The organism is Streptomyces sp. NPDC015171, assembly GCF_043079545.1.
Taxonomy (GTDB): Bacteria; Actinomycetota; Actinomycetes; order Streptomycetales; family Streptomycetaceae; genus Streptomyces.
This window is the reverse complement of record NZ_JBIBUO010000004.1, coordinates 584,279-639,737: the sequence shown is the minus strand read 5'-3', so window position 1 is coordinate 639,737 and position 55,459 is coordinate 584,279. Positions and strand designations below refer to the sequence as shown.

Genomic DNA, 55,459 nt, shown 5'->3' with positions numbered 1-55,459 from the left:
AGGTGATCCCACCGAAGGCTCCCCCGGAACGCCCCCGGAAGCCGCCCGTGTGTCCCCTCTGTCCCCTGTCTGTCCCCTCTGAAGACGTCCGGCGTTGCCGGATCGTTCCCCACCGGACTGGGGTCCATGCCGGTGCAGCCCGTACCCTTGGGTTTTGTGTTCCGTAGCCGTGCCAAGGAAGAGAAGGCCCCCGCCGACAAGGCGCAGGTGACCGACTCCAAGCAGACCCGTGACCCGCAGGCCCCCAAGGGCAGGCCCACGCCCAAGCGCAGTGAGGCCCAGTCCCAGCGCCGCAGCGTCGCCAACACGCCGACGACCCGCAAGGAGGCCGCGAAGCGCCAGCGCGAGGACCGGCGGCAGGCCCTGGAGCGCCAGCGCCAGGCGCTGGCCGGCGGCGACGAGCGCTATCTGCCGGCCCGTGACAGGGGCCCGGTCCGCCGCTTCGCCCGCAACTGGACGGACTCGCGGTTCAACGTGGCGGAGTTCTTCCTGCCGCTCGCCGTGGTCATCCTGGTGCTCAGCGTGGTGCGGGTGCCCGCGATCCAGAGCATCGCGCTGCTGCTGTGGCTGATCGTGATCGTGCTCATCGTGCTGGACGCGGCGTTCAGCGGCTTCCGTCTGAAGAAGCGGCTCAAGGAGCGCTTCCCGGACGAGAACACCCGCGGCGCCGTCGCCTACGCGCTGATGCGGTCCCTGCAGATGCGCCGGCTTCGCCTGCCGAAGCCGCAGGTCAAGCGCGGAGAGCGGCCCTGAGCGCTGACGCTTTCACCGGGGGCGCGGCCGATGCCTGGCTGACCAAGCTGGGCGGCCTGCGGGATGTCGTACGCCAGGAACTGGTGGCCCGGCAGCTGGACGAGCAGATAGCCGGGCGGTTCCCGGTCGGACAGCGGCTGCGGGTGCTCGACGTGGGCATGGGCCAGGGCACGCAGGCGCTGCGGCTGGCCCGGCTCGGCCACCAGGTGACCGGGGTCGAGCAGGACACCACGATGATCACCGCTGCCCGCGAGGCCGTGGCCCGCGAGCCCGAGGGCATCCGGGAGCGGGTCCGCCTGGTGCAGGGCGACGGGCGGGACACCGGTGTGCACTTCCTGCCGGGCAGCTTCGACGTCGTGCTGTGCCACGGCGTCCTGATGTACGTCGAGGAGCCCGATCCGCTGGTGGCGGGCCTGGCCCGGATGCTGGCGCCGGGCGGTCTGCTCTCCCTGCTCGTCCGCAACGGCGACGCGCTCGCCATGCGGCCGGGCCTGGGCGGCGACTGGTCGTCGGCCCTGTCCGCCTTCGACACCACCGCCTATCGCAACCGGCTCGGCCTGGACGTCCGGGCCGACCGGCTGTCCTCCCTCGCGGCCACGCTCGACGGCATCGCCGCCCCGCTGCACGCCTGGTACGGCGTCCGGGTCTTCACGGACACGGCGGCGGACGACGCGGCGGTCCCGGCCGACCTGGAGACGCTGCTCGCGGTGGAGGAGCGCGCCGGGCGCACGGATCCCTACCGCGGGGTGGCGGCGCTGCTGCATCTGTGCGGAGTACGCGGCTGAGCTGTTCGGGGGAACAGCGAGGGCCGCACGATCGCGGTGCCGTGAGACTCGGCGTATGGATGTTTTCCGTACCCGTGCCCGCCGGACGGCCGCTTCCGCCGCCGTGCTGGTGTGCTGCGCGGCCCTCGCCTCCGGCTGCACCGTCCCCGTCGCCGAGGCCGGGCTCACCCCGGTGACCGCCCGGACGGCGCAGCCGACCGCAGCAAGCGACCTGCAGAGCCAGTACCAGCGGGTCATCAAGGAGGTCCTGCCGTCGGTCGTGCAGATCCAGGCGAGCCACGACCTGGGCTCCGGCGTGGTGTACGACGACAAGGGGCACATCGTCACCAACGCGCACGTGGTCGGCTCGGAGAAGACCTTCCTGGTGACCACGGCCAGCAGCGAGCAGCCGCTCACCGCCAGCCTGGTCTTCTCCTATCCCGAGCAGGACCTCGCCGTGATCCGCCTCGACAAGGTGCCGGCCGGGCTGAAGCCGGCGGTGTTCGGGAGTTCGGAGAAGGTGGAGGTCGGCCAGATCGTGCTGGCCATGGGGTCGCCGCTGGGGCTGTCGTCCAGCGTGACGCAGGGCATCGTCTCGGCGACCGGACGGACCGTCAGCGAGGGCAGCACGGGCGGCGGTACGGGCGCGACGATCGCGAACATGGTGCAGACGTCGGCCGCGATCAACCCCGGCAACAGCGGCGGCGCGCTGGTCGGCCTCGACGGGCAGGTGATCGGCATCCCGACGCTCGCCGCCGCCGACCCGAGCCTCGGGGGCAGCGCGGCGCCCGGCATCGGGTTCGCGATCCCGGTGTCGATGGTGCGGACGATCGCCGACCAGATCATCAAGGACGGCAAGGTCGTCGACTCCGGGCGGGCGGCGCTCGACATCACGGCGCGGACGGTCGTGGACAGCCGCTATCAGCCGATCGGGGTGGCGGTGGTGAGCGTACGGGCCGGCGGTGCGGCCGACGCCGCCGGCCTGCGCCCCAATGACATCGTCACCAGACTGGGCGAAGAGCCCATCACCACCATCACCTCGCTCTCCGAGGCGCTGGCGGCTCAGAAGCCGGGCCAGCGCACGAAGGTGACCTACGAGCGGGACGGCGTCGAGAAGACGGTCGAGGTGACGCTGGGCGAGCAGTGAGCGGCGGCAGGCGGTGAGCAGTGAGGAGGGCGGCCCTCCTCACTGCGCCTCCGCTCGGGTCACGCGTCGGCGTGCAGGCTCATCGGCCCGTAGATCTCGGTGGTCTCCTCGAACAGGCGTACCTGATCGGCCCCGCCCTCCTGCAGGGCCTTCCAGTTCTCGCCGATCCAGGACTCGGCGTCTCCCTGGGTGGTGAACTCCTCGGGCTGCACCGCCGGCTGGACCTCCGTCCCGTCGGTCTTCTCGAACCGCCACATCCATGCCGTCATGTGGGCCTCCTTTGATCCAACTCCTGCCCCGGAAGCCTAGCCGGAAGCGCAAGACCCGCCCGGACAGGCGAAAATCGGTCCCGTGGAAGTGACTCTGCTCGGTACCGGTGCTCCCGCGGGGCTGCCCCGCCCCGACTGTCCTTGTGCCGTCTGCGCGACCGCGCTCGGCCCCGACGCGCGGGCGGCGACCGCGGTGCTCGTGGACGGGACGCTGCTGCTCGATCTGACGCCGGGCGCGGCGTTCGCCGCGGCGCGTGCCGGGCACTCGCTGGGCGGGGTCCGGCAGGTGCTGCTGTCGCATCCGCACGACGGCCCGGCCGTGGAGGTGCCGGCCGGGCTTCCGCAGCCCGGCCGGGTGCCGGACGGGCGGGAGTTGGCGCTGCTGACGGGGCATCGGGTGCGGGCCGTGGCGATGGACGCGGGCGGCACCGGGTACGCGGTGACCGGTCCTGACGGGCAGCGGCTGCTGTATCTGCCGCCGGGCGGGGCGCCGGCCGGTCTTGAGGAGGCGACGGCGCAGTCGTACGACATGCTCCTCGCGGACGTCGTGGGCCGCCCCGACGCGCTGGCCCGGCTGCGCGCGGTCGGCTCGGTCGGCCCCACCACGGACGTCCTCGCCGTCCACCTGGACCACGACGTGCCGCCCGGCCCGGAGTTGCGGCGCCGGCTCGCGGCGGCGGGGGCGCGGGCGGTGCCGGACGGGACGACGCTGGTGGTCGGCGCGTACGAGGACGTGCCGGACGTGCCGCGCCGGACGCTGGTGCTCGGCGGGGCCCGCTCGGGCAAGTCGGTGGAGGCGGAGCGGCGCCTGGAGGCCTTCCCTGACGTGCTGTACGTGGCGACGGGCGGCACCCGCGGCGGGGACACCGAGTGGGCGGCCCGGGTGGCCGTGCACCGGGAGCGCCGGCCCGGTTCGTGGCGTACGACGGAGACGACCGACCTGCTGCCGCTGCTGGCCGGGGACGGCCCGCCGCTGCTGATCGACTGTCTGTCGCTGTGGCTGACGGACGTGATGGACTCCGTCGGGGCGTGGGACGACGCGGAGTGGGCGGGCGGCGGCGAGAAGGCGCTGCGGGAGCGGGTGCGGGAGCTGACGTCGGCGGTCCGCGCCACGCGCCGGACCGTGGTGGCGGTGTCCAACGAGGTCGGCTCGGGCATCGTCCCGGCGACCGCCTCCGGCCGCCGGTACCGCGACGAACTGGGCCGCCTGAACGCGGCGTTCGCCGACGAGTGCGAACAGGTCCTGCTGATCGTGGCGGGCCAGGCGCTGGTGCTGCGGGGCTGAGGGGCCGAGGGGGCGGCCCGCCCGGGGCTATCCGGGCGGGCCGCCCTTGCGCACCACGACCCGGTAGGCGTTGGAGAACGGGGAGCGGCGCAGCAGGGGGGCCAGGAGGCGGTCCAGGGCCGTGGCAAGGGCCTGTGCGGGGGCCGCCGCCAGCTGGGCGGCCGGGTGGGCGTGGGCCAGCGTCAGGGCGACGGCCGCCGACAGGTCGTAGGGGATGTGCGGGGTCGTACGGTCCGTCACGAGGACGGTGCAGCCGAGGGCCTCGAGCTCCGTGCGGAGGTTGGCGAGCGGCACCAGGTGCAGATGGCGCGGCTGGCCGTACGGGAGCCACCGCTTGCCGAGCAGGGCGGCGAACGCGCAGCGCGGGTCGGGGACTTCGACGACCAGGTGGCCGCCCGGGCGCAGGACGGTCAGCGCGGCGCGGAGTTCGGCGCGCGGGTCGGGGGTGTGCGCCAGGTGGTCGAACATGGTGACCACGTCGTAGCGGGCGCGCAGCCGGGCCGCCATGCCGGGGGTCGTCAGATAGCCGCGGTGCGCCTCCTCCACGCGGCCCTCGAGGAACGCCTGCTCCACCCGTGCCGTCGGGTCGAGACCGTCGAAACTGGTGTAGGGGAAGAACTCCTTCGCCGCCTCGGGAAAGCGGGCGTGGCCCGTGCCGACGTCGAGCCAGCTCTCCGGTTCGCGCAGCGCCGAGAGCCGCCAGGCGGTGGCGCGGTGCCGTCTGCGCACGGCCTGGTCGGGCAGGACGCTGGCGGCGAACCGGTCCAGCTGCCGCTCGTAGAAGTCCCGGTGGAAGAAGGCGAGTCCCTCCGCGGTGAGCCGGGGGTTCTGGAAGATGTGCGCGCAGTCGCGGCACCGGTCGACGGCGAACGTGCCCGCTCGGTGGCGCAGCGGGTCCGGCGCCCGCAGCCGGGTGCGCAGGCTCCGGGAACCGCACCAGGGGCAGTCCTCGCGGCGCGGTTCGAGGAAGGGGTCGTGGGGGGCGGTGAACTGCGGGGTGAGGGGCGAGGTCGGCATGGGCGGCTCCCTGTGCGACATTCCGCGGCAAACCGGAACGTATGGGATACCGGTCAGAGGTGCAAAGACCATGGCGGGGTGTGGTGGCCATGTGGCGCGGGAGTGTTCGTACACGGGCGGTACTGTTCGGCGAATGAGCAGCCTTAATCTGGACGACTTCACCGATCTGATCGAGCGCCCGGACGGGGGCGTGCGCCGTGACGCCGAAGCCCGGCGGGAGCGTCAGATCGTGCCGCCCGGGGCGCTGGGCCGCCTCGATGAGCTGGGCGAATGGCTGGCCGCCGCGCGGGGCGAGGTGCCGGTGCGGCCGGTCGAACGGCCGCGCGTCGTGCTGTTCGCCGGCGACCACGGCATCGCCTCCCTGGGCGTCTCGGCGCGGCCGGCGGGCGGCGCGCAGCAGCTGGTGCGGGCGGTGCTGGAGGGCGGCAGTGCGGTGGCCGTGCTCGCGCGCCGGCTCCAGGTGCCGGTCCGGGTCGTGGACATGGCTCTGGACTGCGCGCCGGACGCCTTCCCGAAGGACGTGTCGCGGCACCGGGTGCGGCGGGGCAGCGGCCGTATCGACATCGAGGACGCGCTCACCCCGGAGGAGGCCGAGACGGCGCTGCGGGCGGGTGTCGCGATCGCCGACGAGGAGGCCGACTCGGGGACCGACCTGGTGGTGCTCGGTGATGTCAGCGTCGGCGGGACCACGGCGGCGGCGGTGCTGATCGCCGCGCTGTGCGGCACCGACGCGTCCGTGGTGACCGGGCGGGGCGGGCTCGCGATCGACGACCTGGCCTGGATGCGCAAGTGCGCGGCGATCCGGGACGCGCTGCGGCGGGCCCGGCCGGTGCTCGGGGACCAGCTGCACCTGCTGGCGGCCGTGGGCGGGGCGGACCTTGCGGCGATGACCGGGTTCCTGCTGCAGTGCGCGGTACGGAAGGTTCCGGTGATCCTCGACGGGGTCGTGGCCGCCGCGTGCGCGCTGGTCGCCCAGCGGGTCGCGTTCCGGGCGCCGGACTGGTGGCTGGCCGGGCACGACAGCGGGGAGCCCGGGCAGGCGAAGGCGCTGGACCGGATGGCCCTCGAACCACTGCTGGAGCAGGGCGTGAAGGTCGGCGAGGGCGTGGGCGCGCTGCTGGCCCTGCCCCTGGTCACGGCCGCGGCCGCCCTCGCCGCCGAGCTCCCCGAACACGAGCCGGAAGAGCCCGCCGGGGAGGGCGCCGCGGACGACACGGAGGCGGAGCCGGCGTAACCGACTCCGGCAGCTTGACCACGTCACGGGGCGCCACCCCGTGGGGCCTGGGTGCGGAGGGCGCCATCGTCGCGGACGGCGCCATCAGCGCGGAGGACGCCGCCATCGCGGGTGACACCGCCATCGCGGGTGGCGCCACCGTCACGGCCGGTGCCGACCCGGCCCGGGTGTCGCCCCGGCCCGGGTGCCACCCCGCGGTCCGGTGCCGACCTGCGCGATCTCGCCCCGAGCACCCCGCACAGGCCCGGCCGGGCACCGCCGTCACGGACGGCCGCCGCCGCACGGCAGACGCCGCAAGGCAGACGCCGCACGGCCAGACGCCGCACGGCCAGACGCCGCACGGGTAGATGCCATGCCGCCGGGCGCCCTCCGGCCCGAAAAACGGGCGCCGGCTCGGCCGGCGCCCCGCGGCGGGTGTGGTCCCGTCCAGCGGCGTGCGCCGAGTGCCGTCCCGGCCCAGCGCCTCACGGCGACCCGGCGGAGAGCCAAGCACCGTCCTGACCTGGCCCGTCTTGGCCCGGCACCATCCCGGCCCGACACCACCCTGGCCCGGCACCACCCTGGCCGGCCGGGAAGCCGGTGCCGGCTCGGCCGGGCCAAGGCGCCGGCCTCGGCGAGCAGCCGTCGCGCCAGGCATCGCCCCGGGCGGGCAGCGGTGCGGGCGAGCGAGCCTTGGTCCAGGCGGGCAGCGGTCCGGGCGAGCGCCGGGGTGTCTGTCGGGGCGGTGCCCGTCGGCACGTACCGGGCCGGTGCGGCGCCCGGCGTCCCGTGTCCAGCGATCCGTGGCCGAGGCGATGGGGTTCGCCGGAGCGGCGCCCCATATGATCCTGCCCCATGGGAGATGCCCGAATTGCCGTGGAGAAACGAGCTGAGGACGAGGGGGCGCGGCGGGCCACCGGAGCTTCCCGGAGGGCCGCCGCCTGTGCCGTCTGGTACCTGCGGACCGTCGCGTTCATCAACTTCCTCAGCGCGGTGTGGGTCTCGCTCGGCCAGGACGTGCGCCGGCACAATCAGGACGACTTCTTCACGCCGTACCTGCTGACGGCCGGCTTCGCCTCGGGCCTGTTCACCGCCTTCCTGGCGATCACCATGCGGCGCCGGAAGCGGGCGGCGTGGATCCTCAACCTGGTGGTGAGCGGGCTCTTCCTCGCCCTGTTCGCGTTCGCCATGGCGTTCCCGGAGATCCGGCGCTACGCGCAGAACTGGATCTCCCTGGGGCTGACGGCCGCCTTCGTGGCGGCCCTGGTCGTCGGCCGCCGGGAGTTCTACGCCAAGGGCGACCGGTCCAACCCCCGGCTCGCCGCCACGGTCGCCGTCGGCGGCGGGCTCGCCGCCAGCCTGCTGGCCGGGCTGCTGGTGACGGCGACCAACCAGGCGCCGGACGCGGCCCGCTCGACGTTCCTCGAACGCTGGCACTACGGCGCCCTGCGGCTGGTGTCCGTGGCGGCCGATGAGTCCCGCTTCCCGGGGATCGCCCCGCCCAACTGGGCCAATGTGGCGGTCAACGTGGTCAGTACGGCCCTCGTCCTCGCCGTGTTCTACGCCGCCTTCCGCTCCCGCCGGGCCGTCGACCCGCTCACCGAGGACGACGAGAAGCGGCTGCGGGTGCTGCTGGAGCGGCACGGCGAGCGCGACTCGCTCGGCTACTTCGCGCTGCGCCGGGAGAAGAGCGTGGTGTGGTCCCCCACCGGGAAGGCCGCGGTCGCCTACCGCGTCGTCGGCGGGGTGAGCCTCGCGTCCGGGGATCCGCTGGGCGACCCGGAGGCGTGGCCCGGGGCGATCGGGCCCTGGCTGGCGGAGGCCCGCGCGCACGGCTGGATCCCGGCGGTGATGGGCGCGAGCGAGGAGGCCGGGACGGTCTACGCCCGGCACGGCCTCGACGCGCTGGAACTGGGGGACGAGGCGATCGTGGAGGTCGCCGAGTTCACGCTGGAGGGGCGGGCGATGCGCACCGTCCGGCAGGCCCACAACCGGGTGAAGCGGGCCGGGTACGAGGTGCGCATCCGCAGGCACGAGGACATCCCGGCGGCGGAGCTGGCGCGGCTCGTCGAGCGTGCCGACGACTGGCGGGACGGCGCGACCGAGCGCGGCTTCAGCATGGCCCTCGGCAGGCTCGCCGACCCCGAGGACGGCCGGTGCGTGATGCTGGAGTGCACGGACGCCGAGGGGCGGCTGCGGGCACTGCTCTCCTTCGTGCCGTGGGGCCCGCACGGGCTGTCCCTCGACCTCATGCGGCGCGACCGGGACTCCGACAACGGGCTGATGGAGTTCATGGTCATCGAACTGCTGCGACGGGCCGGCGAGATCGGGATCACGCAGGTCTCACTCAACTTCGCGATGTTCAGGTCGGTCTTCGAACGTGGCGCACGCCTCGGTGCCGGACCGGTGCTGAGGCTGTGGCGGTCGCTGCTCAGCTTCTTCTCCCGCTGGTGGCAGATCGAGTCGCTGTACCGCGCCAACGCCAAGTACCGGCCCATCTGGGAGCCGCGGTTCCTGCTCTTCGAGAAGAGCGCGGACCTGCCGCGCATCGGCCTCGCCTCGGCCCGCGCGGAGGGCTTCCTCGAGGCGCCGGGACTGCCGAAGTGGCTGCACCGCAGGCACCTGGACACGCACCGATGAGGACCGTTTGATGAGGACGCTCGCCCGCTGGGCCGGTGCCGAATGGGGGCCGCTGTGCGCCGCCGTGCGCGAGCCGCTGCGCAGGCGGGGCCCGACGGCGGTCCCCATGACGGGCTCGGCGGTGGGCCTGACGGCGTTCCTGCAGTACGTGCAGAACCAGCCGTGGGGCTATCAGCTGGTGCAGAACCTGGGCTCCGTACGGGCCGAGGACCCGCTGTGGCTGGCCCTGCTGCGCACCCCCCTCTCCCTGTTCGTGCCCGCGCTCGACCTGCCGGTGTGGGGCGCGCTGGCGCAGATCCTGCTGGTGTTCGGGATCGCCGAGCTGTGCCTCGGCTGGTGGCGGACGCTGACCATCGCCTACGTCGCCACCCTCGCCGGGACGCTGTACGCGCGCCTCGGCATCACCCTCGGCCAGCACGCCCCCTTCGGACTGCCGTGGACCGACGCGCAGGTGGTGGACACCGGCCCGTCGGCGGCGGTCGTCGGCCTCGCGGTGTTCGTGAGCTGGCGCTACGGCGCCTATGCGACGGCCGGCGCGGTGACGGCGTCGATGGTCGTCGAGGTGCTGGTGAAGGAGAACCTGGCCGGCAAGGAGCACCTGGCCGCGCTGATGGCCGTGGGGCTGCTGTGCCTGCTGGCGGCGTCGCGGCACCGCCACGGGAGCCGGCCGGGCGGCACCCCCCGTCAGCGGTGGTCGGGCAGATGGGCCGGGCGGGGGTCGGGCTTGCCGCCGATCCAGTCCTGAACGGCGCGGCGCGGCCGGGCCCAGCGCCGGTCGTGCCGGTAGGCGCGCAGGGCGGCCCTGGCGCGGGCGCGGGGCCGGCTGCCGTAGAACCGGCGGGCCCACGCGGAGCCGGGGCGGGCGAGCCGCAGCGCGCCGACGAGGCCGACCAGCGGCACGATCACGCCGAACACCGCGATACGGGCCTTGCCCTTGCTCAGGGCGATGAGGGAGAAGACGAAGTTGGCGGCGATGCTGGTGAGGGCCGTACCGCGGTCGGCCAGCTCCTGCTGGGTCAGGTCGTTGACGCCGAACGGGGCGAATCCGGCGAGCAGCAGGCCGACCAGGGCGGCGGTGAGCGCGACCACCTCGACGCTCTTGCGGCCGTCCTCGGTCCAGTAGACGTCGTCCAGGTGCAGGATCAGCGCGAACTCGTCCAGGACGAGGCCCGCGCCCATGCCGAAGAGCACCGCCGAGACGGCGGCGCCGACGCCGTGCCGGTCGCTGGCCACCGCGCCGAAGCCGCCGACGACGGTGAGGACGACACCGGGCACCACGTGGTGGATGTGCAGCCCGCCCGCCTTCACATTGCCGAAGGGCCCCCGGCCGGCCCGGATCAGACGGGTGATGACCCGGGTGACGACGAAGGTCAGCACGAAGGCGGCGAGGGCGAGCAGCAGCGGGAGCTTTCCCGGCTCGACGATGTTCCGCACCCACCAGTGCCCCATGTGCGCACTTTATCCCCGGGTGCCTCAGGGGGCCCGGGGACCGCCGGGTAACCTGCGCCGGTGCGTACGTCCTCCCCGTTCGACGGTCTCCGCTTCGCCTTCGGCACGCTCACCGTGCTGCCCGTCCGGGTGCACCGCTGGGACCGTGGGGCCGCGCGCGGCGGCATGCTGTGGGCCCCGGCGGCCGGTCTGGTCGTCGGCGGCTGCGCGGCCGGGCTCGGCCTCGCGCTGCTCCTCCTCGGCGCCGGCCCGCCGCTCGCCGCCGTCGCCTCGGTCGCCGTACCGGCCGCGCTCACCCGCGGGCTGCACCTGGACGGGCTCGCCGACACGGCCGACGGGCTGGGCAGCGGCAAGCCCGCCGAGGACGCGCTCAGGATCATGAAGCAGTCGGACATCGGGCCGTTCGGGGTGGTCACCCTGGTCCTGGCGCTGCTGGCCCAGGCGGCCGTGCTGGCGCAGCTCTACGGCGATTCCTGGGCGCGCGGTGCCGTGGCGGCCGTGGCCTCGGCGGTCGCGGCCCGGCTCGCGCTCACCCTGGCCGCCCGCGCCGGGGTGCCGGCGGCCCGCCCCGAGGGGCTGGGGGCCGCGGTGGCCGGGGTGGTGCCGGGGGCGGCGGCGCTGGGGGCGGCGGGCGTGGTGGTCGTACTGGCCGGGGCGGCGGGTGCCGCCCTCGGCGGGTACGACGGTGTGCGCACCGCCCTCGCGGTGGCCGCCGCCGCCGGCGCCGCCGAACTGCTGCTGCGGCGCTGTGTCCGCCGGTTCGGCGGGGTGACCGGGGATGTGTTCGGCGCCCTCGCGGAGACCGCGGCGACGGCCGCGCTCGTGGTGCTGTCCCTGGGCCGCTAGGCCCCGCGCGGGCGGCCCGGCGGCCGTCCGCTGCCCGCCGGGGCCGGCGGGCAGCCGCCTTCGGCGGGCACGGTGGCGCGGCGGCCGGTACGGACGGTTCCGCCCGGTGCCGCCGACGCGCCGCGGGGAACCGCGGCCGGGCCCGGCCGCGGTGCGTGCCGTGGCCCGTCGCGGCTCGCCGCCGCCCCCTCCGGGGTGCCGGTCCCCTACGGCAGCTTCAGCGCGAGCGAGGACTGGAGCAGGCCGGGCGCCGCCCAGGCCGAGCGCTCGCCGGCGTAGGCCGTGCCGAACACGGTGCTGCCGAGGACCAGTTGCTGCCGCGTCCCCTCCGGTGCCGTCACCGGGATCTGGGTGCCGGACGGGGCCGTGACCGTCACGGTGCTGCCGATCCGGTACGCGGTGACCTTCCCGGCGTCGAGCGCGGACTGCCACCTGGTCCGGTTCTGCAGCTCGGCGCCGATGGCGCTCTGGCGCAGGTTGACGATCGGGGTGTCGGCGGCGAACAGCCCCTGGTAGTCGGCGAGTACGCGGTCGAGGACCGGGTACAGGTTGCGGTCCTCGGCCAGGTTGGACTGGTGGGCGTAGTGCGGACGCGGGTCGTTGCCCAGCACGTGCCCGAGGTCGGTGCGGGCCTCGGCGGGCACGATGTGGTCCATGAACCCGGTGGCGGTGTCCAGCGGCCGGTCCAGGCAGGTCGAGACGGGGTTGTCCTCGCAGATCCCGCTGCCGCCGTCCGCCCGTGACGTGTAGATCCAGTTGTACTCGTCGGCCATCTCGGCCTTGGTGCCGGTGTTGTAGTACACGTTCATCGGGTAGCGCGGCACGGTGAGGGTGCTGCTGCCCACCGCCCGCTGCGCGGACTCACGGGAGTTGTCCGAGGCGGTCCACTTCACGCCGTTGGCGGCGAGGGCCGGTCCCAGGTTGGGGTTGTCCTGCGGCTGCTGCGGCAGGGTCTTCAGGCCGGAGTGCTCGCCGGTGACCAGCTCGCCGCGGTCGAGGGAGAGCCCGTGCAGCAGGCCCCAGTCGTAGTTGTCCGAGATCTCGCCGGAGATGTCGGGGCGGCTGACCCACTTCACCGAGCCGTCGGCGTTCTTCGTGCAGCTCCAGGGCACGGTCGTGGTGTCCTGGACGCAGCCGAGGAAGAGGTGGGTGTAGGTGTGGTTCACCCAGCGGTACTTGGCCTTGTCCCTGAGGAGCTGGTCGGCCAGCGGGTCCTTGCCGCCGTTCTCGCTCTTCCACTCCTCCCCGGCGCCCGCGTTGTACACCATGTCCAGGGTGAAGCCGTGGCTCTGCTCCCACTGGGCCGCGTACTGCGCGTCGGCCGGCGTCATCCGGATCGGCGTCTCCGTGTCCTCGCCGCCGCCCGCGCAGTCGATGTCGCCGGGCGTGCAGTCGCGTTCGGCGTCCCAGCGGGCGTCCGGGGCGAAGACGTCGTCGACGTGGACGGCGAAGTAGTTGCGGTCCTGCCCGAGGTGCACGCCCTGGGTCAGCCACTCCACCATGCCCCGGGCCAGCACCCGGAACTGCTGCTGGTACTGGTTGTAGGCGAAGGTCACCACCAGCTCGCGGCGGCCGTCGTGGGCGTACTCGCCGAGCAGGCTGCCGCTGCCGGTGCCGCCGGGCACGGGTGTGTCGACATAGCTGGTGAAGCCGGTGCGCGGCTGCGCGACGAAGCCGTAACTCTCGTCGGCCGAGGCCGAGTTGTCCTCGAAGGAGAAGGCGCCGCGGAGATAGCCGAAGGGGCCGGACCGGCCGGCCGCCGTGACGTTCGCCGTACGCCCGTCGAGCGGTCCGGCGTAGCCGTTGGCGTCGGTGTAGTCGAGCCCGACCTCGGGATGGGCCCAGGTGTAGGCGTCGAGCTGCGGGATGCCGTACGTCCTCTCGTACGCCTCCAGTGCCGTCTGCTCGGCCGAGCCCGCGCCGAACGGGGCCTCGTTCGGCAGGACGACGCCCTGGAACTTCGCCCGGGGCCGGCCGCCCACGGTGTCGCTCAGGAAGGCGCTGTCGACGGTGGGCCGGCCCGAGTCGTCCAGGTCGACCTCGGTGTACGGGATGCCCTCGCTCTTCAGCCGGGCGGTGATGGCGCCTACGGGGCCTATGTGGTCGTCGACGACCAGCACCCTGAGGTCGACGCGCGGATCGGTCGCCGCCGAGGCGCCCGGCGCGGCGAGCCCCAGGGTGACCATCCCGGCGGCGGTGACGGCGATGCCGGCCGCTCTCCAGCGGTGTGCGCGGTGAGCCATGACTGGTTCCTCCCCCAGAGGATCAACAGCGGAGATTTCGCGGAGAATCAGTGGAAATCATGCGAACCGACGGGTCGACACCTCACCGGAACCCGATGAGTGTGGCTCAGCTCACGTGCTCCGAGGAGGGAGAAGTGGCCATGACGCCACGCGCAGGTGAACACCCGAAGGAATGAGCGAACGCACCCACGCGCGTAGTCTCGTCCCGGGTGTTCGCCGACAGGGTGAAGGCCCCGGTTGCCGTCTGTCCCCAGGCCTGGACCTAGGGTCGGCTCTCGGGCCCGGTCGACCCACCCCACATCGGCCACAGGAACTTCACATCGGAAGCGAGATCTCACCACCGTGACTGCTCTGACTCTCAGCACCGCCGCGGCGCCCGGCCTCCGGGCCGACGCGATCGTGATCGGTGTCGCCAAGGGCGCCCAGGGGCCCGTCGTCGCACCGGGCGCCGAGGCCGTGGACAAGGCGTACGACGGCAAGCTGGCCGGCGTCCTGGAGACCCTCGGCGCCTCGGGTGCCGAGGGCGAGCTGACGAAGCTGCCCGCGCCGGCCGGCTTCAAGGCCCCGCTCGTGGTGGCGGTGGGCCTCGGCGCACAGCCCGACGACAAGAACGCCGAGGACGGCTACGACGCCGAGGTGCTGCGCAAGGCCGCCGGCGTGGCCGCCCGCGCGCTCGCCGGCTCCAAGAAGGCCGCGTTCGCGCTGCCCGTCGACGGCCCCGGCGCGATCGGCGCCATCGGCGAGGGCGTGCTGCTCGGCGCCTACTCCTTCGACGTCTACAAGGGCGGCGCCCAGGACGCCAAGAACGCGAAGAACGCCAAGGCCAAGAACGGCAAGGCGCCGCTGGGCGAGGCCGCGCTGCTCGGCGGCAAGCCGCGCGACGCCGCCCACAAGGGCGCCCTCGCCCGCGCGACGGCGGTCTCCGAGGAGCTGAACCGCGCCCGCGACCTGATCAACATGCCGCCGAACGACCTCACCCCCGCCATCTTCGCCGGCCTCGCGCAGACCGCGGCCAAGGAGCACGGCATCAAGGTGCAGGTGCTCGACGACAAGGCCCTGACCAAGGGCGGCTACGGCGGCATCCTCGGCGTCGGCGGCGGCTCGGCGGCCACCCCGCGCCTGGTGAAGCTGTCGTACACGCACCCGAAGGCGGACAAGCACCTGGCCTTCGTCGGCAAGGGCATCACGTACGACTCGGGCGGCATCTCGCTCAAGCCCGCCGGTCACAACGAGACGATGAAGTGCGACATGAGCGGTGCCGCCGCCGTCTTCGCCGCGGTCGTCTCCGCCGCCCGCCTCGGCCTGGAGGTGAACGTCACCGGCTGGCTCGCGCTGGCCGAGAACATGCCGTCCGGCTCCGCCGTGCGCCCGGGCGACGTGCTGCGCATGTACAGCGGCAAGACGGTCGAGGTGCTCAACACCGACGCCGAGGGCCGGCTGGTCCTCGCCGACGCGCTGTGGGCGGCCTCGCAGGAGAACCCGGACGCGATCGTGGACGTGGCCACGCTGACCGGCGCGATGATGCTGGCGCTCGGCAGCCGGACCTTCGGCGTCATGGCCAACGACGACGCGTTCCGCTCCGCGGTGCACGAGGCGGCGGAGGAGGTCGGCGAGCCGGCCTGGCCGATGCCGCTGCCCGAGCACCTGCGCAAGGGCATGGAGTCGCCCGTGGCCGACATCGCGAACATGGGCGAGCGGTGGGGCGGCGGGCTGGTCGCCGGCCTCTTCCTGCGCGAGTTCGTGGGCGAGGGGATCACCTGGGCGCACCTGGACATCGCCGGCCCGGCGTTCAACGAGAGCGGCCCGTTCGGTTACACGCCGAAGGGCGGTACCGGTTCGGCCGTCCGCACGCTGGTGCGTCTCGCCGAGCTGACCGCCGAGGGTGACCTGGGCTGACGTTCGCCCGACAGCTCGGTTTCGGCCGCCGTAGGGCGGCCCGCGGGGCGCGGGGGCCGGTCGCACGGCCCCCCGCGCCCCGCCGGGCCGCCTGTACGTGGGGTGTCTCACACTCCATCCCGGCGTCTCGTCCGCCTCGAACAAGTGCAAAGATGGAGCCCGGCAGGACAGGGCCCCCACCGAAGGGCCGAAGCATCAAGCGGCCGGACACCAGCCGCCCGCCGGTCATCGTCGACCGGCCTACGGCGCACATGCATGGAGGACGTGACGTGGCGAACGACGCCAGCACCGTTTTCGACCTAGTGATCCTCGGCGGTGGTAGCGGTGGTTACGCCGCGGCCCTGCGCGGGGCGCAGCTGGGCCTGGACGTCGCCCTGATCGAGAAGGACAAGGTCGGCGGCACCTGCCTGCACAAGGGGTGCATCCCCACCAAGGCCCTGCTGCACGCGGGCGAGATCGCCGACCAGGCCCGCGAGAGCGAGCAGTTCGGCGTCAAGGCCACGTTCGAGGGCATCGACGTCCCGGCCGTCCAGAAGTACAAGGACGACGTGATCTCGGGCCTGTACAAGGGCCTGCAGGGCCTCATCGCCTCCCGGAAGGTGACGTACATCGAGGGTGAGGGCCGGCTCTCCTCCCCCACCTCGGTGGACGTGAACGGCCAGCGCGTCCAGGGCCGCCATGTGCTGCTGGCGACCGGCTCCGTGCCGAAGTCGCTGCCGGGCCTGGAGATCGACGGCAACCGCATCATCTCCTCCGACCACGCCCTCGTCCTGGACCGCGTGCCGAAGTCCGCGATCATCCTGGGCGGCGGCGTCATCGGTGTCGAGTTCGCCTCGGCGTGGAAGTCCTTCGGCTCCGACGTCACCGTCATCGAGGGCCTGAAGCACCTCGTCCCGGTCGAGGACGAGAACTCTTCGAAGCTTCTTGAGCGCGCGTTCCGCAAGCGCGGCATCAAGTTCAACCTGGGCACCTTCTTCCAGAAGGCCGAGTACACCCAGGACGGTGTGAAGGTCACCCTGGCGGACGGCAAGGAGTTCGAGGCCGAGGTCCTTCTCGTCGCCGTCGGCCGCGGCCCGGTCTCCCAGGGCCTGGGCTACGAGGAGGCCGGGGTCGCCATGGACCGCGGTTACGTCCTCGTCGACGAGTACATGCGGACCAACGTCCCGACCATCTCCGCCGTCGGTGACCTGGTCCCGACGCTCCAGCTCGCGCACGTCGGCTTCGCCGAGGGCATCCTGGTGGCGGAGCGTCTGGCCGGCCTGAAGGTCGTTCCGGTCGACTACGACGGCGTCCCGCGGGTGACGTACTGCCACCCGGAGGTCGCCTCCGTCGGTATCACCGAGGCCAAGGCCAAGGAGATCTACGGCGCGGACAAGGTCGTCGCTCTGAAGTACAACCTGGCGGGCAACGGAAAGAGCAAGATCCTCAAGACCGCGGGCGAGATCAAGCTCGTCCAGGTCAAGGACGGTGCCGTGGTCGGCGTCCACATGGTCGGCGACCGCATGGGCGAGCAGGTCGGCGAGGCCCAGCTGATCTACAACTGGGAGGCGCTGCCGGCCGAGGTCGCCCAGCTCATCCACGCCCACCCGACGCAGAACGAGGCGCTCGGCGAGGCCCACCTTGCCCTGGCCGGCAAGCCGCTGCACTCCCACGACTGAGCCTTCGGTCAACGGGCGCGACGACACAGACTTTCCGCAATTCGTTAGGAGCAACCGAAACCATGGCGGTTTCCGTAACCCTTCCGGCGCTCGGTGAGAGCGTCACCGAGGGCACTGTCACCCGCTGGCTGAAGGCCGAGGGCGAGCGCGTCGAGGCCGACGAGCCGCTGCTCGAGGTCTCGACCGACAAGGTCGACACCGAGATCCCCTCGCCCGTTTCCGGCGTGCTGGCCTCCATCAAGGTCGCCGAGGACGAGACCGTCGAGGTCGGCGCCGAGCTGGCCCTGATCGACGACGGCACGGGTGCCCCCGCTGCCGCCCCGGCCCCCGCCGCCGAAGAGGCTCCGGCTCCGGCCGCCGAGCCCGCCCCGGCGCCGGCCGCCGAGGCCCCCGCCGCCGAGGCCCCCGCTCCGGCCGCCGAGGCCCCCGCCGGCGAGGCTCCGGCCGGTGCCGCCGAGGGCACGGACGTGGTCCTGCCCGCGCTCGGTGAGTCCGTCACCGAGGGCACCGTCACCCGCTGGCTGAAGTCGGTCGGCGACTCCGTCGAGGCCGACGAGCCGCTGCTCGAGGTCTCCACGGACAAGGTCGACACCGAGATCCCCTCGCCCGTCTCGGGCGTGCTGCTGGAGATCGTGGTCGGCGAGGACGAGACCGCCGAGGTCGGCGCCAAGCTCGCCGTCGTCGGTGCCGCGGGTGCCGCCCCGGCCGCCGCCCCGGCGCCCGCCGCCGCCCCGGCCGCTCCGGCTCCGGCTCCGGCTCCGGCCCCGGAGCCCGCTCCGGCCGCCCAGGCCCCGGCCCCGGAGCCCGCTCCGGCCGCGCCCGCCGCTGCCGCTCCGGCCCCGGCCCCGGCCCAGCCCACGGCTCCGGCTCCGGCGCCCGCTCCGGCTCCGGCTCCGGTCACCCCGGCCACCGCGCCGACCTCCCCGACCGCCACCCAGGCGACCGACGAGGGCGCCTACGTCACCCCGCTGGTGCGCAAGCTCGCCGCCGAGAACGGCGTCGACCTGTCCGCCGTCAAGGGCACCGGCGTCGGCGGCCGCATCCGCAAGCAGGACGTCGTCGCCGCCGCCGAGGCCGCGAAGACCGCCGCCGCGGCTCCGGCCCCGGCCGCCGCCCCCGCTGCCGCCGCCGCGAAGAAGGCCCCCGCGCTGGAGGCCTCCCCGCTGCGCGGCCAGACCGTCAAGATGCCCCGCATCCGCAAGGTCATCGGCGACAACATGGTCAAGGCGCTGCACGAGCAGGCCCAGCTGTCGTCGGTCGTCGAGGTCGACGTCACCCGCCTGATGAAGCTGCGCGCCAAGGCGAAGGACTCCTTCGCGGCCCGCGAGGGCGTCAAGCTCTCCCCGATGCCGTTCTTCGTCAAGGCCGCCGCGCAGGCGCTGAAGGCCCACCCGGTCATCAACGCCAAGATCAACGAGGCCGAGGGGACCATCAGCTACTTCGACACCGAGAACGTCGGTATCGCGGTGGACTCCGAGAAGGGCCTGATGACCCCGGTCATCAAGCACGCCGGCGACCTCAACATCGCGGGCATCGCCAAGGCCACGGCGGAACTGGCGGGCAAGGTCCGCGCCAACAAGATCACCCCGGACGAGCTGTCCGGCGCGACCTTCACGATCTCCAACACCGGTTCGCGCGGCGCGCTGTTCGACACGATCATCGTGCCGCCGGGCCAGGTCGCGATCCTCGGCATCGGTGCCACGGTCAAGCGTCCGGCCGTCATCGAGACCGAGGAGGGCACGGTCATCGGCGTCCGCGACATGACCTACCTGACCCTCTCCTACGACCACCGTCTGGTGGACGGCGCCGACGCGGCCCGTTACCTGACGGCCGTCAAGGCGATCCTGGAGGCGGGCGAGTTCGAGGTCGAGCTCGGCCTCTGACGTCCCTGATCGGGCAGTACGGCACCCCGTCCGGAGTTTTCCGGGCGGGGTGTTCGTGTTTGTCGGCACACTGGGCGTGTAAGGCTCGTCTCACCTGCGCAAAAGCACCCCCATGCGCCCTGCCGCCACCGCTGGCCGGCCGTATTGTCTAAACGTCAAGCCCCCAGGGGCCGCAGTCCGGCCCCTCCCTAAGGAGCCCTCATGACCGCGCCCGTCGTCCACTCGCTGCGCGAGCAGATCCGCGAGCACATCGTGGAGGGGATCGTCAGCGGGCGCTGGCAGCCGGGCGAGCGCATCGTCGAGCGCCGGATCGCCACCGAGCTGGAGGTCAGCCAGACCCCGGTGCGGGAGGCCCTGCGCGAGCTGGAGTCGCTGCGGCTGATCGAGTCGGCCCCGAACAAGGGCGTGCGCGTCCGCAATCTGACCGCGGCCGACCTGGAGGAGAGCTACCCCGTGCGGGCCGGCCTCGAGGCCATCGCGGCCGAGCTGGCGGCGGAGCGCCTCGCGGAGGACTGCTCGGCGCTGGAACCGCACGTCATGGCGCTGTACGAGGCCGACCGGAACACGGACGGCACCGCCCAGGTGCGGCACACGGTCGGCTTCCACCGCGAGCTGGTCCGCGCGGCCCGCAACTCGGTGCTGCTGCACACCTGGGAAGGGCTCGGCATCGAGGTCTTCACAGCGCTGTCGATCCGCTGGCTCGGCACGGTCCAGCAGTCGTACGCGGAGGAGCACGAGGAGCTGGTGCAGGCGTTCAAGCGCCGTGACCCGCGGATCGCGGAACTGGTGAAGGCGCACGTCCTGGGCTGCGCCCCGCGCCCCTGACGCACCCGAGCATCCCGGCGCTCACCTGCGGAAACACGGTCAAAAGCCGTCACCCGGTGCCATGATCGAAGGCACCCCGTGCCGACTTTCTCCAGATCAAGAGGTTTTCGCCCTCAACCCTTTGATCGATCATCGATCAGGGAGTTACAGTCACCGACGGACTTCCACCGAAGTCCGCTGCCCTGTCCTGCCAAAGACCAAGGGCACCCCCGAACCCTTACCGATGAGGGAACCCCCTTCGACTGAGGAAGGCGGCGACATGACCGACCCCCACGCCATCCAGCCGAGCGCGCTCGACCAGCTCCCGGACCGCGACCCGGAGGAGACCGCCGAATGGCAGGCCTCCCTGGACGCCGTGGCCAGGGAGGCCGGGCCGCACCGCGCCGCGTACCTGATGCGGCGCACGCTGGAGCGCGCCGAGGCGGGCGGCATCGCGCTGCCGAAGCTCCTCGAGACCGACTACGTCAACACCATCCCCACCTCCGCGGAGCCGGGCATCCCCGGTGACCCGGAGATGGAGGCCCGGATCACGGCGTGGAACCGCTGGAACGCGGCGGCGATGGTGACCCGCGGCTCGAAGTACGGCGTCGGCGGCCACATCGCCACCTTCGCCTCCGCCGCCTGGCTGTACGAGACGGGCTTCAACCACTTCTTCAAGGGCAAGGAGTCCCAGGAGGCCGCCGGCTCCGGCGACCAGCTGTACATCCAGGGCCACGCCTCCCCGGGCATCTACGCCCGCGCCTTCCTCGACGGCCGCCTGAACGAGGCGCACCTCGACAACTTCCGCCAGGAGGCCGGCGGCAACGGCCTGCCGTCGTACCCGCACCCGCGCCGGCTGCCCTGGCTGTGGGAGTTCCCGACGGTCTCCATGGGTCTCGGCCCGCTCTCCGCGATCTACCAGGCGCGCTTCAACCGCTACCTGACCAACCGCGGCATCAAGGACGTCTCGGCGTCCCACGTCTGGGCCTTCCTCGGCGACGGCGAGATGGACGAGCCGGAGTCGACGGCGGCCCTCGCACTGGCCGCCCGTGAGGAGCTGGACAACCTCACCTTCGTCATCAACTGCAACCTGCAGCGCCTGGACGGCCCGGTCCGCGCCAACTTCAAGATCGTGCAGGAGCTGGAGGCCCAGTTCCGCGGCGCCGGCTGGAACGTCGTGAAGACGCTGTGGGGCTCCGCCTGGGACGAGCTGTTCGCGCTCGACACCACGGGCGCGCTGGTACGCCGGCTGCGCCAGGTACCGGACGCGCAGATCCAGACGTACCAGACCCGCGACGCCGCCTACATCCGCCAGGACTTCTTCGGCGCCGACCCGGCGCTCGCCGAGATGGCGAAGCTGCTGAGCGACGACAAGATCCTGGAGTGCTTCCACCTCTCGCGCGGCGGCCACGAGGCCCGCAAGGTCTACGCCGCGTACAAGGCCGCCGTCGAGCACAAGGGTGCGCCGACGGTGATCCTGGCCCAGACGGTCAAGGGCCACACCCTGGGCGAGGGCTTCGCGTCGAAGAACGCCAACCACCAGATGAAGAAGCTGACGGTGGACGAGTTCAAGACGATGCGGGACCTGCTCGGCCTGCCCATCAAGGACAGCGACTTCGCCGACGGCCAGGTGCCCTACGGCCACCCGGGTGCCGACTCCCCCGAGGTCCGCTACCTCCAGGAGCGCCGTGCGGCCCTCGGCGGCCCGGCCCCGGCCCGCCGCACGCACGCCCTGGCCCCGCTGCCGGCCCCGGCCGAGAAGGCGTTCGCCTCCTTCGACAAGGGCTCCGGCTCCCAGAACGTCGCCACCACCATGGCCTTCGTCCGTCTGGTCAAGGACCTGGTCCGCGACAAGGAGACGGGCAAGCGCTGGGTGCCGATCGTCCCGGACGAGGCGCGCACCTTCGGCATGGAGAGCCTCTTCCCGTCGCTGGGCATCTACTCGCCCAAGGGCCAGACGTACGAGCCGGTCGACCGCGACCAGCTGATGTACTACAAGGAGGCCAAGAACGGCCAGATCCTCAACGAGGGGATCACCGAGGCCGGATCGATGGCCGACTTCATCGCCGCGTCCACCGCGTACGCGACGCACGGCGAGGCGATGATCCCGTTCTACATCTTCTACTCGATGTTCGGCTGGCAGCGCACGGCCGACCAGATGTGGCAGCTCGGCGACCAGCTCGGCCGCGGCTTCCTGGTCGGCGCGACGGCGGGCCGTACGACGCTGACGGGCGAGGGCCTCCAGCACGCCGACGGGCACTCCCCGGTCATCGCCGCGACCAACCCGGCCGCGCTGACCTACGACCCGGCGTTCGCGTACGAGGTCGCGGTCATCGTCCGCGAGGGTCTGCGCCGGATGTACGGCGAGGCCCACGAGGGCGAGGACCAGAACGTCTTCTACTACCTGACGGTCTACAACGAGCCGCTGCCGCAGCCGGCCAAGCCGGCCGGCCTCGGCATCGACGAGGGCATCGTCAAGGGCCTGTACCGCTTCAACACGGCCGAGTCGGCGGACGTGTCCGTCCCGGCCAACGCCCCGCGCATCCAGCTGCTCGGCTCCGGTACGGCGATCCACTGGGCGCTGCAGGCGCAGCGGGTGCTCGCCGACGAGTGGGGCGTGGCCGCCGACGTGTGGTCCGCGACCTCCTGGTCGGAGCTGCGCCGGGACGCGATGGAGGCCGACGCGGCGCTGCTGCGCGGCGAGGAGCGGGTGCCGTACGTCCGCCAGGCGCTGCAGGGCGCCGAGGGCCCGGTGCTGGCCGTGTCCGACTACATGCGCCAGGTCCCGGACCAGATCGCGCAGTGGGTCGAGCAGGACTGGTCCTCGCTGGGCGCCGACGGCTTCGGCCTGTCGGACACCCGTGAGGCCGCCCGCCGCCACTTCGGCGTCGACGCCCAGTCGATCGTCGTCGCGGCCCTGGCCCAGCTCGCCCGGCGCGGCGAGGTGAAGGCCACGGCGGTCAAGGAGGCCCGGGAGAAGTACGGGCTGTAGGCCGGCCCAGGCCCGGTGCGGCCCGGTGAAGGGGTACGGCGTCAGCCGTGCCCCTTCATTTCGTTGTCGGTGCCCCCCTGCATCATGAGGGGATGCGTGCCGCACGTCTGATCAAGATGGTCCTCCTCCTGCAGTCCCGGCCCTCGATGACCGCGGCCGAGCTGGCCCGGGAGCTGGAGGTGTCGGAGCGGACGGTGACCCGGGACGCGCAGGCGCTGTCGGAGGCGGGCGTGCCGGTCTACGCCGACCGGGGACGGATCGGCGGGTACCGGCTGGTCGGCGGGTACCGGACGCGTCTCACCGGGCTGGCGAGGAACGAGGCCGAGGCACTGTTCCTGAGCGGGGTGCCGGGGGCGCTGCGCGAGATGGGTCTCCAGGACGCCGCGTCGGCGGCCCGGCTGAAGGTGTCGGCGGCGCTGCTGCCCTCGCTGCGGGACGCCCCGGACAGCGCGGCGGGGCGGTTCCATCTGGACGCGCCCGCGTGGTTCCGGGAGCCGGAGACACCGGCGCCGCTGCCCGCGCTCGCCGGGGCGGTCTGGGCGGACCGGCGGATCGGCGCCGTCTACCGGCGCGGGGAGAGCACGGTCGAGCGGGAGCTGGAGCCGTACGGGCTCGTGCTGAAGGCGGGGGTCTGGTACCTGTGCGCCCGGGCGGCCGGGGCGAGCGCCTTCCGGACGTACCGGGTCGACCGGTTCACCGCCGTCGATGTCCTGGACGAGCGGTTCGCGCGTGACCCGGAGTTCGATCTGCCCGGGTTCTGGGCGGCGCACGCGGAGCGGTTCGCCCGGTCGATCCTGCGCGCCGAGGTGGTCGTGCGGCTCTCCCCCGACGGGGTGCGCCGGCTGCCGCACGCCGTGGATCCGGCAGGGGCGCGGGAGGCGCTGGCCGGCTCGGGCGTGCCGGATGCCGAGGGCTGGGTGACGGTGACGCTGCCCGTGGAGTCGGAGGAGGTCGCGCACACCCAGCTGACCGCGCTCGGCCCGGAGGCGGAGGTGCTGGCGCCGGCGGGCCTGCGCGCGCGGTTCGCGGCGGACGCGGCCCGGGCCGCCGCCCGGTACGGCCGTGCGGACGGCGGATGACGATCCGCCCACTCCGCGTGCGGCCCACCGGCCGAGGCCCGATGCTGGTGCCGTGATGGACGAGACGGAGTTCTGGGAGCTGATCGACGCCAGCCGCGCGGCCGCAGAGGGTGACCCCGAGGAGCAGGCCGACGCGCTCGTGGACCGGCTGCTCCAGCTGGACCCCGAGCTGGTCCTGGACTTCGCCCGGCACTTCGAGGCCCGGTACAACCGCGCCTACCGCTGGGATCTGTGGGGCGCCGCCTGGCTGCTGCTCGACGGGTGCAGCGACGACGCGTTCGACTTCTTCCGGTGCTGGCTGATCGGCCAGGGCCGGGAGGTCTTCGAGGGCGCCCTGCTGGATCCGGACGGGCTCGCCGAGCTGCTGGGCGAGTTCGACGAGGAGATCGACGGCGACGGCGAGGAGCTGGGGTACGCGGCGGACGAGGCGTACGAGCAGCTGACCGGCACCGTCGCGCCCGACCTCGGCATCGCCCCGCCGCCCGCCGAGCCGGCGGGCAGTCCGCTGGACCTGGAGAACGACCGGGTGCTCGCCGAGCGGTTCCCTCGGCTGTGGGACCGGTTCAAGGGGTGACGTGGGGGCCGGCGTGCTGTGCCGCCGTGCGCCCGCGGGCGCCGTCGGCCGGACCGCTGTGCGCCGGGCCCGCGCCGACGGCGTGGTGCGGCGGGGCGGCGGCCGCGCCGAGGGCGGGCGCGGTGACCGCCGCCGGGCCGAGGACGACGGCCGCCGCGGCGCGCGGCGCGGCATGGGCGCGGCGGGGCCCGGCGCGCTCCGGCGCGGGCCCGGTACGGCCGCCGTGACGGCTCCGGGCACGCCTGCCGGTCCTGGTCCCCGCCGCCGCTCGGCCGAGGTCGTCCATGCCGGCGGGGAGCGGGCGGCGGGGCGGCTACGGCCTCGCTGTGCGGGTGCGGCCCTGCAGCAGGGCGGCCTGTTGCCGGATGGCCGGGAGGCGGGCGGCGAGGGACGCGCCGGGGCAGTTGGTGCGGTAGCCGTCCTGGTGGCCGGCGAGGGCGGGCAGGGTGGCCGCGGCGCCCGCCCGGTAGCGGCTGAGGCCGCTGCTGGAGACCAGCCGGGTGCGGCTGCGCGGGTCGACGTCGGCCAGGCCGAGCTTCCAGGCGGCCAGCGCGGCGATCGAGTCGGTCATGGCCCGGGGCACGGGGACGCCGTCGGTGAAGGTGCCGAGGGCGGCGATGCCGGCGGTGCGGTGGTTGAAGCCCTGGGTGTGGGCGCCGACGACGGCTCGTTCCACGCCGCCGGCGCGGCCCTCGTAGATGGTGCCGCAGCGGTCGACGAGGAAGTTGTAGCCGATGTCGTCCCACTGGCGCGCGCCGGTCTGGCCCTCGTACAGATGGCGGATGATCTCGGGTGCGTCGGCGCACTTGTAGCCGTTGGGCGAGTCGGTGTGGTGCACGAAGACGGCGACCACCTTGTCGTCGTAGCGCGGGGGCGGCTGGGTGCGCCCGGTGGTGCGGTCGAGCCAGGCGGAGCGCGGCACGATGCGCGGCCGGGCGACCTGGTGGGCGGCGGGCGCCCGGGCCGCCACGGCGGCGGGGCGCGAGGGGCGGGAGGCGGCCTGCTCGACGCCGTGGACGCACAGGCCGAGACCGACGACGGCCAGCAGCCCGGGCAGGCAGCCGAGCACCAGCACGACGCCGGGTGTCCAGGCGGCACGGAACGTCCCCGCGATCCGCCGTCTCCAGGCGCTCGGGGCTCTTCGGACGACACGCATGATCCCACTGTCGGGGTGCTCTGCCGTGCCCGCGATGTGCGCTGTGCCACCTGGTGGAACCATCATCCCGGTCCGGGTCGTTTCTGGGGGTACACACGTACGTGGTCGGTTCCGCCGCCCGGCGGCCGTCCGGCGCGCGTTGCTGATCAGCGGACCGGTCCCGTCCGTACTGAGGGGTCCGAGAGAAAGGCGGCTCCGTGGACCTGCTCGACCTGGTGCTTGTGCTGGTGATCGTCGTCTACGCGGCGTCCGGATACCGGCGCGGCCTGGTGGCCGGCTGTGTCTCGCTCGCGGGGTTCGTGGGCGGCGCGGTCATCGGCGTGTGGGTACTGCCGTGGGTGACCGGCCAGGCGGACCGGGGCTCGGCGGCGGCGACGGTGCTCGCGGTGCTGACGGTGCTGGTGCCCGCGGTGGTGGGGCACGAGCTGGCGGGCCGGCTGGCGCTGCGGCTGCGCGGGGAGCTGGACCGGGGGCCGCTGCGGGTGGCGGACGGGATAGGGGGCGCGGCGGCCAACGCGGTCGCGGTGCTGGTCGTGGCCTGGGTGGCGGCGAGCGTGCTGAGCGCGGCCCCGTCCCAGTCGCTGACCACGGCGATCCGGAACTCGACGCTGCTGGGCGCGGTGCAGGACGCGATGCCGCGGACCACGCCCGCCTGGTTCTCGCGGGCCACGTCGGCGCTGACCGAGGCGGGTTTCCCGCAGGTGTTCAACCCGTTCGAGAACGAGTCGACGGCCCGGGTGGCCCGGCCGACCGGGGACAGCGTCACACCGGCCGCGACGAACGCCGCCCGGCTGAGCACGGTGAAGATCGAGGGCGCTGCGGGCACGGAGGGCCGCGAGGGCAGCGGGTTCGTGTACGCGCCGGGGCACGTGATGACCAACGCGCACGTGGTGGCCGGCATCGACGACCCGAGCGTGCGGGTCGGCGGGGTCGGCCGGTCGTACGACGCCCGGGTGGTGCTGTTCGACCCGGACCGGGACGTGGCGGTGCTGTACGTGCCGCGGCTGCGCGCCCCGGTGCTGCGGTTCGACACCGGTGCGGAGCGCGGGGACTCGGCGGTGGTGGCCGGCTATCCGCAGGACGGCGCCCTGAACCTGCAGGCGGCGACGGTCGGGAACCGGGTGCGGGCGGCCGGCCAGAACATCTACAACGACGGCACGGTCACCCGGGAGATCTACTCGATCCGCTCCACGGTCCGGCCGGGCAACTCCGGCGGACCGCTGCTGACCACGGACGGCCGGGTGTTCGGGGTGGTCTTCGCCCGCTCCACCTCGGACGCCGAGACGGGGTACGTGCTGACGGCGGCCGAGGTGGCGGGCGACGCCCGGCGCGCGGCCGCTGCGACGGCGGCGGTGGACACGGGCGAGCTGGTCAGCTCGTAGGGCTCACAGGGCGCGGCCCATGCACACGTCGTCGACGTACGCGCCGTCGATGTGGAACTCCCCCGGCAGCACGCCCTCGACGGCGAACCCCTCGGACGCGTAGAGCGCCCGGGCCGGGGCGTTGTGCCCGAGCACGCGCAGGGTGAGGCGCCGCGCGCCGCGGTCGCGCGCCCGGTCGACGGCGGCCCGCACCAGCGCCCGCCCCACGCCCCGCCCGCGGGCCTCCTCGGCGACGGCGAAGCCCTGGATGGACAGCACGTGCGCGTTCGAGGCGAGCGGGGTCGGGTGGACGAGCCGGATGTAGCCGAGGACGGTGGCGCCGGATTCGGCGACCAGGTACTGGTCCGGGCCGTGGCGCTCGTCGAAGAACGGCGGATAGGGCGGCTCGGGCGGGGGCATCACCGCGTGCAGGGTGGACCAGGTGGCGCGGTCGAGGAGGGCGAGTTCCCCGTCGTCCTCGGGGCGGGCGGGGCGTATGGACAGATCCGGCATGGCGATCACCCTACGACGCCCGGTCCGGGCGTCCCACCGGGATTCCGCGGGGCGGTGCGGTCATGCTGGAGGCATGGAACGATCACGTATCGCGGTGGCCGGCGCGTCCGGTCTCATCGGCAGCGCCCTGGTGCGGTCCCTGACGGCGGACGGGCACGAGGTGGTCCGGCTGGTGCGCCGGGCCTCCCGGGGCCCGGACGAGGTGTGCTGGGACCCCGAGCGGCAGTACGTCGACGCGGCCGGGCTCGTGGGGTGCGCGGCGGTGGTGAACCTGGCGGGGGCCGGGATCGGCGACCGGCGCTGGACCCCGGAGTACAAGCGGCTGCTCCGGGACAGCCGGGTGCTGGGCACGGCGGCGCTCGCCGAGGCGGCGGCCGCGCTGCCGGAGCCGCCGCGGGTGTTCGTGAACGGCAGCGCGGTGGGCTTCTACGGCGAGACCGGCGACCGGGTGGTGGACGAGGACGCACCGCCCGGCGACGGCTTCCTGTCCGGGCTGTGCGTGGAGTGGGAGGAGGCCGCGGCGCCCGTCGCGGAGGCGGGGGTGCGTACCGTGTTCGTGCGCACGGGTCTGGTGGTGAGCCGGGACGGCGGGGCCTGGGGGCGGCTGTTCCCGCTGTTCCGGGCGGGGCTCGGGGGGCGTCTGGGCGACGGGCGGCAGTACTGGCCGTACATCGCGCTGCACGACGAGGTGGCCGCGATCCGGCATCTCATCGACGGCGACACCCTGTCCGGGCCGTTCAATCTGACGGCTCCCGAGCCGCTGACGAACCGTGACATCACGGCGGCGATGGGGCGGGTGCTGCACCGGCCGACGGTGTTCCCGGTGCCGGCTCCGGTGCTGCGCACGGCGCTCGGGGAGATGGCCGGGGATGTGCTGGGCAGCCAGCGGGTGGTGCCGAGGCGGTTGCTGGAGTCGGGATTCCGGTTCGCGTTCCCGGGCATCGATGAGGCGATCCGCGCGGCGGGCTGAGCCGGCCGACCACACCGGCGAACGAAAGTGACCGCATGCGACCTCTATGCGACCGTGCCCTGTTGATGCGCGACTGTTCCTGACCGATTACGGCCCTACCCTCGACCCGAACTCGGGTATCCCTGGGGCCAGTTGGGGGCATGACGTCTCCACCGGCCGCGCAACCACAGGAGGGGCCTCGTGCTTGAGCCCGCGTACCAGGTGGACGTCGTCATCGTGGGAGCCGGCATCGCCGGCCTCTCGGCGGCTCATCGGCTGACCAGCGCAGGAATCACCACCGCGGTCCTGGAAGCCGCGCCGTACGTCGGCGGTCGCATGTCGACGGAGAAGATCGACGGCTTCCGCCTCGACCGCATCGGACAGCTGCTGTCCACGTCCTACCCCGAACTCCGGCCGACCCCGGGCCTGGACACCCTGACCGTGCGGCGCTTCGCGCCGGGCGTCCTGCTGCACCGCGACGGGCGCACCCAGCGCGCGGGGATGCCGCCGGCCGGCGGGAGCGCACGGGGCGCACGGGGCGCACTCCATGCGGTGCGCGCCCTCGCCAGCGCCCCCCGGGGCCCGGCGGTCGCTCCCGGCCGGACCGGGACACCGGTGGGCGGCGCGATGGACCAGGCCCGGCTGGGTGCCGCGCTCGGCCGGATCGCCGCCACCCCCGTCGAACGCCTCCTGGCCCGGCCCGAGCTGCCGGCCGGCCAGGCGCTCGCCCTGCGCGGGATGTCCGCCCGCACCATCGAGGGCTTTCTGCGTCCGCTGCTCGCCGCGCTGCTCTGCGACCCGGAGCTGACCACGTCCAGCAGGTGCGCGGACCTGGCGCTGCGCGCCTTCGCCGGCGGCCGGCTGTGCGTGCCGGAGGGCGGCGCGGACGTGCTGCCCGAGCTGCTGGCGCGGGCGCTGCCGGCGGCCACCGTGCACACCGGGGTGCGGGTCACCTCCGTGTCCACGACCTCGGTGACCACCGCCGAGCACGGGGAGATCCGCTGCCGGGCGGTGCTGCTGGCCACCGACGCGCGCGCCGCGGCGGAGCTGCTGCCGGGGCTCAGGGTGCCGGACTTCCATCCGGTGACCGTGGTGCACCACACCACCGACGAACCGTCGGCGGCCTTCGCCACCGGCACCTCGCTGCTGCTGGACGCCGACCGCGGCGGCCCGGTCGCGCACACGGCGGTGCTCAGCAACGTGGACCCGAGCCGGGCGCCGGCCGGCCGCGTGCTGATCTCCTCGACGGTGCTGGGCGCCCCGCCGGAGGGTGTGGACACCGCCGTGCGCATCCACCTCTCCCGCCTCTACGGCACCTCGACGCGGCGCTGGGAGACGCTGGCCGTGCACCACACCCCGGAGGCGGTCCCGGCGATGCGCCCGCCGCACGATCTGCGCCGGCCGGTACGTCTGCTGGCGGGTCTGTACGTCTGCGGCGACCACCGGGACACCAGCACGGTCCAGGGCGCCCTGCACTCGGCCCACCGGGCGGCGGCGGCGATCCTCTCCGACCTGGGCGCGGCGGGATCGCTCCACACCGCCGACCCGGCCCCGACGCTGCCGCGAGCGGCCTGAGCGCGCCCGGAGGGGCACGGGGAGCGGCGCGGCACCGAGCGGACGGCAGCGCACCCGCGACGGCGGGTGGCGGCCGTCCGGCCCGGTGCCGCCGGACCGCGCCGTGGCGGGCGGGCGCCGCGGGGGCCGTCAGCCCAGGGCCGCGATCTTTTCCCGGTAGCCCCGGACCGGTGCCGCGTCCCGGTACGGCTCCAGGCGGCGCTCGAAGTCGCGTACGTACTCGATCGCGCGGGCGCTGCGCATCTCCGCCGCCTGGCCCGCCGCCTCGGCGGCCAGCGCGCACGCCTGGTCGAGTTCGCCGAGGCCGAGCCGGGCGGTGGCGAGGACGATCCGGCAGAACAGCCGGCTGCGGGCGTAGGAGGGCGCCCGGAGCTGGAGGGCGCGCTCGGCGTGCTGGACGGCGGCCCGGAACTGCTGCAGATCCCGGTGGCAGTGCCCGAACTCGTCGGCGAGCTGGGCCTCGTCGAAGAACGCCGCCCAGTACGGCACCTCGTCCCCGGGCCGGGCGGCGTCCAGCGCACGCTCGGCACGCACCAGCGCGGCGGTGCACGCCCGCACTTCGCCGAGGACGCCGTGCGCCCGCGCCTCGGACACGTGCAGCAGCGCCTGGACGACCGGCGGACCGCCGGAGCCGACCCCCTGCTGGGCGACCCGCGCCAGCTGTACGGCCTCCCGGCCGTGGCCCAGATAGACGGCCTGGCGGCTCATGGTGACCAGGACGTAGGAGCCGTAGGGCCGGTCGCCGGCGGCCTGGGCGAGCCGCAGGGCCTGCACGAAGTACCGCTGGGCCAGCCCGTGCGCCGCGATGTCGTACGACGTCCAGCCCGCCAGCCGGGTCAGGTCGGCGGCGGCGCCGAACAGCCGGCGGCCGGTCTGCTCGTCGTAGCTGCCGCGGAGCATCGGCTCGCACTCGTGCTCCAGGTAGCGCACCAGCGCCTGGCGGGCGTGGCCGCCGCCGAACCGGTCGTCGAGCGTGCGGAACAGCTCGCCGACCGAGTGCAGCGCGGCGATGTCACCGCCGCTGACCTTGTGGCCGGGCCCGCGCTCGGCCTGCCCGCGCACCCTTGGCGGCAGCGCGAGGCCCTGCGGCGGATGGGGCTTGGCCGCACCGGGCCGGCCCTGCGGCGGCACCCGGGGCGCCGGCTGGCGGGCCACCCTGTCGTCGGCCATGCCGATCAGCCAGTCCCGGCTGGGCACGACGAGGCCCGCCGGGGTGAAGGCGATCTTGCGCAGCTCGGCGTGGCTGCCGGAGTCCTTGCGCCACAGCCCGCTGACGATGTCGACGGCCTCCTCGGGGGTGGCCGCGAACTCCAGTCCTGCGTACACCGGGGCGCAGGCGTCGAGGCCGAGGTCCTGCGCGGTGAGCCGGCGCCCGAGCCGGCGGGTGAACACCTCGGCGATGAGGGCCGGGGTCGTCCCGCGCGGCTGCTGTCCGCGCAGCCAGCGGGTGACCGATGTCTTGTCGTATCTGAGGTCCAGCCCGTGTTCGAGACCGAGCTGGTCGACGCGACGAGCCAGACCCGCGTTGGAGAACCCTGCTTCTGCGATGAGCGCGGCGAGCTGGCGGTTGGGGGTGCGCTGCGCGGGTCGGTCCGTCATCTGCGGTGCGGTCTCCTGCCTTCCAGGCCTCTGAAGTGCCTGGATTGCCTTTGAGCAGCCCTTATGGCCTCACGAACGGCGCGAATGTAGCGGAGAGTGAGCAGGCGATCGCAGTCTTCGCCAGGCATTCATCCGATCGTGTGAGGAACGCCCTCAGGGCTGACGTGACCCGGTCGGACGTACAGTGGCGTGGGCGCGCTACGCGCCTGACACACCGACCGCCGAGGGAGGCGCTTGCCGTGAGTGAGTTGCGGTTCGTCCGCATGGGCTTCGGTACGGATGCCGTCGAGTACCAGGAGGCCTGGGACGAGCAGCGCCGGGTGCACGCGGCCCGGTTCGCCGACGAGGTCCCCGACAGCGTGCTCCTCCTGGAACACCCCCCGGTGTACACCGCCGGCCGGCGCACCGAGGACAGCGAGCGCCCGCTGGACGGCACGCCCGTCATCGACGTGGACCGCGGCGGGAAGATCACCTGGCACGGCCCCGGCCAGCTGGTGGGCTACCCGATCCAGAAGCTGCCCCGGCCGGTGGACGTGGTCGCGCACCTGCGCCGCCTGGAGGACGCGATGATCCGGGTGTGCGCCGAGTTCGGCGTCGAGACCTCCCGGGTCGAGGGCCGGGCCGGGGTCTGGGTGCTCGGCGACCCGATCGAACAGCGCCCCGCGCCCGGCGGGCTCACGCTCGACTTCGGCCCGGGCGCCGGGAGCGCCCCGGACCCCGAGGACGCCGAGTTCGACCACCGCCTCGTCGGTCCGGAGTACGCGCCCTCGCAGGCGGGCCGCCGCCACGAGGACCGCAAGATCTGCTCCATGGGCATCCGCGTGGCCAAGGGCGTGACCATGCACGGCTTCGCCCTGAACGTGAACCCGGACACCTCCAGCTTCGACAAGATCATCCCGTGCGGCATCCGGGACGCGGGCGTCACCTCCCTCTCGTACGAACTCGGCCGCGAGGTCACCATCGACGAGGTGCTGCCGGTCGCCGAGAAGCATCTGCGGGACGTGCTCGGCGACGCCGACCTGAGGCCCCGCGTCATCGACACGGCGTCCGCCTGATCCGTCCGGCGGGAATGCGCCCTGCGACAGCCGGGTTGGGTCTGGCGGCAGGGCGCAAACAGTACGGGCGTACCCTGGTGTACGCCGAAGAATCGAAGTCACAGGGAGCCGTTCGTGTCCGCAGTCGCACCCGACGGACGCAAGATGCTGCGCCTGGAGGTCCGTAACAGCCAGACCCCCATCGAGCGCAAGCCCGAGTGGATCAAGACCCGCGCGAAAATGGGCCCCGAATACTCGAAGATGCAGAACCTCGTGAAGAGCGAGGGGCTGCACACGGTGTGCCAGGAAGCCGGCTGCCCCAACATCTACGAGTGCTGGGAGGACCGCGAGGCGACCTTCCTCATCGGCGGCGACCAGTGCACCCGGCGCTGCGACTTCTGCCAGATCGACACCGGCAAGCCCGAGGCGCTCGACCGCGACGAGCCGCGCCGCGTGGGCGAGTCCGTGGTCACCATGGACCTGAACTACGCCACCATCACCGGTGTCGCGCGGGACGACCTGGCCGACGGCGGCGCGTGGCTGTACGCGGAGACCGTGCGCCAGATCCACCGGCAGACGGCGGAGCGGGAGGGCGGCCGGACCAAGGTCGAGCTGCTGGCCCCCGACTTCAACGCGGTGCCCGAGCAGCTCGCCGAGGTCTTCGAGTCCCGCCCCGAGGTCTTCGCGCACAACGTCGAGACCGTGCCCCGGATCTTCAAGCGGATCCGCCCCGGCTTCCGCTACGAGCGCTCCCTGAAGGTCATCACCGAGGCCCGCGACGTCGGCCTGGTCACCAAGTCGAACCTGATCCTCGGCATGGGCGAGACCCGCGAGGAGGTCAGCGAGGCACTGCGGCAGCTGCACGACGCCGGCTGCGAGCTGGTCACCATCACCCAGTACCTGCGCCCGTCCGTGCGCCACCATCCGGTGGAACGCTGGGTGAAGCCGCACGAGTTCGTGGAGCTGAAGGAGGAGGCCGAGCAGATCGGCTTCTCCGGTGTGATGTCCGGCCCGCTGGTGCGCTCCTCGTACCGCGCCGGGCGGCTGTACCAGATGGCCGTCGAGAAGCGTGGCGCGTACATCGCCGCCCAGGCGGTCTGAGCCGAGCGTGTGAATTCACGCACAAGAACCTACTGGCCAGTAATGGCCGACTCGACGCGGCCCTGACCGTCCTCGCTGATGAGGGCGTCGTCAGGGTCGCGTCAGCGTTTCCGCCCACCGCATCAAGGTTTCATTGGCGTTTGACCGGTCGGACACGCCCTGGTAACACCAAACAGTGACTCTGGTATCACGCCCCGTATCGCCATCGCTCCGAGGGGGGACCTCGATCATGCAGGCCGCGCCCGTACACGCCACCGCCATCCCGTCCTTCACCACGGCCCTGCGGGCCGTGGAGTCCCTGCTCATGAGCGGCGGTCAGCGCACCGCCCGCCGCAACGCCTGGGCCTCCGTCCTGGAGGACCGCCGCCGTGCCAAGGACCGGGTCGAGGCCGAGCGGGTCCTGGAGCAGGCCGCCACCCGTCCCTGAGGCCCCCTCGCGCCTCCCGGCACCTGTCCGCCGGGCACTGCCGTCGTCCGCGCTCCCGGGGGCACGTAGACTTCGTGGCATGGCGAGGAAGGAAACCGCGGCGGATGCCGCGAATGCCGGGCGACTGAAGCAGATCGCCCTTACGTACAAGATGACCCGCAAGGCCGACAAGGTGATCGGTCTTGTACTCGCGGCCGTCGGCCTCGGCACTCTCGGTGTCTTCCTCGCGATCGGCTTTCTGATCGGCCACCCGGTCTACCTGGGCATCTTCGGCCTGCTGATCGGTCTGCTGGCGACGGCGATCGTGTTCGGCCGCCGGGCCGAGCGGGCCGCCTTCGGCCAGATGGAGGGCCAGCCCGGCGCCGCGGCGGCCGTGCTGGACAACATCGGCCGTGGCTGGACGACGACTCCGGCGGTCGCGATGAACCGCAACCAGGACGTGGTGCACCGGGCCGTCGGCAAGGCCGGCATCGTGCTGATCGCCGAGGGCAACCCGAACCGGGTGAAGACCCTGCTGGCCGCCGAGAAGAAGAAGATGAACCGCATCGTCGCGGACGTGCCGGTGCACGACGTGATCGTGGGCACGGGCGACGGCCAGGTCGAGCTGAAGAAGCTGCGCACGACCATGCTGAAGCTCCCCCGCGTGCTGACCGGCCCCCAGGTCACCGCGACCAACGACCGGTTGCGCGCCCTGGGCGACCTGATGAGCAACATGCCGCTGCCCAAGGGGCCCATGCCCAAGGGGATGAAGCTCCCCAAGGGCGGCCCGCGCGGTCGCTGACCGCAGGTCCCACCCCCGTCGTCATCCCGCCGTACCGCGTCCCGCGCGGTACGGCGGTCGTCGTTCCGGGGCCGCCCGGGCCCCTCGGAGCACGGCCTCCGGCTGACACGCCGCCGAATGGAGCATCGAGCCCTGATCGGCGTATGCACTCCTAGCCTCGGCATGTGACAAAACGACACATTGCGTACCTCGCGTGCACCACGACCCTCGTCGGTGCGTTCCTCGGCACGACCCCCGCGTCGGCCGCCCACCAGACCCTCGTGGTGCGCCCGGGTGAGTCGATCCAGAAGGCGGTGAACGCCGCCAGGACCGGCGACACCGTGGTCGTGCTGGCCGGCGTCTATCACGAGACCGTCACCGTCAGGACCGCCGGGCTGACCCTGCGCGGGATGGGCGGCCTGACCGTCCTCCAGCCCCCCGCGAAGACCAAGTCCGCGCCGGGCAAGCTCGGCAGGAAGGCCACCCCCACCTGTCTCTCGGCCGGCAACGGCATCTGTGTGATCGGGGCCAGGAACAAGGCCCTGCGCGATGTCACCATCGCCGGCCTGCGGGTGACCGGCTTCGCCAAGACCGGCGTGTGGTCCATGGGGACCGACCGGCTGACCGTGGAGCACGTCCTCGCCGACCACAACGGCCAGTGGGGCATCGGCCAGGAGCACTCCACCCGCGCGGTGTTCCGGGACAACGTCGCCCGGAGCAACGGGGACGCGGGCCTCTTCCTCGCCAACACCGTGCAGGCCGAACAGGGCGCCCTGGACAGCAAGGGCACGCTGGTCGAGGACAACCGCTTCGAGGACAACCGGATCGGCCTCACCGTCCGCCGGCTGCGCAACCTCACCGTCACGGACAACTACGCCGCCGCCAACTGCGCGGGCATGTTCGTCGTCGGCGACGAGAACAAGCCGCGGGCGGGCGCTCTGACCGTCAGCGAGAACCGTGTCGAGCGCAACAACAAGTACTGCGCGAAGACCGCCCGGCTGCCCTATCTGCAGGGCACCGGCATCGTGCTGACCGGCACCGAGAAGGCCACGGTGACCGGGAACACGGTGCTCGACCACTCGGGCAGGTCCCCGCTGTCCGGCGGCATCGTCCTGTTCAAGAGCTTCGTGGGCGCCACGAGCGAGAAGAACAAGATCACCGACAACGTCCTGGCGGGGAACTCCCCGGCGGACCTCGTCAACCAGGAAGCCACCAAGAGCGGCAACGCCTTCACGGGCAACTCCTGCCGGGCCTCCAAGCCCGCGGGCATGTGCTGACGCTGCCGTACCCGTCCCACCCAAGGAAGGAAGGCGGCACATGACCGCACCATCCCGCGAACTCTCGGCTCCGTCCGAGCCGGGGGCACTCCCCACCCCTCCGCCGTCGATGCGGCTGCGCGAGCTGGTGTTCGGGGCGGCCTGTGCCGCCGCCGTCCGCGCCGCCGCCCGGCTCGGTGTGGCCGACGCGCTCGGCGACGCCCCCATGACCGCGGAGGGCCTGGCCGCCGCGGTGCACACCGAGCCGGGGCCGCTGCGCCGGCTGCTGCGCGCCCTGTCCTGCTACGGCGTCTTCGCCGAGCGCCCGGACGGGTCCTTCGCCCACACGGAGATGTCCCGGCTGCTGCGCGAGGACGACCCGAACAGCCTGCGGGCCATCGCCATGTGGTGCACCGAGCCCTGGACCTGGGACGCCTGGCCCCTGCTGGACGAGGCGGTGCGCTCCGGCCGGAACGTCGTGGCGGACCTCTACGGCAAGGACTTCTTCACCTACCTCAACGAGGACGCCCCCGAGTCGGCGGACGTCTTCAACCGCGCCATGACCCGCTCCAGCGAGCAGTCGGCGCGGGAGGTGGCGGCCCTGCTGGACCTGTCCGGCAGCAGGTCGGTCGCGGACCTCGGCGGCGGCCAGGGGCATGTGGTCGCGTGCCTGCTGGACAAGTACCCGGCCATGCGGGGCTCGCTGCTGGACCTGCCCCGGGTGGTGGAGAAGGCCCTGCCGCGGCTGCGTGAGGGCGGCGACCTCGCGGACCGGGCGCGCATCGTGCCCGGCGACATCCGCGAGTCGGTGCCGGTCGAGGCCGACTGCTACATCATCAAGAACATCCTGGAATGGGACGACGAGTCCACCGCCCGGCTGCTGCGCAACGTGGTCGAGGCGGGCGGCCCCGGCACCCGGGTCGTCGTCATCGAGAACCTCGTCGACGACACCCCCTCGATGCGGTTCAGCACGGCCATGGACCTGCTGCTGCTCCTGAACGTCGGCGGTGCCAAGCACACCACCGACAGCATGACGGGCCGGCTCCGGGCGGCGGGCCTGAAGGTCAACGACATCCGGCCGGTCAACCCGTTCCTGCACGCGTTCGACTGCATCGTCCCCGCCTGACCGATGCCCCCAGGCACACCGGTGCCGGGCCCGCGTCGCACGCGGGCCCGGCACCGGTGGTCCGGACGGAGGTCAGACGCCGCTGTCGCGCTCCCACACGTAGAAGCGCTGGGCCATGGCGTCCTTCGGGGACCGCCAGGTCTCCGGGTCGTACGCGCTGACGTACGCCTGCAGCCGCTCGCTGACGTCCCTGAAGTCAGGGTGCGAGGTGACCTTGGCGATGGCCGGTCCGGGCTCGCGGTCGGACTCGATGAGGTGCATGTACACGTCGCCGAACTGGAAGAGGCTGCGCCGGCGGACGCCGACGAGGTGGGGCAGCTCTCCCCGGTCGGACTCCGCGAACACCTCGGCGATGCCGGGAGCGGAGCCCGGGACCATCCGGGCGACGATCAGGGCCTGGTGCACGGTCGTCTCCTGTCGTCCGGCTCAGTCGGCCAGGGCGGGGGCGGGCCGGTGGCCGGCTGCCGCCTTCTCGATCTTGTCCCGGATGAGGGCCATCTGGACCTTGGAGTTGTTGTTGATGTTGTCGGTCATCCAGTCGTCGTCGACCGGGGCGTCCGGCTTCATCTCGAAGTCCTGGGTCCAGACCATCCGGGTGCCGGCGGGGACCTCCTCGTACTGCCAGTGGATGTTCATGTAGGCGAAGGGCCCGGTCTCCACCCGGTGCGCCTGGACGGTGCGGGAGTCGCGGTCGGGCTCGCGCTCGGAGACCCAGCTCCAGACGGTGCCGTTCTCGTCCGGGTGCATGGTCAGCCGGAACGTCGTCCGGGCGCCCTCCCGCTTGAGGACGTCCACCGCCGCGTACTCGCTGAACAGCTGCGGCCAGCGCTCCAGGTCGTTGGTCATGTCCCAGACCAGGTCCAGCGGGGCCGCGATGGTGATCTCGTTCTGGGTGTGCCCTGCCATATCAGGCTCCTGCCATCAGAGTGGTGTTGACGAGGTTGAGGAACTGCTGCGGCGTCTTGCAGCGCTCCGCGTCGACCGGCATCGGGGTGCCGTGCGTGTTCTCCAGTTCGCCGACGATGCCGAGCAGGCCCAGCGAGTCGACGCCGAGGACGTCGAATCCGGTCTCCGGCTTCTCCTTCAGCTGCTGCGGGCTGACGGTGACCCCGGCGGCCTTCTTCATCAGCGCGGCGAGTTCTTCCACGGTGATCTGCGGCATGTGCTTTCCTCCTTCTTTCTCACTGCGCGGTGCCGCGTCGCAGCACCAGCGCCGAGTTCGATCCCATGAGTCCGCGGCTGAGGACCAGCGCCGTGCGCAGTTCGGCGACGCGGGCACGGCCCGTCACGAGGTCGAGGTCGTGGCAGACGTCGAAGACGTTCGGCGTCGGCGGGATCAGGCCGTGCTCCATCGCCAGCACGGCCGCCGCGGTGTCCAGGACGGGGGCCGCGCAGTACCCCCGGCCGATGCCGGTCTTCGGCGCGGTGACCGGCACCCGGGTGCCGTGCGCGCCGAGGGCGTCGGCGATCGCCAGGGCCTCGGCGCGGTCCGCCTCCGGCACCCCGAGGGCGTCGGCGAAGACGACGTCGACCTCCTCGGGGGCGCAGTCGGCCTCCTTCAGTGCCTGCCGGACGGCCTGGGCGAGGCCCGCGCGGGAGTCCGGCCAGCGGGAGGCGCCGGTGAAGGTGGCTCCGTGGCCCGCCACGACGGCCCGGATCTCGGCGCCGCGTTCCCGGGCGGTGTCCGCCGCCTCCACCACGAGCATCGCGCCGCCCTCGGCCGGCACGAACCCGCAGGCCCCGTCCGTGAACGGGCGGTAGGCCCGGGACGGATCGGCCTCGCCGCTCAGTTCCTTGTAGCCGAGCTGGCAGACCATCGAGTACGGCGCGAGCGGCGCCTCGGTGGAGCCGGCCACCATCACATCGGTGCCGCGCCGCACCGCCCGCGCCGCGTGGGCGAGGGCGTCGAGACCGCCGGCCTCGTCGGAGGCGACGACCGAGCACGGCCCCTTGAAGCCGCGGCGGATGGAGACCTGGCCGGTGCTCGCGGCGTAGAACCAGGCGATGGACTGGTACGGCCCGACGAACCGGCTGCCCTTGCCCCACAGTTGCTGCAGTTCGCGCTGGCCGAACTCGCCGCCGCCGGACCCGGCGGCGGTGACCACGCCGATGGAGTACGGCGCGTCGGGGATGCTGCCCGGCCCGAGCCGGGCGTCGGCCAGCGCGAAGTCGGCCGCGGCCATGGCGTAGTGCGTGAACCGGTCGGTCTGGACGAGGAAGCGCTCCTCGATCGTGGCCGCCGGGTCGAAGGCACGGACCTCACCGGCCACCTTGAGGGGAAGGTGCTCACAGCCCTCGCGGGTGACCCGGTCGAGGACGCTGAGGCCCTCCTGGGTGGCCTTCCAGAAGGTGTCGGTGCTGGTGCCGTTGGGTGCCACCACCCCGATGCCGGTGATGGCCGCCTGCCGGTCCTTCGGTTCGCTCATCGTGTCCTCACTCCCTCGGCCGGGTCAGGATCACCGCGGACTGGAAGCCGCCGAACCCGCTGCCCACGGACAGCACGCTGGCCAGCTTCCGTTCACGGGCGACGCGCGGGACGTAGTCCAGGTCGCACTCGGGGTCGGGGATCTCGTAGTTCGCGGTCGGCGGTACGACCTGCTTGGCGAGGGCCAGTACGCAGGCGACCAGTTCGATGGCCCCGATCGCCCCGAGGGAGTGCCCCACCATGGACTTGATGGAGCTCATCGGGGTGTCGTAGGCGTGGTGGCCGAGCGCCCGCTTCACGGCCGCCGTCTCGTGGCGGTCGTTCTGCCGGGTGCCGGAGCCGTGCGCGTTGACGTAGTCGATCGCCGTGGGGTCGAGCCGCGCCTGGTCGAGGGCGGTCTCGACGGCCCGCGCCATCTCCAGGCCCTCCTTGGTCAGACCGGTCATGTGGTAGGCGTTGCCGAAGGTGGCGTAGCCGCCGAACTCGCAGTACACGTGGGCACCGCGGGCCCGGGCGTGTTCCAGTTCCTCCAGGACGAGCACCGCGCCGCCCTCGCCCATGACGAAGCCGTCACGGTTGTTGTCGAAGGGCCGGGAGGCGTGCGCGGGGTCGTCGTTGTTCGGGGACGTGGCCTTGATCGCGTCGAAGCAGGCCATGGTGATCGGGGAGATCGGGGAGTCCGACGCCCCCGCGATGCATATGTCGGCACGGCCTTCCTGGACGGTGTGGAAGGCGTATCCGACGGCGTCGAGACCCGAGGTGCAGCCGGTGGAGACGGTCTGGACCGGACCCTGTGCGCCGAAACGTTCCGCCACCGCTGAGGCCACGGTGCTCGGCGAGAACGCCCGGTGCAGCTGGGGCTCCGCCTCGGTGTGGTCGACGTCCCAGCGCTGGCCTCGATGGCTGACCAGGACGTAGTCGTGCTCCAGACGGGTGGTGCCGCCGACCGCGGTGCCCAGGGAGACACCGACCCGCCAGGGGTCCTCCCGGACGAGGTCGAGCCCGGAGTCCCGGACCGCCTCCTCACCGGCGACCAGGGCGAACTGTATGTACCGGTCCGCCGACTGCACCTGTTCGGCGTCCAGGCCGTGCGCGGCGGGGTCGAAGTCGCACTCGGCGGCGATCCGGGACCGGAGCCCGGCCGGGTCGAAGAACGTGATGCCCCGCGTCGCGGTACGGCCTTCGGCGAGCAGGTCCCAGAACGCCGGTACACCGATCCCGCCCGGAGCCACGATGCCTATGCCGGTGACCGCCACGCGCCGGCTCATGAGCGGACCTGTTCCCGCTCGGTCGGCTCCGCGGCGACGGCCGCGCAGCCCGTCTCCTCCGTGTCGACGTGACCGAGGGCCGGCCGCGGGGCCAGCGGCCCCAGGTGGAAGACGATCCGCGCCTCCACCTTGCCGACGTTGCGGAAGCGGTGGCGCATGTTCATGGGGATCATCAGCCCCTGCTCGGGCCGCAGCGGGTGCGGCTCGCCGTCCAGGTCCACCTCCAGCTGGCCGCACAGGACGTAGACGAACTCCTCGGAGTACGGGTGGTAGTGCTCACCGATGCGGTCGCCGGGCTGCACGATGGCCACGCCCATGAAGCCGCTGGTGGAGCCGACCGTCGCCGGGGTGAGCATGGCGCGCAGATCACCGCCGCGCCGGGTGTTGGGCTCGACCTCGCTGAGGTCCACGATCTTCGGAAGGTTTTGGATCACGGCGTTCCTCCGTTGGTGTGCTGTGCCTGCCGGGTCAGGCGTCCGGCGAGCGGCGGTCGGTGACGAGGTCCATGCCGACGGGCTCGCCGTCCAGCAGGTCGCTCAGGGCGGCGTGCCGCTCGGCCTGGACGGCGTGCGCCGCGAGGCCGGCGCGTACGTCGATCAGCCGTACGACGACGTCGTCACGCTGGAAGATCGTGCTGCGCAGCACCGGGCTCTCCGGGTCGTCCGCCGCCGCCTGGTCCTGCTGGGCGAGCTGCTCGGCCAGCCGCATTCCGCAGTCCGGCCGGGCCGGGTAGTACAGCGCCCGCCGTTCGCCCTCGGCCAGCTCGTCCGCGGTGACGTGATGCACGGCCGGCAGCGCCGCCCGGGTGAAGAACACCCGCGCTGACTCCTGGTCGTTGAGGTCCCGCTCCTGCTCCAGGTAAGGGTTGATGGCCTCCTCGACGGCCCGCACCTCGGGCTGCCGGGCGACGTGGCGCAGCGCCGCGAGCAGGTCGCCGCGCACCTCGATGGCCCGCACGACCCGGTTGCCGTGCATGAACAGGGAGGTACGGCAGAGCCGGGTGGCGTCGTCGACCCGTGCCTGGGGCGAGGCGTAGTCCGCGAGGATCTTCGCGACCCGCTCCTCGCTGCCCGGCTTGACGGTGAAGGTCAGCGCGTGCCGGATCACACCGTCGCCGATCCGCGGGGAGGTCTGCAGCCGGCGCCGGGGAGCGGAGTCCGCCGACAGCTCGCCGCCCGTCTCCCGGACGATGTGGAAGCGCAGCGACCGGGTGTCCCGGACGCAGCTGTGCAGCGGCTCCACCATGCTCACGTGCTCCTCGCTGTTCACCCAGGTGAGGAACGGCGGAGCACTCTCCCACTCACTCGTGATGAGCCATTGGGAGGGATTCTCGATCGACTGGCACAGCTGGTCGCTGACGTGGCCGGGCACCTGCGCCACCTGGTTGCACAGTTGCTCGTAGGCCTCAAGGAACTGCTGCTGGGCGCCGTCGTAGACGTCCACCAGGAGGACGACCCGCAGACGGGAGCCGTCGAAGACGGACTGCGAGACCCGCTTCGACACCTGACGCGTCAGCTGGTCCGAAAGCTTTTCCGACATGGTGGTCATGCTGCGCTTCTCCTTCTCGGGGGCAGGGGCGAACGCCGGCCGCCGATGACGCGACGTCAGCGCTTCTTGATCCTGTGCCTCTTCCCGCACTGCGCGCGACTCGCGTGAACCACGTGGGTGATTGCGCACGCGAAAGGGCTCCCACAGGGCACAGAAACACCAACGCGCCTCACATCCCGACCCTGCCCCTGGAGCCTCGATGCCGCAGAAAGCCGATCACCAGGTACCCGTCCTCATCGTGGGCGGCTCTCTGGTGGGCCTGTCCCTCTCCCTGTTCCTGGGCCGTCTCGGCGTGCCGCACATGCTCGTCGAACGGCACTCCGGAACCTCGATCCACCCACGTGGCCGAGGCAACAACCTGCGCACGATGGAGTTGTTCCGGGTGGCGGGCATCGAGCCGGACATCAAGGCGGCGGCCTCGCTCCTCGCGGACAACCACGGCATTCTGCAGACCCCGACGCTCGTCGGTGACGCCGGCGAATGGCTGTTTAGGGAGATCGATCCGGGTGGCGGGCTCGCGAGGTTCAGCCCTACGGGGTGGTGCCTGTGCAGCCAGAACGATCTGGAGCCGGTGCTGCTGAAGGGGGCCCGGGCGCTCGGCGGCGACCTGCGGTACTTCCATGAGATGGAAGCCTTCGAACAGGACCCCGAAGGAGTGACGGCGTTCGTCCGCAATCGTGACAGCGACGAGCTGTACACGGTGCGCGCGGACTACCTGGTGGCGGCCGACGGCCCGCGCAGCCCCGTCCGGCGCCGGCTCGCGATCGAGCAGAACGGACCCGGCGACCTCTTCGCCAACGTGAGCATCACCTTCCGGTCCAAGCTGCTCGCCGAGACGGTCGGCGACCGGCTCTTCATCTGCTGCTACCTGACCAACCCCGAGGCCGACGGCGCCCTGCTGCCCATCGACAACAAGGAGCACTGGGTCTTCCACGCGCCCTGGCACCCGGAAAACGGCGAGCGGCTGGAGGAGTTCACCGAGGAGCGGCTCCAGCGGCACATCCGGCTGGCCGTCGGCGTCCCCGACCTCGATGTCGAGGTCACCGGCAAGGCCTCCTGGCGGGCCGCCGAGCGCGTCGCCGAGCGGTACTCGGCCGGCCGGGTCCTGCTCGCCGGCGACTCCGCCCACGAGATGTCCCCGACCGGCGCCTTCGGCTCCAACACCGGCATCCAGGACGCCCACAACCTGGCCTGGAAGCTCTCCGCCGTCCTCGACGGCTGGGCCGGACCCGACCTGCTGGAGACCTACGACACCGAGCGCAGGCCCGTCGCGATGGCCACCAGCGCCCGGGCCTCGGCCCGCTCCGTGGAGCACAGCCACCCCGGCTTCGCCCCCACCCCCGGCGTCGGCGGCGGCCCGCGCAGCGGGATCCTCCCCGTCGTGCTGGCCTACCGGTACCTGGAGGGCGCCGTCCTGGGCGCCGACCAGGCCCAGCCGGTCGTACCCGACGGGGTGCGGCTGACCGGGGACCCGGGCAGCCGGGCCCCGCACCTGTGGCTGCGCCGCGCGGGCGGGCGGCTCTCCACGATCGATCTCTACGAGCGGTCGCTGGTGCTGCTCTGCGACGCCGGATCGGCGGCCGGCGCGGCCTGGCACGACGCCGCCCGGCGCGTCGCCGGCACGGACGGCGTACGGCTGGAGGCGTACCGGATCGGCGCCGGGGCGGACGCCGACCTGACGTACGACGGGGACGGTCCCGCCGGCGGCTGGGCCGGGGCGCACGGCACGACGGCCGACGGGGCGGTGCTGGTGCGGCCGGACGGGTTCGTGGCCTGGCGCGCGTCCGGTGCCGTGCCGGATCCGGAGGCGGAGCTGCGCCGGGTCGTGGCGGCGGTGCTGCGCCGGCGCTGAGGCCGGCCCGCGCACGGCGGAGGCCACCCGCACCGGGCGGTGCGGGTGGCCTCCGGCTGCCGGGGGTGCCCCGGACTCAGATCCGGACTTCGACCGTCTTGGCGAGCCGGTCGTGCAGGCCGCGGCCGTCGCGGTCCCAGACCAGGGCCGGGATCGCGAGGCACAGCAGGACCGTGCGCAGCAGCGCGCGCCCCGGGCTGACCGTGCCGGTCTCCAGCGCCACCACCCGGATGCCGAAGATCCGCTTGCCGGGGGTGAAGCCGACCGTGCCGACGGTCAGGGCGCTCAGGGCGAAGAAGACGCCCAGCGTCCAGTTGCTGGTGGCGGGGCCGTTGCCGTGTGTGATAAGGCCGTATGCGATCAGGACGCACAGCGCCCAGTCCACGGCGAGAGCGCCGAGCCGGCGCCCGGGCCGGGCGATCGAGTTCGGCCCGTCCTCGGGGAGACCGAGCTGCTCGCCCCGGTATCCGAAGTCGGCGCCGGCCTCTTCCATGGCCGCGCGCGGCCCGGAGAGCCACGATCCGATTGCCTGCCTGTTGTCCACCCGACCACGGTACTGCGCCCGGTTTCGGGCACTACGCGCAGGGGTGTGTCGGGGCTACGGTGGACAGGTGGCCGGTTAACTTCTGCGAAACAAACGGGTCACGCCCGAGAAATCACCCGTCCCTAGGGTCGAGACCAGCGTGTGCCACCGCACTGGCAGCACGAACGATCTACCACCCCGGCGCCCCGGCGCGGACGGTCGGGAGTAGGAGGAGCTGGATGTTCCAGAACGCCGACGAGGCCAAGAAGTACATCGCGGACGAGGACGTCAAGTTCGTCGACGTCCGCTTCTGCGACCTGCCGGGCGTCATGCAGCACTTCACGTTGCCCGCCGAGGCGTTCGACCCCGACGACGAGCAGGCCTTCGACGGGTCGTCGATCCGCGGCTTCCAGGCCATCCACGAGTCGGACATGGCCCTGCGCCCCGACCTGTCCACCGCGCGCATCGACCCGTTCCGCCGGGACAAGACCCTCAACATCAACTTCTTCATCCACGACCCGATCACGGGCGAGCAGTACTCCCGTGACCCGCGCAACGTGGCGAAGAAGGCGGAGGCGTACCTGGCGTCGACCGGCATCGCCGACACCGCGTACTTCGGCCCCGAGGCCGAGTTCTACGTCTTCGACAGCGTCCGCTTCGCGACCTCGGCGAACGAGTCCTTCTACCACATCGACTCCGAGGCGGGCGCCTGGAACACCGGCGCCGTCGAGGACAACCGCGGGTACAAGGTCCGCTACAAGGGCGGCTACTTCCCGGTCCCGCCGGTCGACCACTTCGCCGACCTGCGCGCCGAGATCTCCCTGGAGCTGGACAAGCAGGGTCTGAAGGTCGAGCGCCAGCACCACGAGGTGGGCACCGCCGGCCAGGCGGAGATCAACTACAAGTTCAACACGCTGCTCGCCGCCGCCGACGACCTCCAGCTCTTCAAGTACATCGTGAAGAACGTCGCCTGGCGCAACGGCAAGACCGCGACCTTCATGCCGAAGCCGATCTTCGGCGACAACGGCTCGGGCATGCACGTGCACCAGTCGCTGTGGTCCAACGGCGACCCGCTGTTCTACGACGAGGCCGGCTACGCGGGCCTGTCGGACACCGCCCGCTACTACATCGGCGGCATCCTCAAGCACGCCCCGTCGCTGCTGGCCTTCACCAACCCGACGGTGAACTCGTACCACCGTCTGGTGCCGGGCTTCGAGGCGCCGATCAACCTGGTGTACTCGCAGCGCAACCGCTCCGCCGCGATGCGTATCCCGATCACCGGCTCCAACCCGAAGGCCAAGCGCGTCGAGTTCCGCGCCCCGGACTCCTCCGGCAACCCGTACCTGGCCTTCTCCGCGCTGCTCCTCGCGGGCCTGGACGGCATCAAGAACAAGATCGAGCCGGCCGAGCCGATCGACAAGGACCTGTACGAGCTGGCTCCCGAGGAGCACGCGAACGTCGCCCAGGTCCCGACCTCGCTCGGCGCCGTCCTCGACCGCCTGGAGGCCGACCACGAGTTCCTCCTCCAGGGCGACGTCTTCACGCCCGACCTGATCGAGACGTGGATCGACTACAAGCGCGCCAACGAGATCGCCCCGCTCCAGCTCCGCCCGCACCCGCACGAGTTCGAGCTGTACTTCGACGTGTGACAGACGCCCCGAAGCGCCGCCGAGGCCCCGCCGCTCCCCCGGGAGAGGCGGGGCCTCGGCCGTGGCCGCCGCATCCGCGGGGCGCGCATCCGCCGCCGTTATGGCAGTAACATCGGGTGACTCGCAGATCCGGACATGCGCGGGGTCGTCGGCGAGCGGCGGGGCGGTGCGGGGCGAAGGGGGATCAGGTGAGCGGCTTCCGGCGGTTCATCGTCATCATGCTGTTCGACGGCGTCGATCTGCTGGACGTCACCGGGCCGCCGGAGGTGTTCGCGCTGCTCCGGCGGGAGACCGACGGCGAGACCGGGTACGAGGTGGTGCTGGCCGCCGCGACCATGGAGCCCGTGACCACCTCCGCCGGGGTCCGGGTCCTGCCGGACCTCACCTTCGCCGAGGCGTCCCGGCGGGCCATCGACACCCTGCTGGTGCCCGGCTCGGTCGAGGTCGACGAGGAGCGCCGGGTGCACGCCCTCGCCGATCCCGCCGTCGTCGACTGGGTGCGGACGCTCGCCGGGCGGACCCGGCGGCTCGCCTCGGTCTGCGTCGGCGCCCACCTGCTCGCCGCCGCCGGTCTGCTGGACGGCCGGCGGGCCACCACCCACTGGTCGACCGCACAGCAGCTGGCCGCCGACCATCCCTCGGTCGAGGTGGACGCCGACCCGATCTTCATCCGCGACGGCGGGGTGTGGACCGGTGCCGGGATCACCGCCTGCCTCGACCTGTCCCTCGCCCTGGTCGCCGAGGACTTCGGGGAGGCCGTGGCCCTGCGGGTCGCCCGCCAGCTGGTCATGTACCTGAAGCGGCCGAGCGGGCAGAGCCAGTTCAGCGTGCCCATCGAGCCCCTCTCCACCACCCGGCGCACGGCCGAGCTGCGCCACTTCGTCACCGAGCACCTCGCGGGGCCGCTGACCATCGCCGATCTGGCCCGGCACGCCCATGTCAGCGAGCGCCAGATCACCCGGATCTTCAAGACGGAACTCGGCTCGACCCCGGCCGCCTATATCGAGGCCGCCCGCGTGGAGGCGGCCCGGAACCGGCTGGAGACCACGGACGACACCCTGGAGCGGGTCGCGTCCGGCTGCGGCTTCGGCACCACCGACACCCTCATCCGGGCGTTCCGCCGCAAGCTCAACACGACCCCCACGGAGTACCGCACCCGTTTCCGCCACTCGGGCTGACCGGCCCCGGCCCCGGTGCAACCTTTCGCGCTTCCCAGGCTTCCTATTGTCGGGAGATCATCACTCCGGACCGAGTCGGGACCGTGTCGGACGAGAGAGGTTGCAACGGGGATGGGGATGCCGGAACAGGACGACTGGGAGCACGAGTTCGATCACCGGTGGGCGAACTCCGCCGAACACAAGGAGCCCTCCGCCCGGGCCCGGATGCTCGCCGCCCGCTGGAAGGAGAACCCGCCGGAGCCGGCCCCCTTCCGCGCCGACCCGGACCCGGCACCGCGCCGCTCGTCGTGGGTGTCGACGGCCGTGGTGCTCGGCTGCGTGGCCGCGGTGATCGTACTGCTGGGGTACGCGCAGCTGCGCTCGCCGTACTGACCGGACCGCGCCGGGAGCCTTTGCCCCTCCTAGGGCCGTTCCGGACCGCTTCATGGCGGACGGCAGGTGCACACTGGACAGCGGGACGAGTGCCTGACTGCGGGGTGATGCAAGATGCAGAGCCGCTTCCGGAGCGACCGGCGGCTGACCGTCCGCATGACGATCACGCTGTTTCTGCTCGGGTTGTTGTACGTGGGGTTCGTCGCCGCCCTGATCGTGCTGCTGAAGTCGTGGCTGCTGGTCGTGGTGCTGGTGGGCGCGATGTTCGTGGCGCAGTTCTGGTTCTCCGACCGGATCGCGATGTTCGCCATGCACGGCCGGGTCGTGGAGCGGGAGCAGTATCCCGAGCTGCACGCCGTGGTGGACCGGCTGTGCGCGATCGCGGACATGCCGAAGCCGGTGGTCGCCGTGTCCAGCATGGACATGCCGAACGCGTTCGCCACCGGGCGCAATCCCGATCACGCCGTCGTCTGCGTGACGACCGGGCTGCTGCGGCGGCTGGAGCCCGACGAGCTGGAGGGCGTGCTCGCGCACGAGCTGTCGCACGTGGCGCACAAGGACGTCGCCGTGATCACGGTGGCGTCCTTCCTCGGGGTGGTCGCGGGCCTCGTCGTACGGTTCGCGTTCTACTCCCAGCTCTTCGGCGGGGGCCGCCGGGACCAGAACACCGCGGCCGTCTTCGCCGCCGTGCTGGGCGTCTCCGCGGCCGTGTACGCGATCAGCTTCCTGCTGATCCGGGCGCTGTCCCGGTACCGGGAGCTGGCCGCCGACCGCGCCGCGGCGCACCTGACCGGCCGGCCCTCGGCGCTGGCGTCCGCGCTCACCAAGGTCTCCGGGGACATCGCCCGGATCCCGACCAAGGACCTGCGCACGGCCCAGGCGTTCAACGCGTTCTACTTCACCCCGGCCACCGGCAAGGAGCCCGGCATCGAGCGGTTCTTCTCCACGCACCCGAGCCTGGAGCAGCGGCTGGAGCAGCTGGGCCGGATCTCGGCCGAGCTGGGCGAGGCCGCCACCCCGGGGAAGGCGGGCTGACGGTGGGGCTGCTGGACATCCTGCTGGGGCGTACGAAGCCGGTCGCACCCGATCTCGACCAGTTGTTCGCGCTGCCGTCGGCGGCGGTGACGCTGGAGGCGGCGGCCGGTTTCACGCCGACCGGCGACGGCGCGGTGTGCTTCGCCACGGTGGAGGGCGCGGCCTTCGAGCAGACGCACCGGGAGGTGCAGGCGCTGCTGGACGCGGACACCGACCGCACCGGCCCGCCGGTCCAGCTGCGCCGGGACGGTTACGGCTACTCCTGGCTGGTGTCCCGGCGCACCCCCGACCAGCTGCCGCAGCTCGTCAACGACCTGCACGCGGTGAACAGTTCGCTGGAGGTCAACGGGTTCGGCCCGCAACTGCTGTGCTCCCTTGCCGCCTTCACGGACGACGGCGGCCGGCGGCTGGCGCTCGTCTACCTGTACAAGCGCGGCACCTTCTATCCGCTGTGCCCCCGCGCCGATCAGCACAGACGCGACAACGCGCTGGAGCTCCAGGTGGCCGCCCTGCTGAAGGACGACCTCACCATCGAGCCGGACAAGTCACGCTGGTTCCCCCTCTGGGACGTACCGGGACTGACCGACTGAGCCGTCGGCGCCTCGCCGGCGCCGACGGTCCGCCCCGCCCGCCCCTCCGTCCCCTGCCGCCCGTTCACCGCGTCTTCTCGCGCTGCTGCCCGCGGGTCTCGAAGGGGCGCTCACGGCGGTAGCGGCGCTCCCACCTGGCCTGCCGGTCCCGGCGGTCCCGGTACGCCCGGTAGCTGTCGGGCGCCGGGCCGGCGGGCGGGGTCGTCGTACCGGGTGAGCCGCGCCCGTGCGTCGCGTACAGATACAGCAGCGCGACGGCGGCGAGCCACCAGAGGTGGTCTCCGATGCCGAGGATCACCAGGACGGCGGTCCCGGTCGCGAGGATGCCACGCATGACGGACCTCCGTTGGGTGCGTGCGGGGTGGACGGGGGTGCGGGAGCGGAGTGGGTCCGCTCCGGTTCGCTCGCTCAGCGTAGGGAGGGTGTGACAGTCGGTGCATCCTGTTTTCGGCTGCGCGGGCGGCCATGAGTGAATGGCCCGCATGGACGGATTCACCGGTTTCAGTCACACCTACGGCGGCGAACGGCTCAGCGGAGTGAGCGCGGGCCCGGCCGGCCGGGCCACGGCGGTACTGCTGCACGGCGCCGGCAACGGCAGCAAGGAGCGGCTCCTGCCGTTCCTCGCCGACTTCGCCGCCCAGGGCTGCCGCGCCCTGGCGTTCGACTTCTCCGGGCACGGCGACAGCACGGGCGCACTCGCGGAGCTGAGCCTGCGCGGGCGGTACGAGCAGGCGGTGGCGGTGCTCGACGCGCACGCCCCGGCCCCCGACCCGCTGATCCTGGTCGGCTTCAGCATGAGCGGCCAGACGGTCGCCGACCTGGTACGGCACTACGGGCGCCGGGTGGCGGCGGTGGGGCTGTGCGCGCCCGCCGTCTACACGCCCGAGGCATGGGAGGTGCCGTTCGGCACCGGCGAGGGCCGCTTCTCCGAGCTGATCCGCACGCCGGACAGCTGGCGGCACTCCCCCGCCCTCGACGTGCTCCGCTCGTACGCGGGCCGGGCGGTGCTGGCGGTGCCGGGCAGGGAGACGATCATCCCGCCGGAGGTGACGGCGGCCGTGCAGGAGGCGCTGTCGGCCCGCGCCCGGTACACGCGCCTCGACCTGCCGGAGGCCGAGCACTGGCTGGGCCTGTGGTTCCGCGACCACGCCGAGGACCGGCGGGAGTTCGTGGCCGCCCTGCTGGACGGGCGGCCCCCGGCGCGCGGGCCGGAGGCACGCGGAACGGTGGCACGCGGAACGGTTGTCAGTGGCGTCGGCGACCATGACGGCACCACGGAGTGAACATCGGGAGGCCGGCATGACAGTGGGGCTGCGACACATCGACGCGGCGGAGCGCCGGGCCCGGCTGGCGCTGCGGCACCGCCTCGCCGGGGCGGCGCGGGCGGCGACGCCCGAGGAGGTCGCGGCCTCCCTGGTCGCCCTGCACGGCACGGATCCGGCGACGGTGCACCTGGCGGTGGCCGCCCGGCTGCGCGACCCGGCGCGGGCGGTGCGGGAGACCGAGCGGGCGCTGTACGAGGACGGCACGCTGGTGCGGATGCACGGCATGCGGCACACGGTGTTCGTGTTCCCCGCCGATCTGACAGCCGTCGTGCACGCCTCCACGGGCCTCGCGGTGGCCGCCCGCGAACGCGCCACGCTGCTGCGGGAGATGGCGATCGCGGGCGCCCCGGACGCGGACTGGCTCGCGGAGGTCGAGGAGTCCACGCTCGCCGCGCTGGCCCGGCGCGGCCAGGCGACGGCGGCGGAGCTCGCGGCGGACGAACCCCGCCTGCGCGAGCGGTTCGTGTACGCGCCGGGCAAGAGCTACGAGGGCATCCACACGGTCTCGACCCGGCTGCTGCGCGTGCTCGGCGTGGAGGGCAAGGTGGTCCGGGGCCGGCCGCTCGGCTCCTGGACGTCCAGTCAGTTCCGCTGGGCCCCGGCACCGGCCCACCCCGAGCTGGACACGGCCGAGGCCCAGTCCCGCCTGCTCGGCCGCTGGCTGCTGGCGTGCGGCCCGGCGACCGAGGCCGACCTGAGGTGGTGGACGGGCTGGCGGGCGGCGGAGCTGCGCCGCGCGCTGTCCGCGGCCGGCGCCCGGGAGGTCCTGCTGGACGAGGGCACGGGGTACGTCGCCGACGGCGACACGGACCCGGTGGCGGCCCCCGAGGAGCCCTGGGCCGCCCTGCTGCCCGCCCTTGACCCGACGGCCATGGCCTGGCAGGGGCGCGACTGGTATCTGGAGCCGGCGCTGCGTGCGCAGCTCTTCGACCGCAGCGGCAACGTGGGCCCGACGGTGTGGTGGAACGGCCGGGTGGTGGGCGGCTGGGCCCAGCGCGCGGACGGCTCGGTCGTCTGGCGGATCCCCGACGAGGGCGTCCGCCGGGAGTCCGCGGACTGGGTCGCGGCGGAGGCGGCACGGCTGCGCGAGCGGCTGGGGACGACCCGCGTCACCCCGCGCTTCCGGACCCCGCTGGAGCGGGAGTTGACGGCCTGACGCCGCCGGGTGCCCCGCACGTCGCGGGACACCCGGCACCCGGCACCCCGCTCAGCGCGAGTAGCGCATCAGCGCCCGCACCATGTGGCACGTGGTGTCGGACGGGGGACGCATCCCGATCCGCTCGGCGGTGCCGCGGATCGTCTCGTTCCGGGCCTGGTCCGGCAGGTAGAGGCCGGAGTCGAGCAGCGCTATGGCGAGGCGCATGGCCTTCAGGCGCCGGTTGTGCGAGACGTACCACTCGCGGGGCCGCCCGGCCGGCAGCGGCGGCTTCACCACGGGCTCGTAGGGCGAGTCGAACAGCACGGAACGCCGGGCGGTGGACTGGGTCGGCAAGGACTTCGGCTTGAGAGCGGCAGCGGGCACAGGCATCCTCCTGTCGCGGTCAGGGCGGACACCGAACGGCCGGCGCCCACCCTCGAACACTGCTTCTATTCTACGACCCACCACTGACAAAAGCCCCTGGCCACGAGGGCTTTCGGGGCTCCAGTGACGGGGGTGCAGGACGTTTTTCGCCTACCGTGTCCGGCATGGAGATCTGGATCAATCCGGCCTGTTCCAAGTGCCGCAGCGCGATCGGCCTGCTCGATGCCGAAGGGGCCGAGTACACCGTCCGGCGCTATCTGGAGGACGTGCCGAGCGCGGACGAGATCAGGGCCGTGCTCGGCCGCCTGAACCTCGAACCGTGGGACATCACCCGCACCCAGGAGGCGGTCGCCAAGGAGCTGGGACTCAAGGACTGGCCACGGGACGCGGGTGCGCGGGACCGGTGGATCGACGCGCTCGCCGAGCACCCCAAACTCCTCCAGCGCCCGATCATCACGGCGGACGACGGGACGACGCTGGTGGCCCGCAGCGAGGAGGCCGTACGGGAGGCCATCGCCCACAACAAGAACTGATATTCCCTCAACTACGCTGTGACGGAGGTTACTTAAGCGGCTCCCGCGGCCGTTGAGCAGCCCCGTCCGGTGCCTCGTACATAGCGGCGTACGCTCCCCTACCTCTTCAGGAGGCGCGCATGTCGCGCAGGAGAACTCTCGGCACGAAGAAGAAGATCGCGCTGCTCGTCAGTGCCGCGGCGGTGGCGGGCGGCGGGGCCTTCGCGCTGGCGTCCACCTCGAACGCCGCGCAGAGCCCGCAGGACGCCAAGACGCTCTCGGCCGGGGACTCGACCGTCTGCCAGGGGCTGGCCACCGCCCTCGGCAACAACGAGAAGTTCATCGCGGACCAGAAGGCAAAGCCGGACGCGCAGTCGGCGGCCCGGATCGCCAACCGCGAGGCGGTCATCGACCAGATCAAGGTGCAGCAGAAGGCGTCCGGTTGCACCGTCGGGGAGTCGGCTCAGGACTCTCAGGCGGCGCAGGGCGGCGACGCACAGCAGGGTGGCGACGCACAGCAGGGCGGCCAGCAGGCCGGCGGTCAGCAGGCCGGTGGGCAGCAGGCCGGTGGGCAGCAGAGTGCGCAGCCCGCGCCGGGCGGTGCCGCCGGGGCCGGTGACGGTGCCGCGGCGGCCTCCGGCCAGCAGGTGTGCAACGGCTCCACCGTGACGCTCTCCGGCGAGGGCGGCGCCCCGGCCGCGTCCAGCAACCAGTTCCCGGCGGGGACGACCCTGAAGGTCACCAACCTGGACAACAAGAAGTCCACCACGGTGAAGGTGACGTCCGTCTCCGGCAGCTGCGTGCTGCTCAACAACGCCGCCTTCGAGCAGGTCCGGGAACCGGGCAAGTTCCTCATCCGGCGCGCGGTGATCGAGAAGGTGGGGTGAGGCCGCGAGAGCCGACAGAACATCCGTGAGGTGGCGGCCCGTCCGTCATCCCGGCGAGGTCATGGGTCCTGCCGCTCGCGGCCACGAGCGGCAGGACTCTAGCCATCGGGTGCATCAGGCGGGGCATCAGCCGTACTGCTTGGTGTGGCCCTGACCTGGGGTTTCATGGCGTGCGGGCGGGGTTTGGTCTCGTTGGGCCGCCAGCATGGCAGCCAGGGCTTCCGGCCCGATCCGGCTCAGCGCCCAGAGGCTGCTGATGTGGCGGGCCCACCGCCAGAGTGGGTCGCCCGTGTCCACAGGGGTGTGGAAGGACAGCACCTGGATGCCGTGGCCATCGAACGCCTGAGTGTCGAGGTAGCGCCAGCCGCCCGTGCCGCAGAGGTAGTGGGTGCTGCTGGTGGCCGCGGCGAGGTCGGCGAGTCTCTCTGACCGGCCCACCCGCGTCGGAATCGCACTGGAGCGCAGTACCTCGCCGCTCCAGCCCAACGCGGTGAGCAGGGCGACCGTCGACGCCTTGGCGACATCGGATACACGGTCGGTGTCCTCGAACTGATCGAGAACCGCGTCCAGGACGTCGCGCACCGCGAGCCAGTAGCGGCTGCGGCCGTAGTACTGGCGTGTCAACAGGCTGACGGTGCGACGGGATCGGCCGGGTTCGGCGAGCCGTGCCTGGTCGATCGGTGTCGGGCGCCCGTGAGGAAGGCGGGTCGGGAGCGTGAGCCACTGCTGCCGAGCGGGCTCGTCCAGGGCCGCCAGACGAGCCCGGTTCTGGTAGTCGCGCCGGGCGAACTGGACGTCGTCGAGGACGATCCACCGGTCGGCGGCGTACAGCTTCGCCACCGTGGACAGCCGCGGGAACAGGTTCGGTTGGTGGATCGCGCACACTCCGCCCGGCGAACCGGCATGGGACGGGTCAGGTGCCGATGAGGCGGCTGTCGAATCCGTCGCGCATAAGGCGCTCGTAAGCGTCATACACATCCCCCGGTACGTCCTGCTCGACGGCGAAGCCGAGCTTCGGGTACTCGATCACACGTTGCAGGTCGCCGACGAGCATGTCGACGACGAGCTTCTCGTCGCCGATGGACTTGATGTAGTCGTCCAACTCCAGTGGCTCGGAGGCGCAGACAACCTCCGCCTCGGACCACAGCTTGCGGCACGTCGCGTACGAGCGGCGCTCCATGTACGGCTTGGAGATCAGCAGCAGCGACTCCACCGCGATGTCGGCCTCGGCCAGCAGCTCACGGGAGAACGTGATGTTCTGACCAGTGTTGGCTGCCTTCGGCTCGACCAGGATCGCTTCGTCCGGCACACCCAGGCTCAGCGCATGCTCGCGGTAGTGCACCGCCTCGCCGCGCGGGAAACGGGCCCGGGTGGTGGGGCTGTTGCCGCCGCTGAACACCACGA

55 protein-coding genes (1 of these 55 only partly in view) are annotated in these 55,459 nt (G+C 72.8%); 35 read left to right on the top strand and 20 right to left on the bottom strand.

From position 1 onward, the window contains the following. Positions 1-156: 156 nt before the first annotated feature. The 3 genes from ACF073_RS15100 to ACF073_RS15090 all read left to right on the top strand — a co-directional run bounded on the left by ACF073_RS15100 (position 157) and on the right by ACF073_RS15090 (position 2,664). On the top strand, positions 157-753 hold the full coding sequence (locus tag ACF073_RS15100) for a DUF3043 domain-containing protein (protein WP_392069951.1): 597 nt from the start codon (positions 157-159) through the stop codon (positions 751-753). Between the two features lie 83 nt (positions 754-836). Beyond that, positions 837-1,538 (top strand): class I SAM-dependent methyltransferase, encoded by a 702-nt coding sequence (locus tag ACF073_RS15095; RefSeq protein ID WP_392069949.1) that lies wholly within the window; start codon positions 837-839, stop codon positions 1,536-1,538. A 55-nt stretch (positions 1,539-1,593) separates the two neighbouring features. Then, the gene (locus tag ACF073_RS15090) at positions 1,594-2,664 is read left to right on the top strand and encodes a S1C family serine protease (RefSeq protein ID WP_392069947.1); all 1,071 of its coding nucleotides are present in this window, start codon (positions 1,594-1,596) and stop codon (positions 2,662-2,664) included. Positions 2,665-2,723: 59 nt separating this feature from the next. Here the strand turns inward: ACF073_RS15090 and ACF073_RS15085 are convergent, their stop codons facing one another. Further along, positions 2,724-2,933 (bottom strand): hypothetical protein, encoded by a 210-nt coding sequence (locus tag ACF073_RS15085; RefSeq protein ID WP_392069945.1) that lies wholly within the window; start codon positions 2,931-2,933, stop codon positions 2,724-2,726. An 82-nt stretch (positions 2,934-3,015) separates the two neighbouring features. On the opposite strand from ACF073_RS15085, the gene ACF073_RS15080 reads away from it, so the two are divergent. Next, positions 3,016-4,218 carry a bifunctional adenosylcobinamide kinase/adenosylcobinamide-phosphate guanylyltransferase gene (locus ACF073_RS15080; protein WP_392069943.1) on the top strand — a complete coding sequence of 401 codons (1,203 nt, stop codon included), beginning with the start codon at positions 3,016-3,018 and terminating at the stop codon, positions 4,216-4,218. A 27-nt stretch (positions 4,219-4,245) separates the two neighbouring features. On the opposite strand, the gene ACF073_RS15075 is transcribed toward ACF073_RS15080, so the two are convergent. Further along, positions 4,246-5,235, bottom strand: a complete 990-nt coding sequence (locus ACF073_RS15075) for a class I SAM-dependent methyltransferase (protein ID WP_392069941.1) — start codon at positions 5,233-5,235, stop codon at positions 4,246-4,248. A 133-nt stretch (positions 5,236-5,368) separates the two neighbouring features. Between ACF073_RS15075 and cobT the strand changes: the two genes are divergently transcribed. The 4 genes from cobT (at position 5,369) to ACF073_RS15055 (ending at position 9,833) form a co-directional block, all read left to right on the top strand. After that, positions 5,369-6,469 carry a nicotinate-nucleotide--dimethylbenzimidazole phosphoribosyltransferase gene (gene cobT, locus ACF073_RS15070; protein WP_392069940.1) on the top strand — a complete coding sequence of 367 codons (1,101 nt, stop codon included), beginning with the start codon at positions 5,369-5,371 and terminating at the stop codon, positions 6,467-6,469. A gap of 14 nt (positions 6,470-6,483) precedes the next feature. Continuing rightward, positions 6,484-6,816, top strand: coding sequence for a hypothetical protein (locus tag ACF073_RS15065; protein ID WP_392069938.1), 333 nt, complete (start codon positions 6,484-6,486; stop codon positions 6,814-6,816). Between the two features lie 487 nt (positions 6,817-7,303). Further along, positions 7,304-9,088: a phosphatidylglycerol lysyltransferase domain-containing protein gene (locus ACF073_RS15060; protein WP_392069936.1), complete on the top strand. Its 1,785-nt coding sequence runs from the start codon at positions 7,304-7,306 to the stop codon at positions 9,086-9,088. 10 nt (positions 9,089-9,098) lie between these two features. Beyond that, complete coding sequence (locus tag ACF073_RS15055; protein ID WP_392069934.1) at positions 9,099-9,833, top strand: hypothetical protein; 735 nt, start codon at positions 9,099-9,101, stop codon at positions 9,831-9,833. Here ACF073_RS15055 and ACF073_RS15050 read toward each other — a convergent pair. After that, complete coding sequence (locus tag ACF073_RS15050) at positions 9,773-10,537, bottom strand: hypothetical protein (RefSeq protein ID WP_392069932.1); 765 nt, start codon at positions 10,535-10,537, stop codon at positions 9,773-9,775. The genes ACF073_RS15055 and ACF073_RS15050 overlap by 61 nt on opposite strands. A 60-nt stretch (positions 10,538-10,597) precedes the next feature. On the opposite strand from ACF073_RS15050, the gene ACF073_RS15045 reads away from it, so the two are divergent. Next, positions 10,598-11,383 carry an adenosylcobinamide-GDP ribazoletransferase gene (locus tag ACF073_RS15045; protein ID WP_392069930.1) on the top strand — a complete coding sequence of 262 codons (786 nt, stop codon included), beginning with the start codon at positions 10,598-10,600 and terminating at the stop codon, positions 11,381-11,383. 206 nt (positions 11,384-11,589) lie between these two features. On the opposite strand, the gene ACF073_RS15040 is transcribed toward ACF073_RS15045, so the two are convergent. Continuing rightward, a complete protein-coding gene (locus ACF073_RS15040; RefSeq protein WP_392069928.1) occupies positions 11,590-13,626 on the bottom strand; it encodes a hypothetical protein in 2,037 nt (678 codons plus the stop codon). 342 nt (positions 13,627-13,968) lie between these two features. Between ACF073_RS15040 and ACF073_RS15035 the strand changes: the two genes are divergently transcribed. The 7 genes from ACF073_RS15035 (at position 13,969) to ACF073_RS15005 (ending at position 24,512) form a co-directional block, all read left to right on the top strand. Further along, positions 13,969-15,522, top strand: coding sequence for a leucyl aminopeptidase (locus ACF073_RS15035; RefSeq protein WP_392069926.1), 1,554 nt, complete (start codon positions 13,969-13,971; stop codon positions 15,520-15,522). 269 nt (positions 15,523-15,791) lie between these two features. Further along, entirely contained in the window at positions 15,792-17,180 is a 1,389-nt protein-coding gene (gene lpdA, locus ACF073_RS15030; protein ID WP_392069924.1) for a dihydrolipoyl dehydrogenase, read from the top strand. Positions 17,181-17,242: 62 nt separating this feature from the next. After that, the gene (gene sucB / locus ACF073_RS15025; RefSeq protein WP_392069922.1) at positions 17,243-19,063 is read left to right on the top strand and encodes a 2-oxoglutarate dehydrogenase, E2 component, dihydrolipoamide succinyltransferase; all 1,821 of its coding nucleotides are present in this window, start codon (positions 17,243-17,245) and stop codon (positions 19,061-19,063) included. 201 nt (positions 19,064-19,264) lie between these two features. After that, on the top strand, positions 19,265-19,888 hold the full coding sequence (locus tag ACF073_RS15020; RefSeq protein WP_392069920.1) for a GntR family transcriptional regulator: 624 nt from the start codon (positions 19,265-19,267) through the stop codon (positions 19,886-19,888). Positions 19,889-20,147: 259 nt separating this feature from the next. Further along, positions 20,148-22,859 (top strand): pyruvate dehydrogenase (acetyl-transferring), homodimeric type, encoded by a 2,712-nt coding sequence (gene aceE / locus ACF073_RS15015; RefSeq protein WP_392069919.1) that lies wholly within the window; start codon positions 20,148-20,150, stop codon positions 22,857-22,859. 92 nt (positions 22,860-22,951) lie between these two features. Then, the gene (locus ACF073_RS15010; RefSeq protein ID WP_392069917.1) at positions 22,952-23,938 is read left to right on the top strand and encodes a helix-turn-helix transcriptional regulator; all 987 of its coding nucleotides are present in this window, start codon (positions 22,952-22,954) and stop codon (positions 23,936-23,938) included. 55 nt (positions 23,939-23,993) lie between these two features. Further along, positions 23,994-24,512 carry a DUF4240 domain-containing protein gene (locus ACF073_RS15005; protein WP_392070010.1) on the top strand — a complete coding sequence of 173 codons (519 nt, stop codon included), beginning with the start codon at positions 23,994-23,996 and terminating at the stop codon, positions 24,510-24,512. Here ACF073_RS15005 and ACF073_RS15000 read toward each other — a convergent pair. Further along, entirely contained in the window at positions 24,502-24,798 is a 297-nt protein-coding gene (locus ACF073_RS15000; protein WP_392069915.1) for a hypothetical protein, read from the bottom strand. The genes ACF073_RS15005 and ACF073_RS15000 overlap by 11 nt on opposite strands. Before the next feature lie 27 nt (positions 24,799-24,825). Continuing rightward, positions 24,826-25,668 (bottom strand): peptidoglycan recognition protein, encoded by an 843-nt coding sequence (locus ACF073_RS14995; protein WP_392069914.1) that lies wholly within the window; start codon positions 25,666-25,668, stop codon positions 24,826-24,828. Between the two features lie 197 nt (positions 25,669-25,865). Here ACF073_RS14995 and ACF073_RS14990 point away from each other — a divergent pair, with 197 nt between their 5' ends. Next, positions 25,866-27,050, top strand: a complete 1,185-nt coding sequence (locus ACF073_RS14990) for a MarP family serine protease (RefSeq protein ID WP_392069913.1) — start codon at positions 25,866-25,868, stop codon at positions 27,048-27,050. Between the two features lie 3 nt (positions 27,051-27,053). On the opposite strand, the gene ACF073_RS14985 is transcribed toward ACF073_RS14990, so the two are convergent. After that, positions 27,054-27,542, bottom strand: a complete 489-nt coding sequence (locus ACF073_RS14985) for a GNAT family N-acetyltransferase (RefSeq protein ID WP_392069912.1) — start codon at positions 27,540-27,542, stop codon at positions 27,054-27,056. Between the two features lie 73 nt (positions 27,543-27,615). Here ACF073_RS14985 and ACF073_RS14980 point away from each other — a divergent pair, with 73 nt between their 5' ends. Both ACF073_RS14980 and ACF073_RS14975 read left to right on the top strand, forming a co-directional pair. Next, entirely contained in the window at positions 27,616-28,512 is an 897-nt protein-coding gene (locus tag ACF073_RS14980) for a TIGR01777 family oxidoreductase (protein WP_392069910.1), read from the top strand. Between the two features lie 180 nt (positions 28,513-28,692). After that, positions 28,693-30,066: an NAD(P)/FAD-dependent oxidoreductase gene (locus ACF073_RS14975; protein WP_392069909.1), complete on the top strand. Its 1,374-nt coding sequence runs from the start codon at positions 28,693-28,695 to the stop codon at positions 30,064-30,066. A gap of 129 nt (positions 30,067-30,195) precedes the next feature. On the opposite strand, the gene ACF073_RS14970 is transcribed toward ACF073_RS14975, so the two are convergent. Next, the gene (locus ACF073_RS14970) at positions 30,196-31,665 is read right to left on the bottom strand and encodes a regulator (RefSeq protein WP_392069906.1); all 1,470 of its coding nucleotides are present in this window, start codon (positions 31,663-31,665) and stop codon (positions 30,196-30,198) included. A gap of 239 nt (positions 31,666-31,904) precedes the next feature. Here ACF073_RS14970 and lipB point away from each other — a divergent pair, with 239 nt between their 5' ends. From lipB to ACF073_RS14940, 6 genes are all read left to right on the top strand, one after another. Beyond that, positions 31,905-32,720, top strand: a complete 816-nt coding sequence (gene lipB / locus ACF073_RS14965; RefSeq protein ID WP_392069904.1) for a lipoyl(octanoyl) transferase LipB — start codon at positions 31,905-31,907, stop codon at positions 32,718-32,720. A gap of 114 nt (positions 32,721-32,834) precedes the next feature. Continuing rightward, entirely contained in the window at positions 32,835-33,800 is a 966-nt protein-coding gene (gene lipA / locus ACF073_RS14960; protein WP_392069902.1) for a lipoyl synthase, read from the top strand. Between the two features lie 229 nt (positions 33,801-34,029). Then, the gene (locus tag ACF073_RS14955) at positions 34,030-34,227 is read left to right on the top strand and encodes a hypothetical protein (RefSeq protein WP_392069900.1); all 198 of its coding nucleotides are present in this window, start codon (positions 34,030-34,032) and stop codon (positions 34,225-34,227) included. 79 nt (positions 34,228-34,306) lie between these two features. Beyond that, on the top strand, positions 34,307-35,008 hold the full coding sequence (locus tag ACF073_RS14950) for a DUF4191 domain-containing protein (protein WP_392069899.1): 702 nt from the start codon (positions 34,307-34,309) through the stop codon (positions 35,006-35,008). Positions 35,009-35,172: 164 nt separating this feature from the next. Then, complete coding sequence (locus ACF073_RS14945; protein WP_392069897.1) at positions 35,173-36,264, top strand: nitrous oxide reductase family maturation protein NosD; 1,092 nt, start codon at positions 35,173-35,175, stop codon at positions 36,262-36,264. 40 nt (positions 36,265-36,304) lie between these two features. Further along, a complete protein-coding gene (locus ACF073_RS14940) occupies positions 36,305-37,369 on the top strand; it encodes a methyltransferase (RefSeq protein WP_392069895.1) in 1,065 nt (354 codons plus the stop codon). 72 nt (positions 37,370-37,441) lie between these two features. On the opposite strand, the gene ACF073_RS14935 is transcribed toward ACF073_RS14940, so the two are convergent. The 7 genes from ACF073_RS14935 to ACF073_RS14905 are packed head-to-tail and all read right to left on the bottom strand — an operon-like array spanning position 37,442 to position 42,610. Continuing rightward, complete coding sequence (locus tag ACF073_RS14935) at positions 37,442-37,774, bottom strand: TcmI family type II polyketide cyclase (protein ID WP_392069893.1); 333 nt, start codon at positions 37,772-37,774, stop codon at positions 37,442-37,444. Between the two features lie 21 nt (positions 37,775-37,795). After that, a complete protein-coding gene (locus ACF073_RS14930; protein WP_392069891.1) occupies positions 37,796-38,275 on the bottom strand; it encodes an SRPBCC family protein in 480 nt (159 codons plus the stop codon). Position 38,276: 1 nt separating this feature from the next. After that, a complete protein-coding gene (locus ACF073_RS14925; RefSeq protein ID WP_392069889.1) occupies positions 38,277-38,531 on the bottom strand; it encodes an acyl carrier protein in 255 nt (84 codons plus the stop codon). 19 nt (positions 38,532-38,550) lie between these two features. Next, positions 38,551-39,795, bottom strand: a complete 1,245-nt coding sequence (locus tag ACF073_RS14920) for a ketosynthase chain-length factor (protein WP_392069887.1) — start codon at positions 39,793-39,795, stop codon at positions 38,551-38,553. Positions 39,796-39,802: 7 nt separating this feature from the next. Beyond that, positions 39,803-41,062, bottom strand: coding sequence for a beta-ketoacyl-[acyl-carrier-protein] synthase family protein (locus ACF073_RS14915; protein ID WP_392069885.1), 1,260 nt, complete (start codon positions 41,060-41,062; stop codon positions 39,803-39,805). After that, a complete protein-coding gene (locus ACF073_RS14910) occupies positions 41,059-41,472 on the bottom strand; it encodes a cupin domain-containing protein (RefSeq protein ID WP_392070008.1) in 414 nt (137 codons plus the stop codon). The genes ACF073_RS14915 and ACF073_RS14910 overlap by 4 nt, the downstream gene beginning before the upstream one ends. 58 nt (positions 41,473-41,530) lie before the next feature. Then, on the bottom strand, positions 41,531-42,610 hold the full coding sequence (locus tag ACF073_RS14905) for a SchA/CurD-like domain-containing protein (RefSeq protein WP_392069882.1): 1,080 nt from the start codon (positions 42,608-42,610) through the stop codon (positions 41,531-41,533). A 199-nt stretch (positions 42,611-42,809) separates the two neighbouring features. On the opposite strand from ACF073_RS14905, the gene ACF073_RS14900 reads away from it, so the two are divergent. Next, positions 42,810-44,462 (top strand): FAD-dependent oxidoreductase, encoded by a 1,653-nt coding sequence (locus ACF073_RS14900; protein ID WP_392069880.1) that lies wholly within the window; start codon positions 42,810-42,812, stop codon positions 44,460-44,462. 76 nt (positions 44,463-44,538) lie between these two features. Here the strand turns inward: ACF073_RS14900 and ACF073_RS14895 are convergent, their stop codons facing one another. Continuing rightward, positions 44,539-45,006, bottom strand: a complete 468-nt coding sequence (locus ACF073_RS14895; RefSeq protein ID WP_392069879.1) for an RDD family protein — start codon at positions 45,004-45,006, stop codon at positions 44,539-44,541. Between the two features lie 218 nt (positions 45,007-45,224). Here ACF073_RS14895 and glnA point away from each other — a divergent pair, with 218 nt between their 5' ends. From glnA to ACF073_RS14870, 5 genes are all read left to right on the top strand, one after another. Then, positions 45,225-46,634: a type I glutamate--ammonia ligase gene (gene glnA, locus ACF073_RS14890; RefSeq protein ID WP_392069877.1), complete on the top strand. Its 1,410-nt coding sequence runs from the start codon at positions 45,225-45,227 to the stop codon at positions 46,632-46,634. Between the two features lie 188 nt (positions 46,635-46,822). Continuing rightward, the gene (locus tag ACF073_RS14885) at positions 46,823-47,812 is read left to right on the top strand and encodes a GlxA family transcriptional regulator (RefSeq protein ID WP_392069875.1); all 990 of its coding nucleotides are present in this window, start codon (positions 46,823-46,825) and stop codon (positions 47,810-47,812) included. A gap of 117 nt (positions 47,813-47,929) precedes the next feature. After that, on the top strand, positions 47,930-48,184 hold the full coding sequence (locus ACF073_RS14880; RefSeq protein ID WP_392069873.1) for a hypothetical protein: 255 nt from the start codon (positions 47,930-47,932) through the stop codon (positions 48,182-48,184). 114 nt (positions 48,185-48,298) lie between these two features. Further along, positions 48,299-49,219 (top strand): zinc metalloprotease HtpX, encoded by a 921-nt coding sequence (gene htpX, locus ACF073_RS14875; RefSeq protein WP_392069871.1) that lies wholly within the window; start codon positions 48,299-48,301, stop codon positions 49,217-49,219. 2 nt (positions 49,220-49,221) lie between these two features. Continuing rightward, positions 49,222-49,809: a hypothetical protein gene (locus tag ACF073_RS14870; protein ID WP_392069869.1), complete on the top strand. Its 588-nt coding sequence runs from the start codon at positions 49,222-49,224 to the stop codon at positions 49,807-49,809. A gap of 64 nt (positions 49,810-49,873) precedes the next feature. Here ACF073_RS14870 and ACF073_RS14865 read toward each other — a convergent pair whose 3' ends face one another. Beyond that, the gene (locus tag ACF073_RS14865) at positions 49,874-50,143 is read right to left on the bottom strand and encodes a hypothetical protein (protein WP_392069868.1); all 270 of its coding nucleotides are present in this window, start codon (positions 50,141-50,143) and stop codon (positions 49,874-49,876) included. Between the two features lie 148 nt (positions 50,144-50,291). Here ACF073_RS14865 and ACF073_RS14860 point away from each other — a divergent pair, with 148 nt between their 5' ends. After that, positions 50,292-51,092 carry an alpha/beta hydrolase gene (locus ACF073_RS14860; protein ID WP_392069866.1) on the top strand — a complete coding sequence of 267 codons (801 nt, stop codon included), beginning with the start codon at positions 50,292-50,294 and terminating at the stop codon, positions 51,090-51,092. Between the two features lie 16 nt (positions 51,093-51,108). Next, positions 51,109-52,290: a winged helix DNA-binding domain-containing protein gene (locus ACF073_RS14855; protein ID WP_392069864.1), complete on the top strand. Its 1,182-nt coding sequence runs from the start codon at positions 51,109-51,111 to the stop codon at positions 52,288-52,290. A gap of 51 nt (positions 52,291-52,341) precedes the next feature. On the opposite strand, the gene ACF073_RS14850 is transcribed toward ACF073_RS14855, so the two are convergent. Then, positions 52,342-52,656, bottom strand: a complete 315-nt coding sequence (locus tag ACF073_RS14850; protein WP_392069862.1) for a hypothetical protein — start codon at positions 52,654-52,656, stop codon at positions 52,342-52,344. 164 nt (positions 52,657-52,820) lie between these two features. Here ACF073_RS14850 and ACF073_RS14845 point away from each other — a divergent pair, with 164 nt between their 5' ends. Both ACF073_RS14845 and ACF073_RS14840 read left to right on the top strand, forming a co-directional pair. Next, positions 52,821-53,189 (top strand): arsenate reductase family protein, encoded by a 369-nt coding sequence (locus tag ACF073_RS14845; protein ID WP_392069860.1) that lies wholly within the window; start codon positions 52,821-52,823, stop codon positions 53,187-53,189. Positions 53,190-53,308: 119 nt separating this feature from the next. Then, positions 53,309-54,055 carry a hypothetical protein gene (locus tag ACF073_RS14840; RefSeq protein WP_392069858.1) on the top strand — a complete coding sequence of 249 codons (747 nt, stop codon included), beginning with the start codon at positions 53,309-53,311 and terminating at the stop codon, positions 54,053-54,055. Positions 54,056-54,181: 126 nt separating this feature from the next. Here ACF073_RS14840 and ACF073_RS14835 read toward each other — a convergent pair whose 3' ends face one another. Both ACF073_RS14835 and ACF073_RS14830 read right to left on the bottom strand, forming a co-directional pair. Then, on the bottom strand, positions 54,182-54,940 hold the full coding sequence (locus ACF073_RS14835) for a WbqC family protein (protein ID WP_392069856.1): 759 nt from the start codon (positions 54,938-54,940) through the stop codon (positions 54,182-54,184). Positions 54,941-54,968: 28 nt separating this feature from the next. Then, a protein-coding gene (locus tag ACF073_RS14830; protein WP_392069854.1) for a YdcF family protein crosses the window boundary here: on the bottom strand, positions 54,969-55,459 show its 3' portion. 199 nt of this gene lie beyond the right edge of the window; only the last 491 of its 690 coding nucleotides appear in the window; its start codon lies off the right edge, out of view — the gene reads right to left on this strand; the stop codon is at positions 54,969-54,971.

Excerpts from the sequence above, each read along its gene's own strand:
- ACF073_RS14900 (WP_392069880.1), top strand. The coding sequence starts at position 42,810 with ATGCCGCAGAAAGCCGATCACCAGGTACCCGTCCTCATCGTGGGCGGC.
- aceE (WP_392069919.1), top strand. The coding sequence starts at position 20,148 with ATGACCGACCCCCACGCCATCCAGCCGAGCGCGCTCGACCAGCTCCCG.
- ACF073_RS14925 (WP_392069889.1), bottom strand. The coding sequence starts at position 38,531 with ATGCCGCAGATCACCGTGGAAGAACTCGCCGCGCTGATGAAGAAGGCC.
- ACF073_RS15050 (WP_392069932.1), bottom strand. The coding sequence starts at position 10,537 with ATGGGGCACTGGTGGGTGCGGAACATCGTCGAGCCGGGAAAGCTCCCG.
- ACF073_RS15085 (WP_392069945.1), bottom strand. The coding sequence starts at position 2,933 with ATGACGGCATGGATGTGGCGGTTCGAGAAGACCGACGGGACGGAGGTC.
- ACF073_RS14950 (WP_392069899.1), top strand. The coding sequence starts at position 34,307 with ATGGCGAGGAAGGAAACCGCGGCGGATGCCGCGAATGCCGGGCGACTG.
- ACF073_RS14860 (WP_392069866.1), top strand. The coding sequence starts at position 50,292 with ATGGACGGATTCACCGGTTTCAGTCACACCTACGGCGGCGAACGGCTC.
- ACF073_RS14985 (WP_392069912.1), bottom strand. The coding sequence starts at position 27,542 with ATGCCGGATCTGTCCATACGCCCCGCCCGCCCCGAGGACGACGGGGAA.
- ACF073_RS15060 (WP_392069936.1), top strand. The coding sequence starts at position 7,304 with ATGGGAGATGCCCGAATTGCCGTGGAGAAACGAGCTGAGGACGAGGGG.
- ACF073_RS15020 (WP_392069920.1), top strand. The coding sequence starts at position 19,265 with ATGACCGCGCCCGTCGTCCACTCGCTGCGCGAGCAGATCCGCGAGCAC.
- ACF073_RS14880 (WP_392069873.1), top strand. The coding sequence starts at position 47,930 with ATGCCGGAACAGGACGACTGGGAGCACGAGTTCGATCACCGGTGGGCG.
- ACF073_RS14940 (WP_392069895.1), top strand. The coding sequence starts at position 36,305 with ATGACCGCACCATCCCGCGAACTCTCGGCTCCGTCCGAGCCGGGGGCA.
- glnA (WP_392069877.1), top strand. The coding sequence starts at position 45,225 with ATGTTCCAGAACGCCGACGAGGCCAAGAAGTACATCGCGGACGAGGAC.
- ACF073_RS15055 (WP_392069934.1), top strand. The coding sequence starts at position 9,099 with ATGAGGACGCTCGCCCGCTGGGCCGGTGCCGAATGGGGGCCGCTGTGC.
- ACF073_RS15090 (WP_392069947.1), top strand. The coding sequence starts at position 1,594 with ATGGATGTTTTCCGTACCCGTGCCCGCCGGACGGCCGCTTCCGCCGCC.
- ACF073_RS14865 (WP_392069868.1), bottom strand. The coding sequence starts at position 50,143 with ATGCGTGGCATCCTCGCGACCGGGACCGCCGTCCTGGTGATCCTCGGC.
- ACF073_RS14920 (WP_392069887.1), bottom strand. The coding sequence starts at position 39,795 with ATGAGCGAACCGAAGGACCGGCAGGCGGCCATCACCGGCATCGGGGTG.
- ACF073_RS14905 (WP_392069882.1), bottom strand. The coding sequence starts at position 42,610 with ATGACCACCATGTCGGAAAAGCTTTCGGACCAGCTGACGCGTCAGGTG.
- ACF073_RS15000 (WP_392069915.1), bottom strand. The coding sequence starts at position 24,798 with ATGGACGACCTCGGCCGAGCGGCGGCGGGGACCAGGACCGGCAGGCGT.
- ACF073_RS15075 (WP_392069941.1), bottom strand. The coding sequence starts at position 5,235 with ATGCCGACCTCGCCCCTCACCCCGCAGTTCACCGCCCCCCACGACCCC.
- sucB (WP_392069922.1), top strand. The coding sequence starts at position 17,243 with ATGGCGGTTTCCGTAACCCTTCCGGCGCTCGGTGAGAGCGTCACCGAG.
- ACF073_RS15010 (WP_392069917.1), top strand. The coding sequence starts at position 22,952 with ATGCGTGCCGCACGTCTGATCAAGATGGTCCTCCTCCTGCAGTCCCGG.
- ACF073_RS14840 (WP_392069858.1), top strand. The coding sequence starts at position 53,309 with ATGTCGCGCAGGAGAACTCTCGGCACGAAGAAGAAGATCGCGCTGCTC.
- ACF073_RS14845 (WP_392069860.1), top strand. The coding sequence starts at position 52,821 with ATGGAGATCTGGATCAATCCGGCCTGTTCCAAGTGCCGCAGCGCGATC.
- ACF073_RS14915 (WP_392069885.1), bottom strand. The coding sequence starts at position 41,062 with ATGAGCCGGCGCGTGGCGGTCACCGGCATAGGCATCGTGGCTCCGGGC.
- ACF073_RS14855 (WP_392069864.1), top strand. The coding sequence starts at position 51,109 with ATGACAGTGGGGCTGCGACACATCGACGCGGCGGAGCGCCGGGCCCGG.
- ACF073_RS14930 (WP_392069891.1), bottom strand. The coding sequence starts at position 38,275 with ATGGCAGGGCACACCCAGAACGAGATCACCATCGCGGCCCCGCTGGAC.
- ACF073_RS14970 (WP_392069906.1), bottom strand. The coding sequence starts at position 31,665 with ATGACGGACCGACCCGCGCAGCGCACCCCCAACCGCCAGCTCGCCGCG.
- ACF073_RS14995 (WP_392069914.1), bottom strand. The coding sequence starts at position 25,668 with ATGCGTGTCGTCCGAAGAGCCCCGAGCGCCTGGAGACGGCGGATCGCG.
- ACF073_RS14980 (WP_392069910.1), top strand. The coding sequence starts at position 27,616 with ATGGAACGATCACGTATCGCGGTGGCCGGCGCGTCCGGTCTCATCGGC.
- htpX (WP_392069871.1), top strand. The coding sequence starts at position 48,299 with ATGCAGAGCCGCTTCCGGAGCGACCGGCGGCTGACCGTCCGCATGACG.
- ACF073_RS15040 (WP_392069928.1), bottom strand. The coding sequence starts at position 13,626 with ATGGCTCACCGCGCACACCGCTGGAGAGCGGCCGGCATCGCCGTCACC.
- cobT (WP_392069940.1), top strand. The coding sequence starts at position 5,369 with ATGAGCAGCCTTAATCTGGACGACTTCACCGATCTGATCGAGCGCCCG.
- ACF073_RS14955 (WP_392069900.1), top strand. The coding sequence starts at position 34,030 with ATGCAGGCCGCGCCCGTACACGCCACCGCCATCCCGTCCTTCACCACG.
- ACF073_RS15005 (WP_392070010.1), top strand. The coding sequence starts at position 23,994 with ATGGACGAGACGGAGTTCTGGGAGCTGATCGACGCCAGCCGCGCGGCC.